We start from the raw sequence: 57,259 nt of genomic DNA, 5'->3' as shown, positions 1-57,259 counted from the left end.
CACGCGGCCATCGCGCACGTCCAGGCAGGGAATGATGCGGCGGCTCAACATGCCAGTGCCTCGCCCAGATCCATGCGCTGTTCCAGCAGGGCCTTGCCCAGGATTGCGCCACCACAGCCGGCCGCGCGCGCCTCGGCCACGTCGGCCACGCTGCGGATGCCACCGGACGCCTGCACGGCCACGCCCGGCAACAGCGCGGCAAGGTGCGCGTACAGGCTGATGTTCGGGCCGGCCAGCATGCCATCGCGGGCAATGTCGGTGCACAGCAGGTGGGCCATGCCCGCCTGCGCGTAGCGCTGCGCCAACGCATCCAGGGTGACCCCGGCGTTTTCGGTCCAGCCATGCACCGGCAGCTGCCACTGGCCCTGCGCGTCCTGGCGCGCGTCCAGGGCGATGGTCAGGCGCGGCGGACCGAACTCGGCCAGCCAGCCGATCACCGTCTCCGGCTCGCGCACGGCCAGCGAACCGACCACCACGCGGCCGGCACCGGCATCGAGGATGCGCGCCACGTCGTCGCGGCCGCGCACGCCGCCACCGGTCTGCACCTGCAGCGACGTCTGCGCGCGGATCGCCGCCAGCAGGGGTGCCAGGGTGTAACCGCCCGCTCGCGCCGCATCCAGATCGACCAGGTGCATCCACTGCGCACCCTGCGCGGCAAAGGCCTGCGCGCGCGGCAGCGGATCGTCGCCGTAATGGGTTTCCTGCGCATAGTCGCCCTGGCGCAGCCGCACCACGCGGCCATCACGGATATCCAGCGCGGGGTAGACGGTGAAGCTCATGCAGCGGTGCCCTCAAGGAAATTGCGCAACATCTGCGATCCGGTCTCGCCGGAACGCTCGGGGTGGAACTGGGCGCCGAAGTAGCGGCCCTGCTCCACCACGGCGGTGAACAGGCCGCCGTGATCGCAGGCGGCCACGGTGTGGCTGTTCAGCGGTGCCGCATAGCTGTGCACGAAGTACGCGCTGGCACGCTCTGGCACGCCCTGCAGCAGGGTCGATTCGCGCAGCGGCAGCAGCCGGTTCCAGCCCATGTGCGGCACGCGGATGCCGCACGCCGGCACCAGCTTGCGCACCACGCCGGGAATCAGCCCCAGGGTGTCCACGCCCGCTTCTTCGGAACGATCAAACAGCAGCTGCATGCCCAGGCAGATGCCCATCAACGGCACCTCCAGGCGTCGCAGCGGTTCCACCAGCCCCTGCGCGTGCAGGCGCTGCATGCCCGGTGCGGCCGCGCCCACGCCGGGCAGGATCACCCGCTGCGCACCGGCCAGGCCTTCGGCATCCCGCACCAGCCGCACCCGCGCGCCCAGGCGTTCCAGTGCGTAGCGCACCGAGCCCAGGTTGGCACCGCCGGCATCGATCAGCGCGACCTCGCTCACAGCGCCCCCTTGGTGCTGGGCAACGCCGTGCCCTGGCGGGCCAGCGCCGGGCGCAGCGCGCGGGCCAGCGCCTTGAAGCACGCCTCGACCTTGTGGTGGTCGTTGTCACCGTGCACCTGCAGGTTCAGGTTCAACCCACTGGCATCGCACAGCGAACGGAAGAAATGTGGCACCAGCTCGGTCGGCATGTCGCCCACGCGCTCGCGCTTGAACTCGCCTTCGAACACGAAGTACGGCCGGCCGCTGAAGTCCAGCGCGGCGCTGGCCAGGGTCTCGTCCATCGGCAGGGTGAAGCCATAGCGGCCGATGCCGCGCTTGTCGCCCAGCGCTTCGCGCAGCGCTTGGCCCAGCGCCAGGCCGGTGTCCTCGATGGTGTGGTGCTCGTCGATGTGCAGGTCACCTTCGGCCCGGATGTCCAAAGCGAAGCCGCCGTGCTTGCCGATCTGTTCCAGCATGTGGTCGAAGAACGGCAGGCCGGTGGCGATGTGCGCATCTCCAGCCCGGTCCAGGTCCAGTTCAACGCGGATCTTCGTTTCCTTGGTGTTGCGCTGGACCACGGCGGTACGCGGCGCATCGGCCAGTGCGTGGGCGATGCCGGGCCAGTCCCACTCGCCGCCGAACTGCTCGGTGCGCAACTGGAACGCACGGATGTTGAGGTTCCCGGCGAACTGCACGTCGGTGATGCGATCACCGACCATGGCCGAACGCGCCCAGTCGATGCTGCGGTCCTGCAGGTAGGCGGTCATCAGGCCGATGGCCGGCTTGCGCGTGGGTGCATTGTCCTGCGGCCAGCTGCAGTCGATCAGCACGTCACGGAACTCGATGCCCTGGCTTGCGAAGATCTGCAGCATCAGGTCGTTGGGGCCATCGAAGCTGGCGCGCGGGTACGCCTCGCTGCCCAGGCCATCCTGGTTGGTGACGATGACGAACTGGTAGCCAGCATCGCGCAGCTTCAGCAGCGCCGGGATGACCTGCGGCACGAAGCGCAGCTTCTCGTAGGCGTCGATCTGGAAGTCGGCCGGCTCCTCGATGAGGGTGCCGTCGCGGTCGATGAACAGAATGGGGGTCATGCAGCGGCCCTCCGAGCCGACAGGGCCGCGAGCACGCGGTCGTTCTCTTCGCGCGTGCCGATGCTGATGCGCAGTGCATCGCCCAGCTGCGGCGCGGCGCGCTGGTCACGCACCACCACGCCGGCCGCCAGCAGGGCATCGAATGCGGCCTGCGCATCGCCAAAGCGCACCAGCAGGTAATTGCCCGACGAGGGGTACACGCGGCGCACGCCGGGCAGGCCCGGCAATGCCGCAAACAGGCGTTCGCGTTCGGCGATGACGGTGGCCACGCGCTCGGCGGTGCGGTCCAGTGCGGCCGGCTGCAGCGCCTGCACGGCCAGTTCCGCGCACGGCGTCGGCACCGGGTACGGGGCCTGGCAACGGCGCAGCACGGCAATCAATTCCGGCGCGGCAATCAAAGTGCCGATGCGGGCCGCGGCCAGTGCATGCGCCTTGGACAGCGTGCGCAGCACCGCCACGTTGGCGTGCGCGGCCAGCAGCGTGGTGGCTGACGGGCGCTGTGCGAATTCCACGTAGGCCTCGTCCACCACCACCAGGGCCTGCCCACGCAACGCCGTGGCCACACGTTCGATCCCGGCCAGGCTGATATCGCTGCCGGCCGGGTTGGACGGTGCGCACAGGAACACCAGCTTGGCGCCCTGCTGCTGCGCGGCGCTGATGACAGCATCCAGATCGGCGTGCAGACCCTCGGCCGAATCCACCAGCGGTACATCGATCAGCGCGGCGCCCTGCAGGCGCGCGCACACCGCGTACATGCCAAATACCGGCGAGGTAACCAGTACGCCGTCGCGGCCGGGCACGCACAGCGCACGCACCAGCAGATCGATGGCCTCGTCGCTGCCACGGCCGATCAGCAGCTGCTGCGGCTGCACGCCGTACAGCGCGGCCAGACCCTCGCGCAATGCCAGCGGTTGCGGTTCGGGATAGCGGCGGCTGCTGCCGGCGGTATCAGCAGGATTGGTCCAGGCCGACTCGTTGGCGTTCAGCCAGACATCGCCCTGCACGGCCGCGCTGCGCGCCGAACTGTAGCCCGCGAACGCTTGCAGGTCCGGGCGCACCAGCGCCAGTACGTCGTTCACCGTGCTCATGCGGCGGCCTCCATGCGCACGGCCACGGCGCGTTCGTGCGCGTCCAGGCCTTCGGCACTGGCGATGATGCGCGCGCAGCCACCAATCGCCGCCAGGCCGGCCGCGCTGGCACTCTGCACGCTGATCAGGTTCTGGAAGCTGGCCACGCTCACGCCGCTGTAGGCACGCGCGGCGCCGGCGGTGGGCAGCACGTGGTTGGTGCCACTGCAGTAATCGCCCAGCGCTTCGGGTGTATAGTCGCCCAGGAATACCGAACCGGCGGCCTGCACCTGCGGCAGCCAGTCACGCGGTTCACGCAGCGCCAGGATCAGGTGCTCGGGTGCGTAACGGTTGCTGATGGCAAACGCCTCGGCCAGCGCCTCGACCTGGATCAGGCGCGACGCCGACAGCGCCTGCCGCGCGATCTGCTGCCTCGGCAGCAATGCGACCTGGCGTTCCACTTCGGCTTCAACGGCCGCCAGCATCGCCGCATCGTCGGTCAGCAGCAGCACCTGCGAATCGGGGCCGTGCTCGGCCTGCGACAGCAGGTCCGCCGCCACGAACGCCGGATTGGCACCGGCATCGGCGATCACCAGCACTTCCGACGGGCCGGCCGGCATGTCGATGGCGGCCGCACCGTCCTGCGCCACCTGCTGCTTGGCCTCGGTGACGAAACTGTTGCCCGGCCCGAACAGCTTGTCGCAGGCCGGAATGCTGGCCGTGCCATAGGCCATCGCGGCGATGGCCTGGGCCCCGCCCAGCTTGAACACACGCTGCACGCCGGTCAGCCGCGCGGCCACCAGCACGGCCGGATCGGCACTGCCGTCAGGGCGCGGCGGCGTGCACAGCACCACCTGCGGGCAGCCGGCCAGTTGCGCCGGCACGCCCAGCATCAGCGCGGTGGACGGCAGCGGCGCACTGCCGGCCGGCACGTACAGCCCTACCCGGCCGATCGGCCGCAGCATGCGTTCGCAGACCACGCCCGGCGCGGTTTCCACCGCATAGCCCTGGCCCATGCCGGCCTGGTGGAAGCGGCCGATGCGCTCGGCGGCCTCGACCATGGCCTGGCGCAGCGCCGCCGGCACGGCCGCTTCGGCGGCGGCGAATTCGTCCTCGGATACTTCAAATGACGGCAGTTCCACGCCGTCGAAACGGGCGGTGATGGCGCGCAGGCCGGCATCGCCGTCGGTGCGCACCTGCGCGATCAACGCAGCCACCGCATCGCGGGTCTGCTGGGCCACGGTCTGCACCGGGCGGGTCAGCGCCTCGCTGCGTGCGGCTTCATCAAGTTGCGACCAGATCAGACGATTCATGCCAGCGACCGCTCCACGCTCAACACCATCAGGCCCTGGGCGCCAGCGCGCTCCAGTTCTTCCATGCGCTGCCAGGTCAGCGGACCCGGGCACATGGTCTGCAGGCGCAACGCGCCCCCATCGGCAGGCAAACGCACCAGCGGCTCGGCATCGGCCAGCAGCTGGGCCAGCGCGTCCACCCGGTCTTCGCTGGCGCGGAACATCAGCAGCTTGCGGTCCTGCTTCTGCACCACGCCATCCAGGCGGCGCAGCAGCATGCTGCGCAGGCCGGCGCGGGCATCGTCGGGAACGCGCACGGCACCGGCCAGCACGGCCTCGCTGTCCAGCAGGTTATGCACGGGCGTTAGCTGGTTGGCGCGCAGGGTGGCGCCGCTGGAGACCAGGTCGCAGATCAGGTCGGCGGTGCCCAGGCGCGGGGCGATTTCCACCGACCCGGACAGTTCCACCACCTGCGCATCCACGCCCTGCTCGCCCAGCCACTGCTTGAGGATGGCCGGGTAGCTGGTGGCGATGCGGGTGCCGGCCAGCTGCGCCGGACCGCTCCACTGCCACTCTTCGGGCACGGCCAGCATCAGCCGGCACTGGCCGAAGCCCAGCCCGCGCAGGGCCTGGTAGGCGTCCGGCAGGCCGATCTGGCGGCGCGCGGCAGCCTGTTCGTCCAGCTCGTTGCGGCCGACGATGCCCAGGTCGCACACGCCGTCGGCGATCAGCCCGGGAATATCGTCGTCGCGCACCAGCAGCAGGTCCACCGGCAGCGATTCGCCGTAGCAGAACAGCTTGTCGCGGCTCTCGCGCCAGCTCAGGCCGCAGGCGCTTAGCAGGTTGCGGGCGGGTTCGGCCAGACGGCCGCTTTTCTGGATGGCGATGCGCAGCCGGTCACGTGCCGGCGCTGCCTGGGTTGCACTCATGGGGGAGGTCTCGAAGTTCGGAACGGGGCGCGGATCAGCGCGAAGCAAGGCGGTCGATGGCGGCGGCATAGCCTCGATGGCCATGCTCGAGCGTGCGCGCGACGCGTCCGGTGGTGGTCACGCTGACCCCGGTGCGTTCGTGGATCTCGCGGTAGGGCACGCCCTGCTGCAGCAGCGGCACCACCTTCCAGCGGTCGGCCATGGCTTCCAGTTCGGCGGGGGTGCACAGGTCACGCAGGAAGGCTGCCACCTCTTCGGGGGCGCGCAGGGCGGCAAAGGCCTGGGCCAGGGCGTCCAGGTCGGCCTGCGGGTCTTTGGCGGCAATGTCGGGGCGGGCTTTCACGGGGTGGATTTCGTGCATCAATGTAATAGCGCGTTAGTACATTAACGCATTCTTCCGCAGTGCGTCAAATCTGGGGGGGGGTTGTGGGCAGGGCTGCGCCCTGCACCCGCAGAGGCTGGAGCAACGGCAGAAGCTGGGGTACTGGGGGGTGGCGGGGTGGGCCGGTGGCAGGGGACGCCGTAAACCCCCAGTCCGGCCCAGCCGCTGGCGGCTGTGCGTTCGGGCGCTTGCGAAGCAGTGCTTCGCAAGCAAAGCGCCCTCACCCATGGGGGCTTGGCCGCGGCATCCATGCCGCGGACACCCCTGCCACCGGACCCACCCCGCCTTCGACAGTTTCCTGCGAGCTGTTGGGACGGCGAGGGGTCGGATCCGTTTTCTGAAGGAAAACGGCTCTGACCCCGGAACGCGGCCCGGAAACAAAAACGCCCACCGGGTGGTGGGCGTTTGCTGGCGTGTCGGCGTGCGGCCAACCGGCCGTTACATCACCTTCGACTGCTCCAGCTCAACCTGCAGGGTGCTGGCCAGTTCGTCGCGGGAGACTTCGAACTGCTGCTCGCGCACCAGGTCCTTCACCGCCACCACGCCGCGCGCCAGTTCGTCCTCGCCCGCCAGCACCACGAAGCGGATGCCGGCCTTGGCCGCGTACTGGAACTGCTTGCCGATCTTCTTCGGCTCCATCTGCACTTCGGTGTTGATGCCACCGCTGCGCAGGCGGCGGGCGATGTCCAGCGACTGCGCCATGCCCTGCTCGTCCATCAGCGCCACCAGCGCCTGCACGCTGCTGGCTTCGATGCCGTCGATCAGGCCGGCTTCGCGCAGCTGCCAGAACAGGCGCGACAGGCCGATGGAAATGCCCACGCCCGGCAGCTTGGACTTGCTGTAGTGGCTGGCCAGGTCTTCGTAGCGGCCGCCCGAGCAGATCGAGCCGATCTGCGGGTGGTCGGTCAGCGTGGTTTCGTACACGGTGCCGGTGTAGTAATCCAGGCCGCGGGCGATGGAGAAGTTCAGGCAGTACGCGCTTTCCGGCACGCCCAGCGCCTGCACCAGCTGCAGCACTTCGCGCAGTTCGGCCACGCCGGCGCGCAGGGTGTCCGACGATGCGGCATTGGCTTCCAGCACCGCCAGCTGGGCCAGCGCATCGGCATGGCCCTGCGAACGCACGGCCACGAACGCCAGGATCTTCTCGACCTGTTCGGCCGGAATCCCGAAGCCCTCGCCCACCAGCGTCTCGCGCACGTAGTCGGGGCCACGTTTGTCCAGCTTGTCCACTTCGCGCAGCACCGCCAGCTGGCGCTCGCCCTCGGCCACGCCCAGGCTTTCGAAGAAGCCGCGCATCAGCTTGCGGTTGTTCAACTGGATGCTGAAATCGCCGATGCGCAGTTCCGAGAACACCGCATGGATGACCGCCAGCACTTCGGCGTCGTAGCGCACGCTCAGGCTGTCCTTGCCGATCACATCGATGTCGCACTGGTAGAACTCGCGGAAACGGCCACGCTGGGCACGTTCACCGCGGTACACGCGCTGCATCTGGTAGCGGCGGAACGGGAAGGTCAGTTCGTGTTCGTGCTCGGCCACGTAGCGGGCCAGCGGCACGGTCAGGTCGAAGCGCAGCGCCATTTCCGGCAGCGAACGGTCGCCCGATTCGGCCGCATTGGCCAGCGCACCGGTGGACTGCACGAAGTACACCTGGCGCTCGGTTTCGCCGCCGGACTTGGTCAGCAGCACATCGGACAGCTCGAACACCGGGGTTTCCACCGGCAGGAACCCGAAGCGCTCGTAGTTGCGGCGGATGACGTCCAGCATGCGCTGGAACGCAATCTGCTCGCGCGGCAGCAGTTCAAGGGTGCCGGGCGGGGTACGGGGCTTGATCACGGGGCGGAACTCCTGCAGGAACGGGAACGTGGGAGGGGGCGACATTCTAGCGCCCCGCATCGCTCAGGCGCCGATCAGGGGCCGTCTGGCCGCATGAAGTATCATAAGGCCCTCCCCCGCCCGCGATCTGCCCCTGCACCATGTCCCGGCCCGACGGCGCCCTGCCCGCTGATCCCTCCTCCGCTGCACCATCCTGCACCACGCTGGACTGCCTGCACTGCTCGGTGCGGCATCTGGCGGTGTGTTCGGCGCTGTCGCCCGACGAGGTGCAGGCGCTGGAACAGGTCACGGTGTCGCAGCAGGTGGCCGTGGGCAGCACGCTGGCCCGCAGCGGTGAAGAACGCCTGCATGTCTATACATTGACCGCCGGTGCGCTGCGCCTGGTGCGCACCCTGGCCGATGGCCGCCGCCAGATCAGTGGCTTCGTGCTGCCCGGCGATTACCTGGGCCTGAGTGGCAGCGACCACCACCGCTACGATATCGAAGCCATTGCCGACAGTCGCGTGTGCCGGGTGGCGATGCCGCAGATGCGCGCCCTGCGCGGGCGCTACCCGCATCTGGAACGCAAGCTGCTGCAGCGCGCCTGCCAGGAACTGGACGCCGCGCAGGACGCGGCGCTGGCCCTGGCCCGCCTGCAACCGGCAGAGAAGCTGGCCGATTTCCTGCTGCGCCTGGCCGCGCGCGAGGCCCGCCTGGGCGGCGACGGCCTGCGCGTGCAGCTGCCGATGGGCCGCGGCGATATTGCCGACCACCTGGGCCTGACCATGGAAACGGTCAGCCGCACCTTCACCAAGCTGCGCCAGCAGGGCCTGATCGCCCTGCCCCATCTGAACGTGGTGGAGATCCAGGACGAAGACGGCCTGCGTGCGCTGGCCGGTGACGGTCTGCTGTGACCGCGGCCGCCGGGCATGGCCCGGCGCTACCCCCTTCGCCGACCTTCGGTAGCGCCGGGCCATGCCCGGCGGCGCTTGATCAACGCAACAACACCTCGCGCAACGCGTTGTAATCGGCTGGCAACGGCTCGGCATGCGCCGGGCGCTGCAGCAGCTCACCCAGCGCCGGCGGCACCGGCACGGCTTCGCCAATCAACGGTTCCACCACCGCCTCGAACTTGGCCGGGTGCGCCGTGGCCACCACCGCCCAGTCACCCTTGGCACCACGCACGCGCAGATCGCGCAGCACTTTCACTGCCGTGGCCGTATGCGGGCAGAACAGTTCGCCATGGCTGGCGTGTTCACTGGCGATGGTCGCGCGGATCGTCACATCGTCCACGCTGAACGCACGGAACGCCGCACGCAGTTCGGCGTCATCGTCGTTGTACAACCAACGCAGGCGCTCGAAATTGCTGGGGGCGCCGACGTCCATGGCGTTGGCCACGGTGGCCACGCTGGACTGCGGCTGGTAATCGCCGCCGTTGAAGTAAGCCGGCAACACTGCATTGGCGTTGGTGGCCAGCACGATCTGCCCGATCGGCACACCCAACGCGCGCGCCAGCACCGCCGCCATCGCATTGCCCAGGTTGCCGGTCGGCACCACCAGGTTCAGACGGCGCCCGCTCTGCGCGTGGTGCACCAGCGCGGCATGCGCGTAGTAGCTCATCTGCGGCAGCAGACGGCCCAGACTGATGCTGTTGGCCGAACTGAGCGGCACCTGCGCCTGCAGCGCGGTGTCGGCCAGCGCCTGCTTGGCCATGGCCTGGCAGTCATCGAACGAGCCGGCCACGCGCAGCGCCTGGATGTTGTCACCGAAGCAGCCCAGCTGATGCGCCTGGCGCGGCGATACGCGGCCGTCGGGATACAGCACCACCACCCGCACGCCCGGCTGCTGGTGGAAGGCCGCGGCCACGGCCGCACCGGTGTCGCCGGACGTTGCCACCACGATGGTCAGATCGCGGTCCTTGCCGGCCTGCAGGCGCGACAACGCACCGGCCAGGAAGCGTGCACCGATGTCCTTGAACGCAGCCGTGGGCCCATGGAACAGTTCCAGCACATGGTCGCCGTTGCCCAGCGCACGCAGCGGCACGGGGAAATCGAAGGCCTGCCGGCAGATCGCAGGCAGCGCGTCGGCCAGTGCATCGCCGGCGAAGAACGGCGCCAGCAGATCCGCTGCGGTGTCGGCCAGGGTTGCGCCGGCCTGCAGCACACGGGGTGACGGCAGGCGCTCGGGCACGTACAGGCCGCCATCGGGGGCCAGCCCAGCGGCGATGGCCGCACTCAGGCCAACGGCCGGTGATCGGCCGCGGGTCGATACGAAATGCATCACGTCGGTTTCCAGAAGGGGGGAAGGATTCAGCACAGGTGGGCTCCCGGGGCATCCAGCGGCGAGACCCAGGCCTCGCTGTCCAGGCCGGCAGCCGCGAACGCGGCACGCACCGGCGCCGCCGCGGCCCGCGCGCGGTCGGCATCGTCGAACCAGGCGAACACGCTGGGGCCGGCACCGGAAATGCCGGCGCCCATCGCCCCCGCCGCCAGTGCCGCCTCCTTGGCGGCATCGAAACCGGCGATCAGGCCGGCGCGCCGCGGTTCCACCAGCACATCGCGCAGGCCGGCCCGTACCAGCTCCGGATCACTGCGATGGCAGCCGCTCAGTACCAGGGCCAGGTTGGCACTCTGCGCAACGAACTCGCCCAGGGCATAGCTGCCCTGCAGCGCCTGCCGCGCACGCCGCGTTTCCAGCACGGCCTGCGGGTGCACCAGCAGGCTGTGCCAACTGGCCGGCACCGGCACCGGCACCAAGCGGTCGGCGGTGCACAGCGCCAGCCCGCCCAGCAGCAGCGGGCCGACGTTGTCGCCGTGGCGGCCGCCACTGGCCACCGCTTCGCCATCCAGCGCATGCGGGTACAGCGCTGCGCGTGGCAGCGGCGAATCCAGCAACGCGTTGGCCGCCACCAGAGCGGCCACGCACGAGGCCGCCGAACCGCCCATGCCCGAGCCGAACGGAATGCCCTTGTCGATTTCGATGGCGAAGCCGAACTCCAGGCCCAACCCTTCACGCAGCGACATCAGCGCCGCGCCGGCAGTGTTGCCGGCTGCGTCCAACGGCAATGCAACTTCGCTGCCGCGGACCGCATCGATGCGCACCAACGGATCGGCGATGCGGCGCACGGTTACCGTATCGCCCACGCCGGCGATGGCGTGGCCGAGGATATCGAAGCCCACGGCCACGTTGGCCACCGAGCCCGGCGCGAATGCACGTGCGATCACAGCCGCGCTCCTTCACCGGCAGCCACGCGCAGCAGGTCGGCGAAGACACCTGCGGCGGTCACTTCCGGGCCAGCGCCCGGGCCCTGCACCACCAGCGGGTTGTCGCAGTAACGGCGGGTACGGAACTGCACCACGTTGTCGGTCAGCCGCAGGTTGGCAAAGGCGTGCTCGGCCGGCAGCTCCTGCAGGCCCACCGATGCACCATCGGCGCCCAGCCGCGCGACATAGCGCAGCACGGCGCCACGCTCGCGCGCGGCCTGCAGGCGGGCCAGCAGTTCTGCATCCGAGTCGCCCAGCCGCGCCATGAATTCGTCCACGCTGCCCGCGCGCAGGGCCGCCGGCACCAGGCTTTCCACCTGCACCTGTTCCAGGCTGAGTGCGTGCCCGGCCTCGCGGGCCAGGATCACCAGCTTGCGCGCCACGTCCACGCCGGACAGGTCATCGCGCGGGTCCGGCTCGGTGTAGCCCATCGCGCGCGCCTGCGCCACCAGTTCCGAGAACGGCTGGCTGCCGTCGAAACGGTTGAACAGCCAGGCCAGCGTGCCGGAGAAGATGCCTTCGATGGCCAGCACTTCATCGCCGGTGTCCACCAGGTCGCGCAGCGTGGTGATGACCGGAAGACCCGCGCCCACCGTGGCTTCATAACGGAAGCGCGCGCCGCTGGCCGCGGCCGCCGCACGGATGCGCTGGTAGCGTGCCAACGGTCCGGCCCCGGCCTGTTTGTTCGGGGTCACCACGTGGATGCCAGCGGCCAGCCAGTCGGCATAGCGCTCGGCCACCTCGGCACTGCCGCTGCAGTCGATCACCACCGCATGCGGCAGGTGCGCGGCCAGCAGGTGTTCGGTGAAGGCATCCAGATCACTGGCCTGGCCGTTTTCCTGCAGCGCGGCGCGCCAGTCAGCATGCAGCACCTCCGCTTCCAGGCGCATGCGCGACCGCGAAGCCAGCGCACGCACCCGCAGATCGACATTGGCCTTGGCCAGCAGCTGCGGGCGCGCGGCCAACAGCTGGTCCAGCAAGGCTGCACCCACGTTGCCCGGACCGATCACGCCCACCGCGAAGGTCTGCGGCGACAGCCAGAACCCGGCATGCGCGGCACGCAACGCACGCGGCGCATCGGCGCTGGACACGGCCACCGAGATATTGCGCTCGGACGAGCCCTGGGCGATGGCCAGGATGTTCACCTGCGCGCGACCCAGCGCCTCGAACAGGCGCGCGGCCACGCCCGGCTGGCCGGCCATGCCGTCACCCACCGCAGCCAGCACGCTCACCTCGTCGCTCACCTGCACCCGCTGCACCTGGCCCACCGACAGTTCATGGGCAAACGCCTGCAGCAGCGCCTCGCGGCCACGCGCGGCCTCGGCGCCGCGCACCACGCAGCAGATCGAATGTTCCGAAGACCCCTGCGAGATCATCACCACCGATACATGGGCCTGGCGCAGCGCGGAGAACACGCGCTCGGCGGTACCCGGCACGCCCATCAGACCGGTGCCTTCCAGGTTCAGCAGGGCCAGGCCGGGGCTGAGCGTCAGCCCCTTCACCGGCCCACGCGGCGAACGCTCGGCACTGATGCGCGTGCCCGGATGCAGCGGCTGGAAGGTGTTGCGGATGATGATCGGCATGCCCAGGCGGATCGCCGGCGACATCGTCTGCGGGTGCACCACCTTGGCGCCGAAGTAAGCCAGTTCGCAGGCTTCGTCGTAGCTCAGCGCTTCCAGCTGCACCGCCTCGGGCACCAGCCGTGGGTCGGCCGACAGTACGCCGTCCACATCCGTCCAGATATGCAGCTCATCGGCGTTGAACAAGGCGGCGAAGATCGCGCCGGAATAGTCGCTGCCGTTGCGGCCCAGCGTGGTGATGCGATCCTGGCGGTCACGTGCCACGAAACCGGTGGCCACCACCCGCGCCTGCGGGTGCTGCAGCCGCCAGTTGGCCAGCCGGTCGGCGCTGGCTTCCCAGTCCACGTCCACGCCCAGTTCGCCGTGACCGACCACCAGCACGTCGCGCGCATCCAGCACCGCGCAGTCCTCGCCCAGCGCCCGCAGGTGGCTGCCCAGCAACTGCGCGGAAAACACTTCGCCCAGGCCCTGCACGCGGTCCAGCACCTCGCGCGGCAGTTCGCCGATCACCGCCAGCGCGGCCAGCACGTCGGCCAACTGGTCAAAGCGCGCGTCGATCCACTCCACCGTCTCGCCCACCTGCTCGCCCAGCAGCGCCACGGCCGCGCCGCGGTGCCGCGCACGCACCGCATGCCAGGCATCGCGCCAGCCCGCGTCGCCGCGCGCGGCCAACTGGGCCAGTTCGATCAGCGCATCGGTCACGCCCTTCATGGCCGACACCACGGTGACCTGCAGTGCTTCGGGGCGGGCCAGCAGCAGACCCGCTACGTGGCGATAGCGCTCGGCATCGGCCACCGACGTGCCGCCGAACTTGTGCACGACAGTGGAAGGCGCGGCCAGATCGAGATGGGCAGCGGAATGGGCGGGGGCGTTGGCGGACATGCAGACCTCATTGGGAGGCCCCGTCGCATGCAGGTGTCGAGTTTCCCCGCCACCTGGATGGTGCGGGGCCGTGGTTTTCGGGAGTTACACGAAGACGACGGGCCGCACCAGGGCAGTGGTGACGGTGGTGGTGGTAATGGTGGTAATGGCGACCGGCGCAGTCGAGCGGCCCGCAGTAGCGGGGGCGATCAGGCTGGCAAGGGCGGCATCGAGGACCATGGCGCACAGAAAACACCGTGCGCTGGGGCGCTGTCAAGTGTTGCAGCGCAAAATATTCCTGCGGCGATCATCTGCCAACGTGCCGTCATTTGGTTGCATCTGTGACGAAGCGGCGATCAGGGCGCGCACGGCGCGCAATCACCCGGCATGTTCGGCGATCGCGCGCGGCGCACGGTGTGCGTGCGCGCACAGCAGCACCCCGGCCACCAGGCACACGATGGCCAGCGCCTCCAGCAGGCTCGGCCAGCGCCATTGCCAGGCGAACGCATACAGCAGCGCGAACAGCGTTTCGAACACGATCATCTGCCCGGTCAGGGTGAGCGGCAGCAGACGGCTGGCGCGGTTCCAGAAGGCATTGCCGATCAGCGAGGCAAACACCGCCACGCCGGCACTGATGCTCCAGAACAGCGTCCACTGTGCCGGGCTGTGCGCCGCGCTCTGGCCGGTGAACGCCATCGGCACCAGCAGCAGGGCCAGGCCGCCGGTGGTCACGCCGGTCAGCATGGACCAGTCATGACTGGAAAGATCGGGCCGCCGCGCCAGCCAGCGGCTGTTGCCCACCGAATACACCGCCCACGAGAACAGCGCACCGAACGCACACACCAGGCCCAGCACGCGCTGCCGCCACGGCGTGGCTAGGTGTTCGGACATCAGCGCCTCCCAGCCCACCAGGGTAACCCCGAGCACGCACAGCCCCAGCGCTGGCAACAACTGTTTCAACGGCACCGCACCCTGCTCACGCACACCCACCAGGGTCACCACCACCGGGATCAGCCCGACGATGAGCGAGGCCGCCGCACCACCGGCCCACTGCACGGCGGTAGCCAGCAGCAGGAAGTACACCAGGTTGCCGGCCAGGCTGAGCCAGAGCAGGCCCCGCCATTCGGCGCGGCCCAGTTTCGGTGCCAGCCGCTTCCAGCGCGGCAGCAGCAGCACCAGGGCAATCAGGCCGTAGACCAGATAGCGCCCGGCCGACAGCTGCAGCGCGTTGAACGTACCCAGCACGGCGGGGGCGAGGAAGACCACGCCCCACAGCGCGCCGGCGGCAACGCCATTGGCGATGCCCAGGGCCATCGGGTTGTTGCGCATGAACACATCGTCGGGGGAAGGACAGGCCGCGCAGTGTAGGCGCCGCCGCCGCGCGCGTCTTGACCGAGGCTACTGCCCCAGCCCGTCGCGGCGGCGCTGGCCCCGCCCAACGGCTGTTGCCCCCGCTTCTCGTAGCGTCGAGCTTGCTCGACGGCTGTTGCCCCCGCCTCTCGTAGCGTCGAGCTTGCTCGACGGCGTTCCAGCAAGAGCCGTCGAGCAAGCTCGACGCTACCAAAGCCCTTCGCCGCCCGTGTCCGGTCGTTCCGCCACAAGGCCATTCGCCGCCCGGGTCCGGTCGTTCCGCAACAAGGCAACGCCGTCCGAATCAGGGCACCTCACCGCGCCGCCACGCGGCCGGGGTCATCCCGGTTTCCCGGCGCAGCGCACGGGTCAGCGCGCTCTGCTCCGAATAACCGGCGGCCAGCGCGATCTGGCTGATCGGCGCGGTACTGGTCAACAGCTGGTGCTTTGCCCAGCGCAACCGGTTGGCACTCAACCAGGCCTGCGGGCTGACCCCGAATTCCCCCAGGAACAGCGCATGCAGGCGGCTTTCACTCACCCCGACAAACCCCGCCATGCGCGCCACCGGCCAGTGCTGGCCCGGTTCGCGCTGCACCGCCGCGCACAGGCCCTGCAACCGAGCACCACTGCCGGCCGGGGCGAAGGCATGCAACAGGTCCGGCAGCAGTTCCGGCACCGTCTGCCCCGCCTGCACATGGGCCAGCCGCTGGCGCAGGCGCTGCGGCAGGTGCAGCCAGCGTTGCCGGCACAGGTGCTCCTGGGTGGCATCGTCCAGTACACCCGGGCCGCAATCGACGATCACGAAACCGTTCGGGCCCTGCGCCATCTGGTCATGCGCCTCGCCAGCGGCCACGAAGGCACCCTGCAGCAGGTCCAGCCGGCCGCCGTGACCTTCCATCTCGAACTGCAGTTCGCCCTGCAGCGGCAGCACCCACTGCGCGTAGTCATGCCGGTCCAGGCCGGTGGCCTGGCCGTAGTGCCGCAGGTGGAAGATCGCGCCCATCGGCGCAGTGTGCGCGTGCCGCCGGGCGGCTGCAATGCTGTCATCGGCCCGTGCTAAGGTCGGCGCCATCCACACCCACCGGGATCGCACGATGAAGGAACGTCTGCTGCCGATCGCCCTGGCGCTGCTTCTGGCCAGCCAGCCGCTGTCTTCCCTGCGCGCACAGGACGCGCGTACGCCGCCCGCGCCGCACTGCGTGGATGCACGCAGCGTGCAGCAGGTCGAACAGGATGCCGCCGGGTCCATCGCCGTGCGCGATGGCCGCGACCGCGCCTTCCGCATCGACTTCAGCACTGCCTGCCCCGGCGTGAACCAGGCCGAAGCCCTGCGCCTGGAAGCGCCACAGGGCTGGGCCTGCGGCACACCCGGCGAACAGGTGGTAGTCGATGGCCGCCGTTGCGCAGTAAGCGCAGTCACGCCCATCGACAACCGTACCTTCGCCCTCACCGCGCGCGAAAGCAGCCGCCAGTTCGCCGATACCCTGCCTACGGTCACGGTGGAAGCCAAAGGCACGGCGCGCCGCACCGACGATCGCGGCCGACACACCTTCCAGACCTCATCGGCCGTCTGCTTTGCCACCCGCCACGTACGTGGCTGGAGCGAAACTCCCGAAGGCGTGGTGGTGGAAACCAACCCGCGCCGCAACGGTGGCCACCGCTATTACACGGTTGAACTGGCCAGCAGCTGCTCGATCCTGGCCGGCGCCACCGAGGTCGATTTCCAGTCCGGGTTCCAGAACGGGCTGATCTGCGGCAACCCGCGCGATCGCATCGTGCTGCAGCCGTCGGGCATCGAGAACGATGCCCGCTCCTATGGCCCGCGCTTTGCGCGCCCGGGCTGCGACATCCTGGCCGTCTACCCCAGCGACAGCAAAGGCCCCGCCGCGCCCTAGCCGTCGGTACCCAGGAACGCGAACGGCTTGCTGGGCTGGAAATGGGACAGCGCATCACCGGCGAAGGTGTTGCGCTGGTCCGGGCCCAGGTCCAGCTTCAGCACTGGCCCGGCGAAGTCGATCTTGTTCAGGTCCACCCAGAACGTATTGGGCGTGAGCGCCGACTCGAAGAAATACAGGCGCCGCTTGTGGTCGGCCACCGTGCGCCAGCGGGTGGACGAAATGTTGGGCTCGCCCGGCGTGGTGATGCCGTAGGGCACCGATGCATTGCGGATCACGCTGAACACACTGGCCAGCGCCACCACCGGGTCTTCTGCCTTGGGAATGGCATTGATGTAGAACGAGGCACGCGCGAAGCGGTCGGCCGAACGATTGGTTCCGGGCAGCATCACGGTGCCGCCGATCTGCTTCCAGTAGGCGTTCAGAGCCAGCTGCTCATCGAAGATGGGTGAGTTGGTCATCACCTGGTAGCGGCGGTCGTGGTGGATCACCTGGCGTCCGCCGATGTACTCGACGATGGCGCTGTCACCGCTGGCATCGGACAGTGACAGGTGCAGCGTGGCCTGGCGATCTTCGCCGGGCACCTTGTCGGTCACGATGGAATACGGCTCGCGCTCCAGCGCGGCCACTGCTTCCTGCACGGTCGCAAAGTTGTCCAGCACGTACTGTGCCCACAGCGAAATGGCCAGGCCCGGCTTGTTGCTGCGGCTCTTGGGGTATTCCGATTCCACCAGCCACAGCAGGTTGGCCACCAGGCCCTTTTCGTTCATGCCGTCGGTGGTGGACACGTCGTAGCCGGTCGCCACCACGCTGCCGTAGCGCGCCTTCCAGGCAATCGACTTCGGCCCGGCCTGGCCATTGCGTTCAATGCCCCGTGGCAGCACGTACAGGTTGGTGGCCACATCCACCTTCCAGTCCATGGAGCGCGCGGTGATCACATCACCGTTGTCGCCCAGGTACACCGCGCGCGTACACGCCAGTGCCGGTGAAACCGCCGCTGCCAGCGCCATTGCCAGCATCGCCCTGCCCTGCCACTTCATGCGCGCCATGTCGTGCTCCATTCCCCGGGGATCAGCCGATGAAAGCGCGGCGCTTGTGACCTGCGGGTGAAGTGGTGCGCCCGGGACCGGTGTTACAGCGACGGCTGCACAATCTGCGCCAGCAGATCGATGGCGGTCGGGCCGCCGGCATCCCCTGCCAGCGTGCGCGCGAAACCGGACCAGTCACCGGCGGCCAACTGCCGCAGCAGCGAAGCCTCGACCGGCAGCACGCGCATCGACCAATAGGGAAACTGCCGCTGGCCCAGATGCCCGCGCGCCAGCTCCATCAGATCGTGGTGACTGCCCGCGCGCAGGATGCGTTCGTACACCGAATCGATGCCATCGGGCGGACCTTCGATGTACTGCAGGAAGCGTTGGCCATCGTTGAGCAGCACGCCGGTGACGCCCGCCATCTTGTTGAAGCGTGCCGCGTCGTCCACCAGCGCGTGCATGCGTTCAACCGGAAGATCTGCCTTTGCCTGGCTGACATAGGCGATGGCGCACAGTGGCATGGGGCGTCCTTGACCAGAGAGACACCCACCGTAGCAGTTGCGGACGGATGCGTCTCAATCGCCGCCGGAACTTGCTGAAGAATTCAGGAAGCGGCGATGGCGCGTCCATCCACGCGACGCGGCAGAATCGCTTCGAACACCACCTGCCCCGCCTCGTTGCGTGCGGTCAATCGCCCGTGATGCGCGCGCACGAACTGGTCGGCGATGTACAAGCCCAGCCCCAGGCCCTTGCTGGGGTGGAAGCTGGCCTTGAACGGTTCGAACAGTCGCGGCAGCAGCGCCGCATCGATCTGGCCGGCATTGCGCACACGCAGGGTGACCGTATGTGCATCGCGGCCATCGACCTGCACCTGCACCGCCGAATCACCGCCATGGGTCAACGCATTGCCGACCAGGTTCGCGGCGATCTGGCCCAGCCGATCCAGGTCGCCCTGCAGGCCGCTGTCGCCATCCTGTTCGAACTGCAGCCGGGCGCTGCCATGCGCGCTGCCGGCCTCGGCCAGCACGGCACGGGTCACCTCGGCCAGGTCACACGCCGCCGCATCCATGCGCAGGCCACCGGTGCGGATGCGCGAGAAGTCCAGCAGCTGTTCCACCATGCGCGCCATGCGCACCGTACTGGCCTCCAGGTGCTTGAGCGTCTGCTGCGCCGACGCGTTGTCGGCCGGCAGCTCCAGGCTCAGCTTGTCGGCGCACAGCAGGATGGCCGACAACGGCGTGCGCAGGTCGTGGGTCAACACCGCGGCCATGGTCTCGTTGAGCTTCAGCGCCCGCTCCAGCGCCTCGTTGCGGGCCTTCAGCAACTGGCGTTGCTGGTAGAGCTCGATGAACACGCTCACCTTGCTCAGGATCACCTGCGGCGCCACAGGCTTGTGCAGGAAATCCACCGCGCCGCTTTCATAGCCCTTGAACGCGCGCACCGGGTCGTCGGGCGAGGCGGTCAGGAAGATGATCGGCACATCGCGGCTGCGCTGCGAACCGCGCATCAGCTCGGCCAGGGTGAAGCCGTCGATCTCGGGCATGTGCACATCCAGCAGCGCCAGCGCCACTTCATGCTCCAGCAGCAGCTCCAGCGCCTGGGCGCCGGAACCGGCCAGCAGCAGGTTCACCCCGTCGCGGCGCAGCAGCGCCTGCATGGCCACCAGGTTCTGCGGCACGTCATCGACGATCAGCAGGTTGACCGGGGACTGCGTCGGGGCAGGCTCAGGCGGCAGCAGGTTCATGCGAAAACTTCCTTCAGGCGACAGCACAATGTTTCAAGGGACAGCACGGCGTCAGCGCCGGCGTGCTGCAGGGCGGAGGCCGGCATCATCGATGCTTCGGCCTCCTCGGGGCATTGCAGCCAGGCGCGGCCACCGGCACTGCGCACTGCGGCCACGCCTTCGCTGCCATCACTGCTGGCCCCGGTCAGCAGTACCGCCAGCACACCCGCACCGAACACCGCCGCGGCGGATTCGAACAGCGGATCGATGGCCGGCCGCGAAAACAGCACCGGCTCATCCATCGACAGCGCCACCGCCTGGGTGTCTTCCACCAGCAGGTGGTAGTCCGGCGGCGCGAAGGTCACCGTACCCGGCTGCAGCGGCTGCTTGTCCTCGGCCTCGCGCAGGGCCACCACGCAGTACGGCGCCAGCACTTCGGCAATGCGGCTGCTGCGGTCACGCGGCAGATGCAGCACCACCAGCACCGGCACCGGCAGGCTGGCCGGCAGCGCGCCCAGCAGCTGCTGCAACGCTGCCACGCCACCCGCCGAAGCGCCCACCACCACCAGCGCCGGACGCGGCTCGGCCATCAGGCCACCTTCCGGTACAGGCGGTGCTCGCGCGAGCAGACTTCGAACGCGCCATGGTGGATGCCAAACTGCAGTGATTCCTTGCTGCCCAGGCCCAGGAAGCCCCGGTGCACCAGCGCTTCGCGGAACAGCCCGACCGCACGGTCCTGCAGATCGCGGTTGAAATAGATCAGCACGTTGCGGCAGGACACCAGATGCACTTCGGAAAACACCGTGTCGGTGGCCAGACTGTGGTCGGCAAACACCACGTTGCGGCGCAGCTGGCGATCAAACACCGCGCCATCGTAGGCGGTGGCGTAGTAATCAGACAGTGAACCGGTGCCACCGGCGGCCAGGTAATTGCGACTGAACTGCGCCAGGCGGTCGATGCCATAGGCACCGGCCTCGGCGGTGGCCAGTGCCTCCGGGTTGATATCGGTGGCGTAGACGATGCTGCGATCGAGCAGGCCTTCCTCGTGCAGCAGGATCGCCAGCGACCACACTTCCTCGCCCGTGCTGCAGCCGGCCACCCACAGCTTCACCGACGGCCAGGTGCGCAGCACCGGCACCACCTGCTCGCGCAGTTCGCGGAAATAGGCCGGGTCACGGAACATTTCCGAGACCTGCACGGTGAAGAACTGCATGGCCTGGGCGAACAGCTCCGGCTCGTGCAGCAGGCGGTGCTGCAGGTCCACCAGGCGCTCGCACTCATAGCGCTGCATGGCCTGGCGCACCCGCCGCCGCAGCGACGAGATGGCGTAGCTGCGGAAGTCGTAGTGGTAGCGCTGGTACAACGCTTCCAGCAGCACCTTCAGTTCCAGGTCGAACAGCGCCTGTTCGTTCATTGCCGCGAGCACCACACACGGCACAGCGACACCAGCTTGTCCACGTCGATGGGCTTGGCGATGTAATCATTCGCACCGGCCTGCAGGCAGCGCTCGCGGTCATCGGGCATGGCCTTGGCGGTCAGCGCAATGATCGGCAGGTCCTGCAGATGCCGCTGCGCGCGGATCTCGCGCATGGCGGTCAGCCCATCCTTCTCCGGCATCATGATGTCCATCAGCACCAGATCGACCTCGCGCTGGGCCAGGCGGTCCACCGCTTCCTGGCCGTTGCGCGCGATTTCCAGGCTCACGCCCAGCGGTTCCAGCACGCTGGACAGGGCGAAGATGTTGCGCACATCGTCTTCGGCCAGCAGCACGGTGCGCCCGTCCAGCACGGTGTCGCGGCGGCGTGCCTCGCGCAGCAGGCGCTGCTGGTCGCTGGGCAGGCTGGCTTCCACGCTGTGCAGGAACAGGGTCACTTCATCCAGCAGGCGCTCGGGCGAACGCGCGCCCTTGATGATGATGCTCTTGGAATAGCGGCGCAGGCGCTGCTCGTCTTCGCGGCTGAGCGCGCGGCCGGTGTAGACGATCACCGGCGGGAAGCCGACGTCATCGTTGCCGGCCATGTGTTCCAGCAGGTCGTAGCCGCTGCCGTCGGGCAGGGCCAGGTCCATCACCATGCAATCGAAGGTGACCGTGCTCAGCTGCTGCAGCGCCTCGGCCTGGGTGCCCACGGCCACAATCTGCAGCTGGTCCCGGCCCAGCAGCAGTTCCAGGTTGTGGCGCAGGTCGCTGTCGTCTTCCACGATCAGCAGGCGGCGCACATCGCGCTGGCTGGTCTGTTCCAGCTGCTCGATGGCGGCCACCAGGCGTTCGCGGGTGGTCGGCTTGATCGCAAACCCGATCGCGCCCAGCTCGCGCGCTACCTGGCTGCGATCCATCGCCGACACGACGTGCACCGGAATATGGCGGGTATCGGGGTTGCGCTTCAGTCGTTCCAGCACGCTCAGCCCGGATACATCGGGCAGGCCGATGTCCAGCAGGATGCCATTGGGGCGCAGCTCGACGGCCAGTGCCAGCGCTTCTTCGGCCGTGGTGGCCACCACGCAGTCGAAGTCCAGTTCGTGGGCCAGCACCACCAGCGCTTCGGCGAAGGTGGCATCGTCTTCCACGGCCAGGATCAGGCGGCCGCCATGGCGGCGGTGGCCACGATCATCGGCCACGGTGCGCACCGGCGCGGCAGCGCCATGGGCAACCCCCAGCTGCGGCGCGGGCGCCTGCACCGCGGCCGGCGCTGCAGCAATGGGGGCAACTTCAGCCGGCGCGTGCGGTACCGATTCGGCCACGGCCGGGGCGCCCTGCAGCGGCAGCTCCAGGATGAAGCAGCTGCCGCGCCCGGGTTCGCTGTCCACCTGGATATCGCCGCCCATGCGTTCGGCCAGGTCTCGCGAGATCGACAGGCCCAGGCCGGTGCCACCGTAGCGGCGGCGGGTGCTGCCATCGGCCTGGCGGAAGGCCTCGAAGATGGCCTGCAGCTGGTCGCGGGCAATGCCGATGCCACTGTCGGCCACTTCGAAACGCACCCGGCCATTGCCGCCGGCGCGCACATGCAGGCTGACCTTGCCGTGCTCGGTGAACTTCAGCGCATTGGCCAGCAGATTCTTCAGGATCTGCTGCAGGCGCTGGCTGTCGGCCACCAGCTGGGTCGGTGCCAGCGCATCGGCTTCGATCTGCAGGGCCAGGCCCTTCTGCCGCGCCATCGGTTCGAAGGTTTCGCGCAGGCGCTGCAGCACGCTGTCCACCACCACCACTTCGTCGGCCAGTTCGACATGGCCGGCTTCGATGCGCGACAGATCCAGGATGTCGTTGATCAGCGCCAGCAGATCGTTGTTGGACGACAGGATGGCGCGCGCGTACTTCACCTGCTCCTCGGTCAGCGTGCCGTCCTTGTTGTCGGCCAGCAGCTTGGCCAGGATCAGCGAGCTGTTCAGCGGCGTGCGCAGCTCGTGCGACATGTTGGCCAGGAATTCGGACTTGTAGCGCGAAGTGGCGGCCAGCTCGTTGCTGTTGCGCACCAGCTGCCCCTGCGCGACCAGCAGCGCCTGCTTCTGCGCTTCCAGTTCGTGGGTGCGCTCTTCCAGCTGCACGTTGCTCTGTTCCAGCTCGGCCTGCTGCTGCTCCAGGTGGCCCTGCGACTGCATCAGGCTGCGGCTCTGCTCTTCCAGCTCTTCGTTGGCCACGCGCAGTTCTTCCTGCTGCGCCTGCAGTTCCTCGCCCTGGCGCTGCGATTCCTCCAGCAGCACCACCAGCTGTGCACGCAGCAGCGAGGCGCGCAGTGCCATGCCGATGGTTTCGCCACAGCGCTGCAGCAGCTCGGTATCCAGCGCGGCCTGCTGGCCCGGGCTGGCGCGGCCCAGTTCGATCACGCCCACCAGGCTGCCATCGCTGCTGATCGGCGCCAGGATGCGCTCGCGCACGGCAATGCGGCCCAGGCTGGACTGCAGCTCCAGCGCCTGCGCATCGCCACCACTGAGGTGCAGCACCCGGCCATCGCGGGCCACCTGGCCGAGCAGGCCTTCCTGCAGCCCCACGGCGCTGGCAATGCCGGTGGGCAGTGCAACCCCGCCGGTCAACTGCAGGCGGCCGCCTTCAAGGCGGTACAGCGCGCCCACCTGGGCCTGCAGCTGCACGGCCAGGCTGGACATGGCGGCCTCGGCAATCTGTTCCGGGCCCAGGTCCCCGCGCAGGCTCAGGGCCACTGCATTCTCGGCTTCCTGCAGCCACAGCGCGCGCATGGCCTGGCGCCGGGCCTCGATGGCGCGCGACACGATCAGCGCGATCATCAGGAAGGCCACACCGCCAATACTGCGGTTCACGAACGAGAATGCCGAGTTGCTGCTGGCCGGCGCCACGTTGTAGCCGATGGCCAGCAGCCCGCAGGCGATCACCGCCACCATGAACGGCACCCGCGCACTGCGCTGGAACACGGTCACGCCCACGGCCATGAAGTAGGCCAGCCAGACCGCGTAGCCCAGCGGCACCACCAGTTCCAGGGCGGCAGTTGCCGCAAGCAGCACGGCGGAAGCCGTCCAGACCCAGCGGTCACGCGTGGTTGCACCAGGACGCATGCAGGTGGTTTCCAGTCGGCAAAAGGGGGATGAGGATACCCCGTGTCGCATTCAGCCGCATACGACGAATGGCACACGCCGCGCCTGCACATATCCTTCACGCTGCGCTGCCTAGGGTCTGCGCCCTTACAGGGGCTTTTTCTATTGACGTGGTCGCTGCCGCATTCACGGATTCCGCACTGACGGATCCCTCACGACAATTGCGATTGCTGATTGACAGCGTGCATGACCATGCGCTGTACCTGCTCGATCCCGATGGCATCATCTGCAGCTGGAACCCGGGCGCGCAGCGCATCAAGGGGTTCCTGGCCGAGGAAGTGGTGGGCACCCATTTCGGGCGCTTCTACCTGGCCAAGGACCGCGACGCCGGTGAACCGCAGCGCCTGCTGCAGCTCGCTGCGCGCGATGGGCACCATGCCAGCGAAGGCTGGCGGCTGCGCAAGGACGGTTCTTCGTTCCGCGCCAGCATCGTGATCGAGCCGGTGGTCGAACAGGGCCAGCTGCTGGGCTTCGTCAAGATCACCCGCGACATCACCGAAAGCTGGCAGGCGCAGCGCCTGCTGCGCGATGCCCAGCGCGCGCTGCGCCAGACCCAGCAGTTCGAGACCGTGGGCCGGCTCAGCCGCGGTTTGTCGCATGAATTCAACAACCTGCTGACCACCATCGGCAACGCCATCGATCTGGTCTCGCTGCGCGTCGGCCAGGACCCACGCGCGCAGGAGCTGCTGGCCAGCGCCCAGGCGGCCACCGACCGTGGTGCCCGGCTGACCCGCCAGCTGCTGGCGTTCAGTTCCGGGCAGACGCTGGTGCGCGACCGGGTGGACATCAATGCCTTGATCGGCGGTCAATTGGACGCCCTGCAGCGCAGCTGCCCGCCCGGCATCGGCCTGGACACCTCGATGACCCTGGACCTGCCGCCGGTGTGCCTGGACCGGGCGCAGCTGGAAACCGCGCTGGCCAACCTGGTGGCCAACGCCGCCGAAGCCACCCCGCCCGGGGGCCGGGTGCGGGTGGCCACCGCGCTGGAACGGCGCCTGGACCCCGATGCGGACGGGCACGTGGAGCGCGCATACGTTACCCTGCGTGTCCACGACGAGGGCCATGGCATGGCGCCGGAGATCGCCGAGCGCGCCAGCGAGCCCTTCTTCACCACCAAGGACATTGGCAAAGGCAGCGGCCTGGGCCTGAGCCAGGTGTTCGGTTTCACCACCCAGAGCGGCGGTTTCGTCGACGTGGCCACCACCCCCGGTGTTGGCACGACGGTCAGCCTGCTGCTTCCTGCAATAGAGGACTCCACCCATGACCGATGACCCGATCCGCGTATTGATGGTGGAGGACCAGACCGATCTGCGCGAGATGATCGGTCTGGCCCTGCGCGATTTCGGCATCGACGTGGAAACCACCGCCGACGGTCACGAAGCGGTGGCGCTGCTGCAGAGCGGCACCCGCTTCGACGTGGTGTTCAGCGATATCAGCATGCCCAACGGCATGTCGGGCATTGAACTGAGCGAGCACGTGGCCCGCGACCAGCCGCACGCGCGCATGATCCTGTCCTCCGGCTACGCGCGCTCGCAGCTGCCGCCGCTGCCCGACCAGGTCGAATTCCTGCCCAAGCCCTACCGCCTGCGCCAGCTGGTGGAACTGCTGCAGCAGCACTGATCCCGCACCGCCCCGGTAGAGTCGAGCTCGCTCGACTGCTCCTGCCCTTGCCTTTCGTAGAGTCGAGCTTGCTCGACTGCTCCTGCCCCTTGCCTTTCGTAGAGTCGAGCTTGCTCGACTGCTCCTGCCCCATCCGTCGAGCAAGCTCGACGCTACAAAAGCGCCTCGCGTGGCTCCGGGGTGCGGCCGACAATCCGGGCAACCTCCGTCGAGCAAGCTCGACGCTACGCCGCGCCGGCAAACGTCTCGTGATTGAGGTCCACCCACCCCGTCCACATCAGCTGTATGCCAATGCACAGCAGCACGAACGCCACCAGCTGCTGCATCACCACCGCACCAGTCGGGCCCAGCCGCGTAACCAGAAAAATGGAATTGCGCAGGATCAGATAGATCACGCCCACCACAAGCAGCGCCCCACCCACCGCCACGATCACACCCGACAGCAGGTGCAGCGGCGTCACCGATTCCACGTGCGTGCCCAGGGTGATGCACGCGGCAATGGTTCCCGGCCCGGTGGTCAACGGGAACGTCAGCGGAAAGAAACTCTTGCCTTCCAGTTGCGCATCGGCAATCGCCTCGGCCTGCTCCTGCGCCGGGCTGGGCGGGTCGTCAGTGCGCGCGCCCAGCATGCGCCAACCGGCGGCAGCCACCAGCAAGCCGCCACCGATACGCACCACCGGCAGGGAAATGCCGAACAACGACAGCACATAGGTGCCGACCAGCATCGCCAGCACGATCACCACGAAACTGTTCACCGCAATCTGCCGCGCCAGCTTCTTGGCCATGGCGCGGCGGTTGCCCACCGTGGAAACGAAGATCGACGCCGTGCTGAGCGGATTGATGATCGGCAGCAGGGTGACCGGCACCAGGATCAGTTCACCGGCCAGGGTCACAAGCAGGGTGGGCAACTGCACGGGCGCCTCCGTGGGGCTGGGCGGTTACCAGCGCAGGAACAGCGTGACGCCGAAGATGATCAGCACCACGACCAGCACCAGCCACAGGCCGTGGCGCTGTCTCCAGGTGGGCTTGGGCGTACCGGGGGTATTCATGGCGGAAATCCTTGCGTGGAAGGGATGACCGCAGCGTGCTGGACGCCGTGTGCAGTGGGCGTGGAGACGGGTCAGGCGCTTCAGGTTCGGGCGCAGCGGCCGCTAACCGGGTGAGTACGGACAGGCGACGCGACACCAAGGAGTTGAGATGACGTTGAGCAGAAGGGACGTCGGCGTTGCCCGGCCCAACGCAAGCCCCAGTCGGCAGGCTACACCACAACCATTCGCACGGGCATGGCGCAATTCCTTGGCAGTGCTGGCGTTGGCAGTGGCGCTAATGTGCTGCGTCGCCGCTCTTGTTGAAGTGTTCTTCCCGTTCAACAGCGCCCTCACCTATTGGGTCGCCGGCTACATCATAGGCTTTGTTTTCTGCTTGGGGGCCCACGAAATCATTGCCTGGGTAACTGGCCAGACGTCAGAGACCTGCCGCTATCTGCAGGCCATCGATCTGACGCATCGCATCCAGATCACACAGCCCCCATCGAAGTCAGGCCTGCTGGCAAACAAGCCAATGGTGGTGGTCGCCAAAGCAATGGTCTGGATGATGTTCATCGCCATAGTGGGTGCCACATCGGCGGGATTGATGTTCCAGCTCAACATTACCGCCACGCCCGAACTGACCCTCGCAATGATTATTGGAGCAGCGGTGGCCGGCGAGATCGTCCTGCCCAGTCTGGCCGGTACTCAAGCGGAACGGATCATACGGCTCACACGGCAATCCGCACGCTGCCAGAGACAGCGCGCATTCGCTCCCGAATCCGGGCCAGCTGCGTCGCCACGACCGAGAGCAGCGCAAGGGGTTGTCTGCGATCACACCTTCCCGTTCACCTTGCCGCCACAAGGTAAGTGACGCAGCCGCCCCCTCGCTGGAATGCTGAAAGCACGCTGGCTCCCCCTGTTCCACGCCTTCATTCGCCCCATCCCCCTGGCATGGTCACCGTCAGCGCCGACCACGGTGCCAGCATCGCATTGGCCCGGATGGCGGCTAGCCTCCCACTGGATGTCGGCCCGCTATCGCCCCCATCGTGAAGGCGTACCCCGCATTCTCCAACATCCCCCGAAGCCGTATCTCTGCACGCCGTGGCATTTGAAGACCGCGCGACGCGTACAGCGCGTAGACGACGTGACCGTCCGGACCCTGCTCCCTGCGCACGCTGCAATTATTGGTCTCAGAAGCATCAGACCAGATAGCCTTCAGCTTCCCTGGACCTATTGACTGACCGTTCTTCAAACGGAAGCTGAGCCAACGCACGTTCACAGGGTCGTACTTCTCTAGGTCAGCCATTGCGCACCTTCAATGCGGCGACAGAGATCCTGCAGGACGCCCGGATCCAGCCGTGGGTGCTCATCGGCACAGGACATCGGCAAGTCGATGCGGGTTGATCGCCGCACCAACGCCGGAGGCTTGCTGGACAAGTCGATCCACCAACCCTCGGGAAGCCGAAGGCCCAGTCCATTTCTGTCATAGATGTTGATGAAGAGCGGCATACCCGTATCTGAACCCCGTCGACTGCTCAGCCAGGGCGGCCACGAATGACACGGGAGGCGCATAGAAGCACTTGCGCCTCGTCCTGCTGCACTTTCAGGAAAGAATCAAGCCAACGAATTGCGGCCCCATGATTCTCAATTACTCTTCCCAGCTCATCGGTGAGGCAGCGCGCACACTCCATTCCGCCTGGACTGGGGCAACGACAGGTGCTACACGAACCCATTGTGGTCGTACTGGATGGCCTGGACTGATACATGATCTTGGCCATAAGGCTCACCGTCTGCTCGTGAAGGGCCATGTTTCCTGCTTCCGGCTGATGAGCAGAAAGCCGCGTGGTGTACGGCTTCTTGCCGCGTTTCAATGGCGAGCGTTCTGCTGCCCGCCCTGTTTATCTTTGACGTCTCCCTGTTGCCCACCTTCCTGGCTGCTTTGCTGCTGCTTCTGGGGATCCTTCCCTTCCTTTCCATCGGAACCGCCGCCGAGTCCTTCACCATCTGCTTGGCCCTGCCCCTGCTGGGCAGCGCGCTCCACCTCGCCACCTTCAGCGGGGCGACTGCCTTGACTTTGCTTGACGTTGGTCATTATTTACTCCAGCACGGCCCAATGCCGCCCATCTACAGTCCTCCTTGGCGTGTTGGGCCAGCGTGTAGCGGCAGCCCCTTTATGAACAAGGGCGCAAACAGCACAACAACCGAGCGAGTAGAGTCCAAGCTCCTGAAGGAGAGCTGCCATGGAAAGCCGTAGAGACAAAGACTATGTCGACATCAGCCGAGAACTAAGCCACTGGGAACTCGCCTTCAATGCCGGCGCGCTCCCTGCGCTCAATTTTCGCCACGAAGTCGCGCCGATTGTTCGGTTGGCCTGCGACATCTACATCAGGAACCCGCACGGCTCCAGACCCGCGTGGCTGCTCGACCTCAGGGAGCGCCTGCAACACCGGCCCAGCCTTCGAGGAGATCCTGGTGCGGAAGAGATTGCCGAAGGCTGCTGGAAACTGATCTCGGTGTCACCGCTGTAGGTACGGAAGGCTACAGCCGGCGGGCTGTTCGCCCTCCAAGACATTCACCCAGGTCCGCACTCTGGCCAACGTTCGGCCTCGTTGGTATCCGGCGCGGCGTGCTTGCCTCGATAACATGGATTCGCAGCCTGCCAGCGCGGTCTTTATGATGCGTTCACGCCTACGTGAGACACTGCGGACTCTTGGCTCTTCTCCGGTACGACGACCTTCGTGCCCGTGTCCAGCCCCATACCGGCTAGACACATGCCCGCCTTCGGCTCTTTCCGTATCATCCGGATCCGCTCAACATTGCGGAACAATCCAAACTTGGATGGTATTGAAGCCATCTTCTGCAAATGCTCGGCCTGCGATCACGTGGATCGCCTGTCGGAAGGCCACGGCTTCGCTCGGGGCGCCACCGGCATAGATCTGATCTGCCCCGCCTGCGGCGCTATGGGTGTTGTTCCCATGGATGTACTTCGGGAAAAATGGGCTGAGCAGGTCCGACGCGACCGCCTTCTTTGGATGACCGGCATCGACCCGGACGACCCGTACAGGCCGTAGATCGGAGATCAGCGCCGCCGAGGGCTTCACAGGCTTGGTGCCAAAAAGCCCCCCCTTGCGACCGGGCAGCAGCCTTCCAAGGTGCTTGCCGACGCGTCTGCATTCAACCAGTCATCCGATCCCAGGCACGATGCCGGATGGCCCCGACGACTCCTTCTTCCCCGTCAACGGGGATGAGCAGGGCCGTAACGGCCGCGTAACAAGGCTTACACTCGCCGACCCAACTCCTCGATATGTCGCTCGATAGCGGCAAGCGCAAGCTGCATGGCGTCACCTTTGCTGCGAATAGCGCCCTGCTGCGGCACGTTCACCCCTGCACCATCAACAGTGGCCAGGAAATTGAACAGGTCAGCCATTTCGCTGGTCACCGTTATCTGGAAGTGATGGCCATCTATCACGCCATGCAGCGTTCGACGGTAGCCCTCCGTCCTCATGCCCCTTCCCCTGACTTGGACGATGATCGGCCATGAACGTACGTCGTTGATCCGTGGTGACCCCGGCCCGATTCGAACGGGCGACCTTCCCCTTAGGAGGGGGACGCTCTATCCAGCTGAGCTACGGGGCCATGCAGCCGTCAAGTTTACAGGCAAGCCCCCTGCCCTCCAAGCATTCATGTTTCCCCTGCCCGGCCCCCAGCCCACTGGCGCGCCGCACCATGGGCATCCGGGCGGCTCTGCTACCATCGGCGGTTCAGTCCGCTGCATCCCCCATCTGCCCGCGGCGGCGCCTACAACGTAACGAAATACAGGAGTCTGCATGTCTTCCGAGCTGCTCAAATCCCTTGGCCTGGACGCGATCAACGCCGGCACCTACCTGGGCAACGGGGAATGGTCCAACGCCAATGGCGGTGAGCTGATCACCCCGGTGAACCCGACCACCGGCGAGGCCATCGCGCAGGTGCGCGCCACCACCGAATCCGAATACGAAATCGTCATCGCCCGTGCGCAGGAAGCCTTCAAGGTCTGGCGCACCACCCCGGCCCCGCGCCGTGGCGAGGCCGTGCGCCTGTGCGGCGAAGCGCTGCGCAAGCACAAGGACGCGCTGGGTTCGCTGGTCGCGCTGGAAATGGGCAAGAGCAAGCCCGAAGGCGACGGCGAAGTGCAGGAGATGATCGACATCGCCGATTTCGCCGTGGGCCAGAGCCGCATGCTGTACGGCTACACCATGCATTCCGAGCGCCCCGGCCACCGCATGTACGAGCAGTACCACCCGCTGGGCCTGGTCGGCATCATCTCGGCCTTCAACTTCCCGGTGGCGGTGTGGAGCTGGAACGCCTTCCTGGCCGCCATCTGCGGTGATATCTGCATCTGGAAGCCGTCCAACAAGACCCCGCTGACCGCCATCGCCTCCATGCGCATCTGTAACGAAGCGCTGCGCGAAGCCGGTTTCCCGGACATCTTCTTCCTGGTCAACGACGCCGGCACCGCCCTGTCCGAAACCCTGGTGGACGACCGCCGCGTGCCGCTGATCAGCTTCACCGGCTCCACCCAGGTCGGCCGCACCGTGAATGAAAAGGTGGCCCGCCGCCTCGGCCGCTGCCTGCTGGAACTGGGCGGCAACAACGCCATCATCCTGGACGAAACCGCCGATCTGAAGCTGGCCGTGCCGGGCATCGTGTTCGGTGCGGTCGGTACCGCCGGCCAGCGCTGCACCACCACCCGCCGCCTGATCGTGCACCGCTCGATCTACGCCGATGTGCTGGCCACGCTGGTGAAGGCCTACAAGCAGGTGGAAGGCAAGATCGGCGACCCGACCGATGCCGCCAACCTGATGGGCCCGCTGAACAGCGAAGGCGCCGTGCAGCAGTTCCTGGATGCCATCGCCCAGGCCAAGGCCGCCGGCGGCACCATCGAAACCGGTGGCACCCGCATCGACCGCGCTGGCAACTTCGTGCTGCCGGCCATCGTGTCGGGCCTGAAGAACAGCGACGCGGTGGTGCAGCACGAAACCTTCGCGCCCATCCTGTATGTCATGCCGTACGACAACATCGATGAAGCCATCGACATGCAGAACGGCGTGCCGCAGGGCCTGTCCTCGTCCATCTTCACCGCCAATCTGAAGACTGCCGAGAAGTTCCTGTCGGCCGCCGGCAGCGACTGCGGCATCGCCAACATCAACATCGGCACGTCCGGTGCGGAAATCGGCGGCGCTTTCGGTGGCGAGAAGGACACCGGCGGTGGTCGCGAATCCGGTTCGGATGCGTGGAAGGTCTACATGCGCCGCCAGACCAACACCATCAACTACTCCGATTCGCTGCCGCTGGCCCAGGGCATCAAGTTCGATCTGTGATGGCCAACGCGTTGGCGATGCCTGCGGGTCAGAGCCCCTCCGGGGATCTGACCCCTGCCCAGGGTCGGATCCCCGCAGGGGCTCCGACCCTCGACTTCAGTGGCCGCCGGGTGCTGATCGCCGGCGGCAGCAAGGGCATTGGCCGTGAACTGGCGCTGGCCTTTGCCGGCGCCGGTGCCCAGGTATCGGTCTGCGCGCGTGGCCAGGCCGGCCTGGACGCCCTGCAGGCCGACGCCCAGGCCCAGCGCACGCCGCTTCACACCACCTCCGTCGATCTGGCCGATCTCGACCAGATCGACGCCTGGCTGCACGCCGCCGCCGAGGCACTGGGCGGCATCGACGTGCTGGTGAACAACGCCACCGGCTACGGCATGGCCGACGATGAAGACGGCTGGGCAGCCAGCCTGCAGATCGACCTGATGGCCGCGGTGCGTGCCTCGCGACTGGCCCAACCGTGGCTGCGCGCCTCGACAGATGCGTGCATCCTGAACCTGTCGTCCATTGCCGCGCAGCAACCGCGCCCGGGTGGCCCGCCGTATGCCGCGGCCAAGGCCGCGCTTTCGCACTACACCACCTCGCAGGCCCTTGCGCTGGCCCCGCACCGCATTCGCGTAAATGCCATCGCCCCCGGCTCGATCGAATTCGCCGACGGCCTGTGGGATCGCCGCCGCGTGGAAGACCCCGCGCTGTACCACGGCACCCTGGCGAAGATCCCGTTCGGCCGCTTCGGCCACCCGCAGGAAATCGCCAACGCCGCCCTGTTCCTGTGCTCGCCGCTGGCACGCTGGATCACCGGCCACGTGCTCAACGTCGATGGCGGCCAGGTGTTGATGGGCTGATCTAGGCCCCGGTAGCTGCCAACTTGGTTGGCAGTCCCGCCCCGGGTTGGCGATCCGCGTCGACCAAGGTCGACGCCTACCAGAGCGTTCCCTGCCGCCCTTGGGCTTGGCCACCCGCAGGCACTATCATGTGCACACTGCCAAGGAGGACCCCGATGAGCGTGGCACCCCGACAGACCAGCACCGTGGCCGTGCTCAGCCTGGTGCTGGGCATTGCAGGCTGGACCGTACTGCCGTTCGTGGCCAGCATCGTGGCCATCATCACCGGGCACATGGCCCGCGCCGAAATCCGCCGCCGCCCCACCGATCTGGAAGGCGATGGCCTGGCCCTGACCGGGCTGATCCTGGGCTGGTTGAACGTGGGCATGGTGCTGCTGGGCATCCTGGCCTTCATCGCTTTCTTCGGCGGCCTGGCCTGGCTGGCCGCCATGTCGAACTGACCGCCATGACCGCTTCTGACAGCACCGAACGCTTCAGCAGCCGGGTGGCCGACTACGTGCGCTACCGGCCCGACTACCCCGCCGCCCTGATCGACTGGCTGCATGGCCCGATGGGCGTGCCCACCGCGGCCCTGGTGGCCGACATCGGCGCCGGCACCGGCATTTCCAGCCGCCAGTTCCTGGCCGCCGGCCATCCTCTGGTGGCGGTGGAACCCAATGCCGCCATGCGCGCCGCCGCCGAACAATGGCTGGCGCCGCAGTACCCGCTGTTCCGCGCCGTCGATGGCCGTGCCGAAGCCACCGGCCTGGCTGATGCCAGCGTGGATCTGGTGTCTGCCGCCCAGGCATTCCACTGGTTCGACACCGTGGCCGTGCGCGCCGAGTGGCAGCGCATCCTGCGCCCCGGCGGCCTGGCCCTGGTGTACTGGAACTCGCGCCTGCTCGACGCCAGCCCGTTCCTGGTCGGCTACGAGCAACTGCTGCTGGACTTCGGCACCGACTACACCGCTGTGGCCGAGCGCTACCAGGACGATGCCACCATGCAGGCCTGGTTCGGCCCCGGCCTGCGTGGCTGGGTGCAGTTGCCCAACGTGCAGCACCTGGATCTGGACGCCCTGCGCGGCCGCCTGCTGTCGTCCTCGTATGCGCCGCAGGCCGGGCACCCGCGCCACGATGCCATGCTGGCCGCACTGCAGGACCTGTTCGCCGCCCACGCCGTGGACGGCCAGGTCGCCTTTGAATATCAAACCCGAGCCTTCCTCGGCACGCTGGACTGAAACCACCGCATGTATTCGCTTGCCCGCCCCTTCCTGTTCTCGCTCGACGCCGAGCGCGCCCACGGCCTCGGCCTGTCCGCCCTGGACCTGGCCTACCGCACCGGCACCACGCCGCTGCTGGCCGCACGCATCGCGCCGATGCCCAGCACGGTGTTCGGGCTGACCTTCCCCAATCCGGTCGGCCTGGCCGCCGGCCTGGACAAGAACGGCGAGCACATCGATGCGCTGTTCGCGCTCGGTTTTGGCTTCGTGGAAATCGGCACCATCACCCCGCGCCCGCAGGAAGGCAATCCGAAGCCGCGCCTGTTCCGCCTGCCCGCCCACAGCGCCATCATCAACCGCATGGGCTTCAACAATGCCGGCGTGGACGCGCTTGTGCGCAACGTGGAACGCGCGCGTGACCGCCGCGGCCTGCTCGGCATCAACATCGGCAAGAACAAGGACACCCCCAACGAACAGGCCGTGGACGATTACATCGCCTGCCTGGACAAGGTGTATCCGCTGGCCGACTACATCACGGTGAACATCTCTTCGCCCAACACCGCCGGGCTGCGCGAGCTGCAGGAAGAAACCGCGCTGCGCCAGCTGGTGGCACAGCTGCGCGACCGCCAGGAAGCGCTGGCCGCGCAGCATGGCCGCCGCGTGCCGATGCTGGTGAAGGTGGCACCGGACCTGAGCGAGCGCGACATCGATGCCGCCGCACGCGTGCTGGGCGAGCTGCAGGTGGACGGGGTGATCGCCACCAACACCACCATCGACCGCAGCCGCGTGGCCGGCGATCCGCTGGCCAACGAGGCTGGCGGCCTGTCCGGTGCGCCGGTGCTGGACCAGTCCACCCTGGTGCTGCGCCGCCTGCGCGCGCGCCTGCCCGAATCCATTCCGCTGGTCGGCGTGGGCGGCATCCTGTCCGGGGCCGATGCGGTGGCCAAGATGGCCGCCGGTGCGTCGCTGGTGCAGTGCTACAGCGGCCTGATCTACAAGGGCCCTGCGCTGGTGGTCGACTGCGTGGAAGCGATCCGTCGCCGCCGCGAGGCGCCCAGCCGTGGCGCGGTGGCACCGCTGTGAGCACCGCCCCCTTGCGCTGGACCCTGACCGAAAACGCGCCGCTGCAGGCGCTGAATACCTTCCATGTGCAGGCCACGGCAGCACAGCTGCTGGAACTGCACGACCCGGCCCTGCTGCCCGACGTGCTGGCCCTGCCCAGCGTTGCCGGCGGCCCGCTGCTGGTGCTGGGCAGCGGCAGCAACGTGCTGATCGCCGACGACCTGCCCGGCACCGTGCTGGTGTTCGGCAACCGCGATATCAGCTTCCTGGAACACCGCGCCGACCACGCGGTCATCCGCGCCGGTGCCGGTGTGCCTTGGCACGGCCTGGTGATGTGGTCGCTGCAGAATGGCTTGTCCGGGCTGGAAAACCTGGCACTGATTCCCGGCACCGCCGGTGCCGCGCCGATCCAGAACATCGGTGCCTACGGCGCGCAGGTGGGCGAATTCATCCAGGCCGTTGAAGCCTGGGATTGCCAGGACCAGGCCTGGGTGCGGCTGGACAACGAACAGTGCGGCTTCGGCTACCGCGACAGCGTATTCAAGCAGCAGGCCGATCGCTACCTGATCACCGCCATCGAACTGAAGCTGCCGCTGCTGCACGATCTGCGCATGGATTACGCCGGCATCCGCGAGGAACTGCAGGCACAGGGCGTGGAACTGCCCAGCGCGGTGGACGTGGCCAACGCGGTCATCGCCATCCGCCGCCGCAAGCTGCCCGACCCCGATGTGCTGGGCAATGCCGGCAGTTTCTTCAAGAACCCGGTGCTGCCGCTGGAACAGACCGAGGTGCTGCTGCAGCACTTCCCCGAGCTTCCGGTGTTCCCGGCCGAGCGCGAGGACCAGCGCAAGGTGTCGGCGGCATGGATGATCGACGCCTGCGGCTGGAAGGGCTTCCGCGAAGGCGATGCCGGCGTGGCCGCCAGCCACGCACTGGTGCTGGTGAACCACGGCAATGCCAGCGGCGCCGAACTGCTGGCGCTGGCCCGGCGCATTTCCGCCTCGGTGCTGGAAAAATTCGGCGTGCCCATTGAACCGGAACCGCGCCTGCTCGGCGCCCAGTGGTGAACACCGCCGTGCAGGGCCCGGCCGCCGCCCCATTGCGGGCGGCACTGCTGATGCTGGGCAGCACCCTGGCGTTCGGGCTGATGGCGGTGGCGATCCGCTACGCCACCCGCTACGTGCCCACCCAGGAAGTCGCCTTCTTCCGTAATGCCTTCGGCCTGCTGGCGCTGATACCCATGCTGCTGCGCCCGGGCCGTGCGCCGTTGAAGACCCAGCAGCTGCCGCGCTACTTCGTGCGCAGTGCCATCGGCCTGGCCTCGATGCTGTGCGCGTTCTGGGCGCTGGGCCACCTGCCGCTGGCGCAGGCGGTATCGCTGTCCTATTCCACGCCGCTGTTCGTCACCATTGCCGCCGTGCTGTGGCTGGGCGAGATCGTGCGCGTGCGCCGCTGGGCGGCGGTGGTGATCGGCTTCATCGGCGTGCTGGTGATCGTGCGGCCCGGCACCACCGGCTTTTCCGCAGGCAGCCTGGTGGCCGTGGCCGCCGCCCTGCTCAGCTCGCTGGTGGCGATCCAGATCAAGCAGCTCACCCGCGTGGACAGCGCCGATACGGTGGTGCTCTACACCTACGTGTTCTGGGTGCCGCTGTCGCTGGTACCGGCGCTGTTCGTGTGGGTATGGCCCACCGACATGGCCTGGGTGTGGCTGGTGGCCACCGGCGTGATGGGCACCGTGGGCCAGCTGCTGTGGACCCGCGCGCTACGCTTGGGCGAAGTGTCTGCACTGACCCCGATCAGCTTCCTGCAGCTGCCCTTGGTGACCCTGTGTGGCTGGCTGCTGTTTGGCGAAACCATCGACCGCTGGACCCTGATCGGCGCCGGCATCATCCTGGCCGCCAACGCCTACATCGCCCACCGCGAAGCCGTACTGGCCCGCCGCGCCCGCGCGCCTGCCCCGTAGAGTCGAGCTTGCTCGACTGCTCTTGCTCCTGCCTTTCGTAGAGTCGAGCTTGCTCGACTGCTCTTTGTAGAGTCGAGCCACGCTCGACTGAATCGCTGAAAGCAGTCGAGCAAGCTCGACTCTACAAACACCGGCAGTCGAGCAAGCTCGACTCTACGCCGCCGTGCACGCCACCCGGTACGCGCGCTCGGCCGCATCCACCACATTCCCCGGCGCAAACTGCTCGCCCAGGAAATGCAGCGCCTGCCGCCGCTGCTGCACCGCACGTCCCTGCGCCTGCGCCCCCAACAACATCTGCTGGAACTCGATCAGATCCTGCAGCACGCGCACATGCCGGTACCAGGCAATCCATCGCGCATCGCCCAGGTCTTCGCCATAGCCTTCCACGAATCCCTGCGGGCGCTCGCGCCCCCAGCGACCGCCCACCGCGCCGCCCACGAACATCAGGTCGCGTTCGCGCGGGGCCAGCGCCAGGCCATCCCAGTCGATCAGATGCAGCCGGCCACCCGTATCCATCAACAGATTGCCGGCATGCAGATCGGTATGGCACACCCGCAGTTCTGCACGCTGGTGTTGCAGGCCATGCTGAAGTTCCTCTGCGCGTGCATGCAGCTGCGCAATGCGCGCACGCTGTTGCTGCCACAGCGCCAGGAACGCCTCGCCCCAACGGTCCGTGGCCGTCGGCAGCGCACCGGGCTGCTGCAGCCACTGCCCCACCGTCAGCAGCGCGTCGGTATCCAGCGCAACCTGCGGCAGCGCGCTCGCCATCGCTTCCGGCAGGCGCGCCTGGTGCAGGCAACGCAGCACGCGGCCCAACTGCTGCCACTGCGCCGAACTCAGCGGCGCCTCGAAGCCGGATTGCCCTTCAATATAGGGAAACAGCGTGAACTGCAGGCCCCAGCGCTGTGCCGACGCGGCACCGGCCAGCGTGGGCCACGGCGCCACGATCTCCTTGATGCCCAGCGTGCCGCGCAACCAGTGCAGGTTGTCCCACACTGCCGGGTTCACCTGGTAACGGCGGCACTTCAGCCACCACTGCGCATTGCGCGCATCAATGCGGTACACCGCCGCATGGGCATCGGCGCCTACCGCGCGCGACACCACCGCCGTGGGCGTGATGCCATAGGACTGCTGCAGGACTTCCCCGATCTGCGGCACCGTTGCAAGTGACATGAACACCCGACTGCGTGGAGGGCACGCCCACTATCGCAGACACGCTTTACAGCGCGCAGGCAAACCGGTCACATCTTTGGCCAGCTGCGACAAAACAGCGCAGCGTCACGTCACTTCGCGTAGTGCCCCAGGAACATCGCCACGGCCGATTCGGCCACCCGCGCACGCTCGGCGGCGGCCAGCGGCGGCTGCCCCAGCGTTACCTGCGGCCAGAACGCAAAGCCCTTCACCAGGCCCTGCAACTGCTGGTCCGCGAATTCCGGATCGACCTCGCGCAAGCGACCGTCGGCCACCGCAGCGCGCACCCACGCGCTCACCCCGCCCTCTTTTTCGCCCATGCGGCAGACGATGGCCTGCGCGCGTTCGGGCGAATGGATGATCTCGGCCATCGCCACCCGTGCCAGGTCGATGAAGTTGGGGTCGCCCAGCAGCTCCAGTTTCTTCGCCAGCAACTGCAGCAACTGCGCCTGCAGCGGCTGGTCGGCGCGATAGGGAACGTCCACGCTGGCCACGCTGCTTTCCCACAGCTCTTCCAGGATCAGCGCGAACAACTCTTCCTTGCTGGGGAAATGGTTGTAGACCGTGCGCTTGGAAACGCCGGCCGCCGCCGCGATGCGGTCCATGCTGGTCGCCTCGTAGCCCGCCGCGCGGAACTCTTCCACCGCCGCGCGCACGATGGCTTCGCGTTTGCGATCGGTCAGGCGTTGCGGGGCACGGGACATGGGATTACCGAGATTCTGAACGGACGCCGACATTTTACACCGGCCAGTGTACTTTCCTGAAATCGGAAACTACACTGTGCAGTGTACCCAGCGGACGTCCCCGATGAAGCGCCTGCTCCTTGTCCTCCTGCTTGGAACCCTTGCCGTGACCGCTTATACGTTCTGCAAATCCTGGTCCCTGCCCGACTTCCCCGACTCGCCGCAGTACCGCGACGGCAAGTTCCGCAACGTCGTGCCCAAGCCGGCCATGGGCCTGCGCGACGGCCTGGAAATCTGGTGGACCTTCCTGTTCAACAAGCCCAAGGGCACCGTGCCCACGCAGCCCATTCCGGTGCAGCCGCTGGACCGCGCCACGCTGGACGCCGCGCCCGATCGCAGCCTGTTCCGCCTGGGCCATTCCACCCTGCTGCTGAAGCTGCGCGGCCAGTACTGGCTGACCGACCCGGTGTTCTCCGAACGCGCCTCGCCGGTGCAATGGATGGGTCCGGCACGCTTCCACGCACCGCCCATCAGCATCGACGAACTGCCGCCCATCGCCGGCGTCATCCTGTCGCACAACCACTACGACCACCTCGACCATGCCGCCGTGCTGGCGCTGGCTGGCAAGACCACGCGCTTCATCGCGCCGCTGGGCGTGGGCGACCAGTTGATCGCCTGGGGCATCGATGCAGCCAAGGTGGAACAGCTGGACTGGTGGCAGAGCACCACCGCTGGCGGCCTGCGCCTGACCGCCACCCCGGGCCAGCATTTTTCCGGTCGTGGCCTGGGCGACAGCGACCGCAGCCTGTGGGCGTCGTGGGTCATCCAGGATGACGACTTCCGCATTTTCTTCAGCGGCGATACCGGCTACTTCGATGGCTTCAAGGCCATTGGTGAAAAGTACGGCCCGTTCGATCTGACCATGATCGAAACCGGCGCCTACGACGAACGCTGGGCCTTCGTACACATGCAGCCCGAACAGACCCTGCAGGCGCACCTGGATCTGCGCGGCAAGTGGCTGCTGCCGATCCACAACGGCACCTTCGACCTGGCCCTGCACGACTGGCAGCAACCGTTCGAACGCATCACCGCCCTGGCCGCTGCCCACAACGTCCCGGTCGCCACCCCGATCATGGGCGAAGCCCTGGACATGCAGGCCCCCACGCCCGGCACCCGCTGGTGGGAATCCCCCCGATAACCCCAGCCGGTAGGTGCCAACCTTGGTTGGCACGCCTTCTACCGCCGCCGCCCCACCCCGGTAGGTGCCAACCTTGGTTGGCACGCCTCCTCGAGCAAGCTCGCCGCTACCGCAGGCGTTGCGACTCCATGCCCACGTTCACCTGCGCCGCCGCGGCAACAACGCAGCAACGTCGCTCAGCCCCGCCAGTTCAGGGCTGACATCGATCAACTGGGCCACAGGCACGGCTCGGCGTACATCGGCAAGCGCCGATGAAACAGCGTCCTGAACGTTGGCGGCCTGTCTGCAGAACTCAAGCGCAAACCGGCCTGGCCGCCCAATCCCCAACAGCGCATCGTCGCAACCCGCTTCCGCAAAGCGCAGTTCCAGAGCGCCTGCGCATAAGCGGGCACCGGGCAATCGGTAGGTCAGCGTGAACGTGAATCCGGTCATGGGCGCAGCTCTTGCCACAGGTATCCGTCATTACACATGCATTCCTTGGCAGCGCTCCAGAGGCACACGCGTCACTCGGATAAACGCCAACCCGGGTTGGCACGCCGTCCCTACCCTGACCCGCCCACATACTGCGATGCGTCATGTAACCGCTTACATCCCTTGCTAGCGTAGCCCTGCCCGTTCCCGGGCCGTGCTCATGTGAGGCCTTCGCAATGACGCTCTGCGCCGACCGCTGCACAACTCCCCCGCCGCACCGGCGCCTCGCCCAGGCACTGCTGCTGCCCACCCTCGCACTGGCGGCAGCGGTCAGCGCACAGAACCTGCCACCGCGCGCGCAATGGCAGGCCAGCGCCTCATCGCAGCAGGTGCCAGCGATGGCCATCAGCCACCTGATCGACAACGATCCGAAGACGGTGACCGGTGGCGCGTTCAGCCCCGGCCATTGGTTCCAGATCGATCTGGGTAAACCGGCAATGCTGGCAGGCGCGCGCCTCACCTGGGATGTCTCCAACCCCGAAGCCTATTCGCTGCAGACCTCGCTCGATGGCACGCAGTGGCAGACGGCCTACGTCATGGCCGATTCGCTGGGCGGCATCGAAACCCTGTACTTCGCGCCCCGCCAGGCCCGCTACCTGCGCCTGGCCAGCCCACAGCGCACGTCCGACTGGGGTGTGTCCATCTTCGAAATGGAACCGCTCGACACCACGCTCAGCGCACGGGTGGCCGGTCTGGATGCCACCCAGACCGCTGCGCTATGGCAGGGCGGCGGCACGGTTGCCCTACCCGCCGGCAAGGGCGGCGGCCACACGCTCGACATCATCCTGCCCCGCGCGCAGCCCAGCACCGGGCTGGCGGTGGACTGGGCCAGCGTGCACGGCGCCGCACGCCTGCAGGCACAGGACGCGCAAGGTCGCTGGCACGAGCTGGCGCGCGATGCGCAGGCTGCCACGCGGCAGCAGAGTTGGCTGGCAGCCGATGCACCGCTCGACCTGCAGGCACTGCGGCTGACCGTGCAAGGCGACGCACCGCAGGTCAAACGCATCCGCCTGCTCGGCCCGAAGGCCGTGATGACACCGATGAAGCGCTACCAGATCGCTGCCAGCGGCGCGCAGCGCGCGTTGTTCCCTGCCTCACTGCACATGCAGCAGACGTACTGGACGGCAGTGGGCGTGCACGCGGGCCGGCAGAAATCGATCTTCGACGAATACGGCAACATCGAGGCCTTCAAGGGTGCGCCGCTGGTTCAACCGATCTGGCGCAGCGCCGATGGCCGCACCGCCGGCGCCGCCGGACACCCCGTGCAGCACGCCCTTCGCGATGGCTGGAAGCCAATGCCATCGGCCATCTGGTCGCCGCAGCCGGGGCTGGAACTGCGCAGCGAGGCCTTCGCCATCGAGCGCGACGGTCAGCCGGTCACCTTCGTGCGCCATCGTCTGCACAACACCGGCACTACAGCGATCGAAGGCACGCTGAACTTGGCCGTGCGACCGATGCAGATGAACCCGCCTTGGCAGAACGGCGGGCTGTCGCCGATCCGCGAGGTGGCCGTTGCAGACAACGCCGTGCGCGTGAATGGCCGCATCCTGCTGCAGTCACTCACCAGCGTGGATGCCGCAGGCAGCGCACCGTTCGGCAACGAAGGCGACACCGAAATCACCGCGGCCATCGCCAGCGGACAGCTGCCTGCAGCGAAACAGGCCAGCGATGCCACCGGCCTGGCAGCGGCGGCGTTGAGCTATCGCATCCGCCTGGCCCCCGGTGCCAGCGATGCGGTGGTGGTGGCCTTCCCGCTGGGCACCGCCAACGCTGATGCCAATGGCGTGCTGCCGCAGGCACCGGCCCTCGACCTCGCGTCGCTGCCGCGCGACGGCGACACGGCCTTCGACACGCTGGCCAGCCGCGCCTCCAACGATTGGCAGGCACGGCTGGGCCAGGTGGGCCTGCGCCTGCCCGATCCTTCGCTGGTGGACATGCTGCGCGCGCAGGCCGCCTACATGCTGATCAACCAGACCGGTCCGGCCATGCAGCCCGGCCCCCGCAACTACAACCGTTCCTTCATCCGCGATGGCATGGCGACCTCGGCCGTGCTGCTGCGCATGGGCGAAGCCAAGGTCGCGCGCGACTACCTGGCCTGGTACAGCGAACACGGCGTGCATGACAACGGCCTGGTGTCACCCATCCTCAACGACGATGGCAGCGTGAATACCGGCTTCGGCTCGGACATCGAGTACGACAGCCAGGGCCAGTACATCACCTTGGTGGCCGATGTCGCACGGCTGGATGGCGGGCCGGAAAGCGTGCGTGCCTATCTGCCCAAGGTGAAGGCCGCGCTGCGCTTCCTGCAGGAACTACGCGAACGCACCCTGGTGCCGGGTTACATGGCCGACCAACCGTCGCCGGAGCGCTTCGCCGGCATTCTGGCGCCGTCGATCAGCCACGAGGGCTACCCCTCACCGACCCACAGCTACTGGGACGACTACTGGGGTCTGAAGGGCTGGCATGATGGCGCGTGGTTGGCCGAATCGCTGGGCGACCACGAAACCGCAAGGTGGGCGCACGAACAGTACAAGGCGCTGTACGACGCACTGCATGCCTCGATCCGCGCGACCATGGCATGGAAGGGCATCGACTTCATTCCGTCCTCGGCAGACCTCGGCGACGGCGACCCGACCGGTGTTTTGATCGCACTGGACCCCACCGGCGCGCAGAGCGTGCTGCCCGCCGAGGCCCTGCGCACCACCTTCGCCCGCTATCTGGACGATGTGCGCAAGCGCAACCAGCCCGGCGCGCTATATGCCTATACACCGTACGAAATCCGCAACGTGCTGAGCTACGTACACCTGGGCCAACCCGAAGCAGCCGACGAACTGCTGCAGGGCCTGCTGCACGATCGCCGGCCGCTGCAGTGGCAGGTGCTGGCGGAAGTAGTGCATTCACGTCTGCGCTTCCCGCGCTACCTGGGCGACATGCCGCACACCTGGATCGGCGCCGAGTACGGCCGCACCCTGTTCGGCATGCTGATGCGCGAAGACGACGACGCGCTGTCGCTGTTGCCGGGGGCGCCCCCGTCCTGGGTAGCGGGTGAAGGCCTGGCCGTGGACCGCCTGCCCACCGCCTACGGCACGCTGCAGATGCAGGCACGGCAGCACGACGGCAGCTTGACCGTGTCGCTCGGCAAAGGACTGCGCAAGGGCACGCCTGTGCGCGTGTGGTGGCCCAGCCGCACCTTGCCGAAGGACGTCCGCGTGGATGGGCGAGCGGTATCGAACTTCGACAAAGATGGCGTGCTGCTGGCGAAATCCTTCAAGACGCTTGAGGCGCGTTGGCCGTGACCCGAGTGGGTGCCAACCTTGGTTGGCACGCACCGCCTTGGTAGGTGCCAACCTTGGTTGGCACGCTTTGCCTTGGTAGGTGCCAACCTTGGTTGGCACGTCCTGCGTCGACCAAGGTCGACGCCTACCAGAGCACAGCCCCTCGCTTTCACGCACTGCGTCGACCAAGGTCGACGCCTACCAGAGCACAGCCCCTCGCTTTCACGCACTGCGTCGACCAAGGTCGACGCCTACCAGAGCACAGCCCCTCGCATTCCGGTAGGTGCCAACCTTGGTTGGCACGTCCTGCGCCGACCAAAGTCGACGCCTACCAGAGCACAGCCCCCTCGCTTTCACGCACTGCGTCGACCAAGGTCGACGCCTACCAAAGCACAGTCCCCTCGCATTCCGGTGGGTGCCAACCGTGGTTGGCACGCCTGCATCAGAACCCCGGCAACCCCGGCGGGTTGGTCTGCGACTGCGGCACCGCTTCTTCAGCGAGGTTCCAGCGCTGCAGCGCCTGCGCATACGTGCCGCTTTCTATCTGCGTGTTCAACGCCTGGGTGATTGCATCGGCCAGCCCGCTGCCCTTGCGCGTAGTTGCTGAAATCGCCGCCGAATCCGGCCAGCCGCCGGGGAACAGCCCCACCCGCCGTACCTTGCCATCGCGCGCCGAATAGGCACCGGTCGCGTTCGGTTCAAACGACACATCGGCGCGCCCGGTAATCACCGCCAACCGCCCCACCACCGCATCGTCGAAGTACTGGTACTCCACCGGCTTCAAGCCCGCCGCAATATTCTGCTGGTCCCAGTGCCGCAGAATCTGGTCCTGGTTGGTGCTGGCCCCCACCACCACTTTCAGCCCTGCCACATCGGCAGGCTTCTCGATCTTCTGGATCGGGCCGTCGGTGCGTGTGTAGATGCCCAGCAGGTCAAACCGATAGCTGGAAAAGTCGAACTTCTTTTTGCGCTCTTCGGTCACGGTCACGTTCGACAGCACCGCATCGTACTTGCCCGACTCCAGCCCCAGCGGCCAGTCGGCCCATGCAACCGGCACCAGCACCAGCTTCAGGCCCAGGCCATCGGCAATCAGCTGCGCGATGTCCGGCTCCACGCCAATCACCCGCTTGCTGTCAGATCCGTAGTCGGCCAACGGCAGCTGCGCCGGGTGGGTGGCCACGGTCAGCACGCCCGGGGTCACGAAACGGTAGCCGGGCGGCAGCAGTGCCTGCGCCTTGGGGTCCGGCGTGCCGCGCAGCACTGGTGCGTCGGCGCCGGCCAAGGTAACGCTGGCAGCCGGCACCGGCGCCGGTGCCTGGCGCACGCGCGAATAGACGATGCCGGCAATGCCGATCACCAGCACACCCACAACCAGCAGCGTGCTGCGCGAAGGACGACGGTGTGATGCAGGGCTCATGGGTTCACTCGAAAGGGTTACAGGGTCTTGGCCAGGAAATCGGCGGTGCGCTGCTGGCGCGGGCGCTCGAACAGTGCCTCGGGCGTGCCCTGCTCGATCACCCGGCCCTGGTCCATCATCACCACGTGGTCGGCCACGCGGCGGGCGAAGGCCAGTTCATGGGTCACGATCACCAGGGTGGTGCCCGACCGCGCCAGTTCTTCGATCACGCTCAGCACTTCGGCCACCAGCTCCGGGTCCAGCGCCGAAGTCGGTTCGTCGAACAGCAGCACCTTCGGCTGCAGCGCCAGCGCGCGCGCAATCGCAATGCGCTGCTGCTGGCCGCCGGACAACTGCCGCGGGAACGCATCGGCCTTGTCGGCCAGGCCCACCCGCTGCAGCAACGTACGCGCCTGCTGCTCGGCCTGCACGCGCGACACCCCGCGTACCGCAATCGGCGCTTCGATGATGTTTTCCAGCGCGGTCAGGTGCGGGAACAGGTTGAACCCCTGGAACACCATGCCGACCTCGGCGCGGCGGCGACGGATCTCACGCTCGGGCAGTTCGTACAGGGTGTCACCCTCGCGGCGGTAGCCGATCAGCTGCCCGGCCACGCTCACATAGCCGCTGTCGGCGCGCTCCAGATGGTTGATCAGCCGCAGCAGCGTGGATTTGCCGGCGCCCGAAGGACCAATCAGCACCGTCACGCTGCCCGCGCGCAGGTCCAGGCTCACATCGTCCAGCACCACCTGCTCGTCGAATACCTTGCCTACGCCGTGCAGCGTCACCGCCGCGCCCTGCCCGGCTTCCACCGGCACCGCCACGCGTGGGCGATCACTATCCCCGGGCACGGCAGCGCGCGCACGCGGCACCGAAGACACCCGCGATATGCTGCGCTCGCGCTGCAGCTGGCCACGCGCAAAGCGCTGCTCCACCCGCCGCTGCAGCAGCGACAACACGGTCAGGATCACCAGGTACCAGACCGTGGCCACCATCAGCAGCGGCACCACTTCCAGGTTGCGGCGGTAGATCACCTGCACGGTGTAGAACAGCTCGGGCAGTGCCAGCACATAAACCACCGAGGTGCTCTTGGCCAGCCCGATCACATCGTTGAAGGCGGCCGGCAGGATCGAGCGCATCGCCTGCGGCAGGATGATGCGGCGCACCTGGCGCCCGCGTGGCAGGCCCAGTGCGGCCGCCGCTTCATACTGACCATGGTCCACCGACAGAATGCCACCCCGGATCACCTCGGCCGAAAACGCTGCCTGGTTCAAGGTCAGGCCCAGCACCGCCGCGGTGAACACGCCGATCAGCTGCGTGGTCGGGTACGAGAACAGGCTGATGCCGGTGAACGGCACGCCCAGTTCAATGGTGCTGTACAGGTAGCCCAGGTTGTTCAGCAGCAGCAACAGCACCAGCAGCGGGATCGAACGGAACAGCCACACATAGCCCCACGACACCGCCGCCAGCAGCGGCGAGCCGGATACCCGCGCCAGCGCCAGCAGCGTGCCCAGCGCAAAGCCCAGCCCGGTGCCCAGTGCGGTCAGCAGCAGCGTGCGCCCCAGTCCTTCCAGCACGGGTTTGGCGAAGAACCATTCGGCGAACGTGCCCCAGCCCCAGCGCGGGTTGCCCAGCACCGACTGCAGGCCGATCAGGATCAGCGCCAACGCCAGCAGCGTGCCCACCACCTGCAGCGGGTGCCGCGCCGGCACGATCTTCAATGCGGGTGCAGCGGCCGGGCGCGTGGCCAGCCCTTCCAGCGCGGTCGAAGGCGTGCTCATGCATGCACCGCCTGGCGTGCGACCACCGCCGCGTCTGCCCCCGGCTGCGGCGCGCGCAACCTCTTTTCGAACGGCAGATGCGCGATGGTTTCCGGGTCGGCGTGCAGGTCGAACAGCGCCGTGTAGCCGTGGCTCAGGTACAGGCCCACGGCCTCGGGCTGGCGGAAGCCGGTGGTCAGGAACACACGCCGGTAGCCCTGGCGTGCGGCCTGCTCTTCCAGTTCCTGCAGCACCCGCCGCGCGATGCCCTGGCGGCGCAGGCCCGGCAGCGTCCAGATACGTTTGAACTCGGCGGTGTCGGCATCGCGGTGCGGCATGAAGGCGCCGCCAGAAATGGCCACGCCATCGCGCAACAGCAGCACGAAGGCGCCCACCGGCGCGGCAAACGCCTGCGCGGGGTAGCGCTGCAGTTCCTCGCGGGCACTGCCGCCAATGCGCCGCCGCACATCGGCGTAGCGGCTGTCGTATTCCTGTTCCAGCCCATCGAACAGCGGCCGTGCCAGCGGATCGTCCACGCTGGTATACAGAAAGCGCTCGTTCTCAAACACCGTACTCATGCCGCCTCCTCCACCAGATAGTGCTCGGCCAGCCGCGCCCACAGGCTGGCGGCCGGCGCGATGGCTGCATCGTTGAAGACGTAGCGCGGGCTGTGCAGCGAGGCGCTGTCGCCGTTGCCGACAAAGACGAAGCTGCCCGGGCGCGCCTGCAGCAGGAAGGCAAAATCCTCGCTGGCCGTGCGCGGCGCGAAGTCGGCCACCACCTGCTCGCGGCCAAACGCCTGCAGCGCAAGATCACGCACCAGCGCGGTCTGCTCGGTGTGGTTGATCACGCTGGGGAAACCACGCGGGAAGGAAATCTCCGCGCGCGCGCCGAATGCCGAAGCGGTCTGCTCGGCAATCTCGATCACCCGCCGCCGCAGCGTGTCACGCACCTGCGGCAGGTAGGCGCGCACGGTCAGGGTCAGTTCCACCGCATCGGGAATCACGTTGGCCGCCTGGCCACCGTGGATCGAGCCCACCGTCACCACGCCCATCTGCCGCGGATCGACATTGCGCGAAACGACGCTTTGCAGCGCGGTCACGATATGCGCTGCGGCCAGGATCGGGTCCACGCTGCCCTGCGGCTCGGCGCCATGGCCGCCCTTGCCGATCACCTTCAGCCGCGCCCAATCCACCGACGCCATCGCCGGGCCATCCACGAAGCCGAAATGCCCCACCTGCACGCCCGGCCAGTTGTGCAGCCCGTAGATCGCATCCACCGGGAAGCGCTCGAACAGGCCGTCGTCGATCATCTTCGAGGCCCCCGAACCTGTTTCTTCGGCCGGCTGGAACACCAGTTGCAGGGTGCCGCTGAAGCGCCCATGGTGGGCCAGGTAATGCGCCGCCGACAGCAGGATGGCGGTGTGGCCATCGTGGCCGCAGGCATGCATCAGGCCTTCGTTCTGGCTGGCATAGGCCAGCCCGGATTCCTCGGCGATCGGCAAGGCATCCATGTCCGCGCGCAGGCCCAGCCGGCGCGTGCCGTTGCCACGCTGCAGCGTACCGACCACGCCGGTGCCGCCCACGCCAGTGGTCACCGCATAGCCCCAGTGCTGCAGCAGCTCGGCTACGCGGGCGCTGGTGCGGTGTTCCTCGAACGCCAGTTCCGGGTGGCGGTGCAGGTCATGACGAATGGCGATGGCCTCGGCAGCGCGTGCCGCGATCTCCGGCAGCACGCCGGTCGCTGCGGAAAGGCGCTGAGGGTGGCCCGGCGCCACCGAAATGTCTCCGCTCATCGCCCTACCCCACCTTCCGCGCTGGCGCGGCATCGACCGCATGGCGGCTGGCCTTGTACGGCAACCCCAGGTTGTCGCGCAGGGTCTGCCCCTGCAGTTCCCGCTGGTGGTAACCCCGCGCCTGCAGGATCGGCAGCACCAGGTTCACGAAGTCATCCAGCCCCTCGCGCTGCGCGGCAAAGCCCAGGATGAAGCCATCACTGGCACCGGCATCGAACCAGCGGATCAATTCGTCGGCCACCTGTTCGGGCGTACCGATGAAATTCGGCCGCGGGCTTACCGCCTGCAGCGCCACCTGGCGCAGGGTCAGGCCCTGGGTGCGCGCATCCTGTTTGATGCGGTCGGTGGTGGAGCGGAATGAATTGCTGCCCACCTCACCCAGCTCCGGAAACGGTGCATCCGGGTCGTACTGTCTGAAATCGTGGTGGTCGAAGAAGCGCCCCAGGTAGGCCAGCGCATCGTCCAGGCCCGCCAATGCGGCAATGGCCTGGTACTTGGCCTCGGCCTCTTCGGCGGTGCGGCCCACGATCGGACCGATGCCGGGGAAGATCTTCACGTCCGCCGCGCTGCGGCCGTGGGCAATCGCCGAGTTCTGCACCTTCTGGGTGAAGGCGCGGGTTTCTTCCAGCGACGGCGAATGGGTAAACACCGCATCGGCATACTTGCCCGCCAGTGCAATGCCATCGTCGGAAGAGCCGGCCTGGAAGATCACCGGCTGGCCCTGCGGCGAACGCTGTATGTTCAGCGGCCCTTCCACCTGGAAGAAGCGCCCCTTGTGGTCGAGGCGGCGGAATTTCTCCGGTGCAAAGAACACACCACTGTCGCGCTCGCGCACGAACGCATCGTCATCCCACGAATCCCACAGCCCCTGCACCACGTCCAGGTACTCATCGGCAATCTGGTAGCGCAGCGCATGTTCCGGGTGCGGGCGGCCGTAGTTGCGGCCCGACCCCTCCAGCGGCGAGGTCACCACGTTCCAGCCCGCGCGGCCACCACTGAGCAGATCCAGCGAGGCAAACTGGCGCGCCACCGTAAACGGATCGCTGTACGACGTGGACAACGTCCCGGCCAGACCGATCTTCTTCGTCGCCGTCGCCAGCGCAGACAGCAGCGAGATCGGCTCGAAGCGGTTGAGGAAGTGCGGAATGGATTTTTCGTTGATGTACAGGCCATCGGCCACGAAGCCGAAGGCGATGCCGTTGTCCTCGGCGGTACGCGCAATGTCGATGTAGAACTGCAGGTTCACGCTGGCATCAGCCGGATTCGATGCGTGCTTCCACGCATGCATGTGGCTGCCAGGGCCCTGCAGCATGATGCCGAACGGAATGGGTCGCGGGGTCGTGCTCATGGGGAATCTCCTGCAGGTCAGGCCACTGCCGCGCGCGGTGCGGGCGACAGCAGTTCAAGGGAGGTCAGGCGTGCATCCAGGTCGGCCACCGGTGCGTCCAGGATGAATTCGCCCACGCCGAAGCGGCGGTGCAGTGCGTCCAGTTCTGCGCGCACGTGTGCGGCATCGCCGGACAGCACGCTGGGCTGGGTTTCCTCGATACGGAACTCGGCCACGCCCACCTGGCGGGCGTACTCGGCTGCCGCTTCCGGGCTCGGCAGGTTCACTGTCTGCCCCGGCGCCAGGTGCAGCTTGTACACGCGCAGCGCACCGATATGCCGCGCCGCCGCTTCAGCGGTGGGCGCAGCGAAGGCCACCGTGGCCAGCAACGGCGGCTGCGAGGACAGCGCGCGGTAGGCCTCGAACGCCGCTTCAATGTGCCGCGGGTCGCCGTCGAAGTGCGCCGCGTACACGAAGCGCCAACCCAGTTCGGCGGCCTGGCGCGCACTTTGCGGGCTCGCGCCCAGCAGGAAACGTTCGGGCGCAGTCTGCGGTACCGGCCGTGCCTGCGCATCCTCGCGGGTGCCGGCCAGATAGCCCTCCAGATCACGCAGCTGCTGGTCGAAATCGGCAAACGGCGGTCGCCCCGCCGCCAGCGCCGCGGTCGAGGCCGGCAGGCCACCGGGGGCCTTGCCCACGCCCAGATCCACCCGGCCCGGAGCCAGCGCCGCCAGCAGGTTGAAGTTCTCGGCGACCTTGTACGGCGCGTAGTGGCGCAGCATCACTCCACCACTGCCAATGCGGATACGCCGGGTCTGCGCCAGCACCCAGGCCGCCAGCACTTCCGGCGCCGGGCTGGCCAGGGTGGGTGCGGCGTGGTGTTCGGCAAACCAATAGCGGTGGTAACCCAGCTGCTCGGCGCGCTGCGCCAACTGCAGGCTGTTGCGCAGCGCCTGCTCCGGCGTTGCGCCCTCGGCCACCGGGCTCTTGTCCAATACGCTTATCTGGTAGCTCATGCACGCGTCCTCGCTCAGGGGTGGGCCACGGGAATGCCCAGCAGGGCATTCAGCGCCGCCAGAATCGGCTCGGCCCCGGACACCACCTGGCGGTCCTGGTGCGCGCCACTGGCGTGTTCGCTGTGCACGCCCTGCGGCAGCACCAGCTTGGGCAGCGACTGGTCCTGCTCGCCAATCTCTGCAATCACCTCACGGCGCGGCCGGGCGAACCCGATCCGGCGCACGTCCAGCTGGTCGTCCAGACCGTCAATGCTGGACAGCGCGCCTTCCAGCAGCAGGCTGTGCCGGCAGAAGAAGCGCTGGCCGGGCAACTGCCCATCCTCGAACTGTCGATCCAGCAGGAACAGGATGGGCTTGGGGGATGCGTCTACCGCCACAGTGAAGTCCTCATCAGGTGCGGCGTGATCCTGCCGCGTCACCTTCGATGCTAGAGAGACCGAGCGCCGCCACTGCGCCAGTGCGCGACAATCGGCGGTCAGATCCGGCCATGCAGATGCGTGTTGGCCATAACGTCATGGCCATCACAGGCAATGTCAGGCAATGCGGCGCAACGCCACCGGCAGCGCAACGCCCTGCGCCGCCACGTGCCCGCCCGCCCGTTCGGCAGCCAAGACGATGCGCGCCTGCAGTGCCGCGCTGTTGATCACTTCGCCATCGAAATCGGCCGGCGTGGCATACACCCCGATCGGCAGCGTGTGCGCCTGCAGGAAACTGAACAACGGCCGCAGCTGGTGATCGATCACCAATGCGTGGCGCTCGCTTCCGCCGGTGGCGGCCAGCAGCACCGGCGTATCCACCAGCGCTTCCAGCCCGATGAAATCCACCAGGTGCTTGAACAACCCCGGGTACGAGCCGCGATAGACCGGCGCGGCCACCACCAGCAGATCGGCCGACTCGATTCTCTGCAGCGCCTGCTCCACCGCAGGCTCGGCCTCATCGCGCGACAGCGCCTGGCCCAGCGAGCGCGCGATCGGCGCCAGCTCCACCCACTCCACCCGCGCCTGCACCCGCTGCTGCAGCGCATCCAGCAGATGCCGCACCAGCAACGACGTGCGCGATGTCGCCGACCCTGTCGGCGATCCCACCAATGCCACCACGTTCACTACAGAAGACATCACGACTCTCCTCGATTGCCTTGCACCTCAAAACCGATAACCCACCCGCGCATACCACACCGCCCCCACCGTGCTCAGCACATCACCGGTATCCCAGGTGGTTTCAATGCTGGCCACGTCGGTGGCGCTGCGCGCGTACTCGGGCACCTTGCGGGTGCGCTTGTCGAACACGTTGTTCACCCCCAGCGCGGCACTCCAGCCCGCGCCCAGTTCCACCGCACCGGAAATGTTGGTCACCAGCACCGGCGGCTGCGTGTAGGCCACGCCGTTGTTCAGGCGCTTGATCGGCCCGTAGTAGGTGAAGTCCAGGTTCGAGCGCCAGCGCCCGTTCTGCCAGCCCAGCCCCGCCACCTGCGTGTACTGCGGGGTGCGGTAGCGCAGCGCGTATTCGCTGGAACGGGTGAGCAGGTTGATGTTGGGCAGGCCCTGCAGCGCCGCCGGAATCGCACTCACCTTCTGGATGGTGGTGCGGCCCACGTTGGCTGCGTACGTCCAGCGCAGCTTGCCCCACGCCGTGTCCTGGTTTGCTTCCAGGGTCAGCTCCACGCCACGCGTGCGGGTGTCGCCCACGTTGGTGAAGTAGCTGGCGTAGAACGCATCGCCGGGCAGAATGCTGATACCGGCCGTGCCCAGCAGCGCGTCGATGGTGTTCTTCTGCGCGGCGGTCAGCACGGTGCCACTGTTGTCGGTGATGCGCGCCGGGTCCTGCGCGTTGTAGCCAATCTGGCTGGACTGCCCCAGCTGTCCGCGGATATCGATCTGGTACGCATCCACCGCCAGATGGAAGCCCGGGCTCGGGTCCCAGGTCACGCCCAGGCTGTAGTTGGTGGCCTTTTCCGGCTTCAGCGGGGTCGCACCGAGCGCAACGGCAGCCGGCGAACCGACCTGCGCCACCAGCGTGGTGCCGCACGGGCAGCTGCCGGTGGCTTGGTAGAACTGCGCGCCCAGGCTGGGCGCATGGAAGCCATTGCTGACCGTGGCGCGCACGCCCAGCGCATCGGTGAAATCGAAGCGCGTGGTCAGCCGCCCGGTGGACACCGTGCCGAAATCAGAGTGGTCTTCCCAACGCGCCGCCGCATCCAGGTACCAGCGCGAAGTGATGTTGGTGGCCGCACCGGCGTACACCGCCTTGCTGTTGCGCGTGGTCTTCACCGCATCGGCGGTGGAATAGCCCACGAACGCCGCCGCACCGAAGCCGGTGTACGACTCCCACTGGCCGGCGCCGCGCTCGTACTGTTCGTGCTGGTACTCGGCGCCTGCACTCACCTCCAGCGGCGACGCAAAGGCCGCCACCTCGAAGCCACGGCGCAGGTCCAGGTTGGCGATGCCCTGCTGGTAATCCAGCTTGCCGTCGTAGAAATCGGTGGGCGAGCCGGGGTATGGCAGCGAATAGTTCACCGAATTGCGCGTGTAAGTGCGCACCGTGTTGCGGTTGCCGGTCAGGCTGGCGTCGTAGTCCCAGCCCGCCAGCTGGCCCTTCACCCCCGCCGTGCCGGTGTACTGCTTCTCCTTGGTTTCCAGCACCGGCAGGAAGCCATCGGGAAACACACTCAACACGCCCGGCGCTTTGTAGGTGGTGAAAATGGTGGCCGGCAGACGGAAGTTCTGGATCGCCTGCGCAGTGCGGTCGCTGGCCGTGGCATTGGCATAGAACTGCGCGCTCTCGCCCAGGCCGTGCCCCACGTTCACCGCGAACGCCTTCAACGCGTAGGACGGCGAACTGAGGATGGTGTTGGCTTCGGCATCGCGCGTGGCCTCGGCCGGGTTCGGCGATGCACCGGCCGGCAGACGATTGTTCGGGCGCAACGCCACTAGGTTGCCGTTGGCATCCACTGCCGGGTAGCTCAGGTAGCCATCGATATAGCGACGGGTGCGAATCGCATGGTGCTGGCGCGTGGTTTCACCTGACAGATTGATGAAGCCATCCTCGCCCCAAGGCAGGCCCACATTGGCGCGCACGCTGGTGCGGGTGCCATCGCCATCGAAGCTCTGTCCGCTTTCCACTGAAACATCGCCGCCGTGCGCCTGCGATTTCAGGATCACATTGATCACACCGGTAATGGCGTCCGAACCGTAGATCGCCGACGCGCCATCGCGCAGCACCTCCACATGGTCGATGGCCGACACCGGAATGAGCGCCAGATCGGCCCAGGCATGGCCGGGGTAGCCGCCGCCGTTGGCACCACTCACATAGGCGCTGGCATTGCGGCGTTTGCCGTTCACCAGTACCAGCGTGTAGCCCGGCGACAGATTGCGCAGCTGGTAGCCGCGAATCAGGCTTTCCTGGTCGCTCTGGTAGCCACCAATCTGGCTGAGCGACGGCAGGCTGCGCTGCAGCGCTTCCAGCAGATTGGCCTGGCCGGTGGAGGCCAGGTCCTCGGCCGAGATCACATCGATGGGGGTGGAACTGTTCTTCACCGTGCGCGTGCTGGTGCGCGAACCGGTCACCACCACCGCATCCAGCGTGGACGCAGCCAGATTGGCCGAGGTGGCGCTGGCCGTGCTGGCCGGTGCATCAGCATCAGCATCAGCATCGGCGGCGTGGGCAGGTGCAGCGGCCAGCGTGGCCGCGATCAGAACCGCAAGGGTATTCAGGACAGGTGTGTGGGCGGCAGGCATGGGGGCTCTTGGGGGTGGGCCGGAGACACACCTCCATTCAAGAGCCCCCGCCCCCCACGCAACAGGCGAAATCGCGTCACCCAACCGTCATATCGCGCCAGCCACATGACCGCTGGTAATGACCTTACGCAGCCGGGGTCGGATCCCTTTCCGCAGGAAAGGGATCCGACCCCGCACGCAATCCCACCCCCCCCACCGGGGTCAGAGCCCTTCCTGCGGAAGGGATCTGACCCCAACTCACTGCACCCGTCCGGGGTCGGATCCCTTTCCGCAGGAAAGGGCTCTGACCCCATACGCCATCCCACACACCCCACCGGGATCAGAGCCATTCCTCCGGAAGGGATCTGACCCCAACTCACTGCACCCGTCCGGGGTCGGATCCCTTTCCGCAGGAAAGGGCTCTGACCCCACACGCCATCCCACACACCCCACCGGGGTCAGAGCCCTTCCTGCGGAAGGGATCTGACCCCAACTCACTGCACCCGTCCGGGGTCGGATCCCTTTCCGCAGGAAAGGGCTCTGACCCCATACGCCATCCCACACACCCCACCGGGGTCAGAGCCCTTCCTGCGGAAGGGATCTGACCCCAACTCACTGCACCCGTCCGGGGTCGGATCCCTTTCCGCAGGAAAGGGCTCTGACCCCATACGCCATCCCACACACCCCACCGGGATCAGAGCCATTCCTCCGGAAGGGATCTGACCCCAACTCACTGCACCCGTCCGGGGTCGGATCCCTTTCCGCAGGAGAGGGCTCTGACCCCACACGCCATCCCACACACCCCACCGGGGTCAGAGCCCTTCCTGCGGAAGGGATCTGACCCCAACTCACTGCACCCGTCCGGGGTCGGATCCCTTTCCGCAGAAAAGGGCTCTGACCCCATACGCCATCCCACACACCCCACCGGGGTCAGAGCCCTTCCTGCGGAAGGGATCTGACCCCAACTCACTGCACCCGTCCGGGGTCGGATCCCTTTCCGCAGGAAAGGGCTCTGACCCCACGTGCCATCCCCCACACCCCACCGGGGTCAGAGCCCTTCCTGCGGAAGGGATCTGACCCCTGGCCCATATGCCAGCGCGGCATCACCACATGCCCGCACACCCCTGCGCGCACCGCCGCGCCTCGCTAGCATCACCCCATGCACAGCGAACCCGCCGCCCCCACTGTTGCCATCGTGGCCTGCCACGGCCAGGGGCTGTTCGAGTTTGGTTGCGCCGTCGGTCTGTTCGCGCCCATCCGCCCGGAACTGGGCGTGGCCTGGTACCGCACCCAGGTCTGCGCCGGCGAACCCGGTGCGCTGCGCATGCTCGGCAACGCGCAGGTGCAGCTGCCCTACGCGCTCGATGCAGTGGAAGACGCGGACATCATCGTCATTCCGGGTTGGCGCGAACCCAGCGAGCGCCCACCCCAGGCGCTGCTCGATGCGCTTATCCGCGCCCATGCGCGCGGCGCACGCATCACCAGCATCTGCTCCGGCGCGTTCGTGCTGGCTTGGGCCGGCCTGCTCGATGGCCGCCAGGCCACCACGCACTGGCGGCTGACCGACACCCTCGCCCGCGAGTTCCCGCGCGTGCACGTGCGTGACGACGTGCTCTATGTCGATACCGGCGACATCATCACCTCGGCCGGTTCGGCCACCGGCATGGACATGATGCTGCACATGGTGCGCAAGGATTACGGCGCGCGCGTGGCCAACCTGGTGGCCGAACGCCTGGTGCTGGCACCGTGGCGCGATGCCGAACGCAGCCAGCGGGTCAGCCGGGCCATTCCCAATGGCGAACCCACGCGGCTGGCCAAACTGATGGAATGGATGCGCCGCAATATCCGCGATGCGCACTCGCTTGCCAGCTTGGCCGAACAGGCCGCACTGAGCCAGCGCACCCTGCAGCGGCAGTTCCTGGAAGCCACCGGCCTGTCGCCCATCGATTGGCTCATCCGCGAGCGCGTGGCGTTCGCCCGCGAGCTTCTGGAAACCACCGACCGGCCGTTGCAATGGGTGGCCGAACAGGCCGGGTTCGGTTCGCAGGAATCGTTCCGCCGGCACTTCCGCGGGCTGGTGGATGCCAGCCCGACCGAGTACCGCAGCCAGCATCGTGGGGCGGTCAGTGCGGATCGGCTGGTGGGGTGCTGATCGGGGTGGAAGCCAGTGA

Annotated in this window: 52 protein-coding genes, 1 tRNA gene and 1 pseudogene (1 of these 54 only partly in view); 17 read left to right on the top strand and 37 right to left on the bottom strand. The window is 67.6% G+C overall.

Annotated features, from left to right (window positions below; translation table 11 throughout):
* The 9 genes from hisF to hisS form a co-directional block, all read right to left on the bottom strand.
* On the bottom strand, positions 1-51 hold the 5' portion of the coding sequence (hisF, locus tag C1931_RS08950) for an imidazole glycerol phosphate synthase subunit HisF (RefSeq protein ID WP_108752948.1). 726 nt of this gene lie to the left of the window's left edge; only the first 51 of its 777 coding nucleotides appear in the window; the start codon lies at positions 49-51; the stop codon falls past the left edge of the window.
* Positions 45-779, bottom strand: coding sequence for a 1-(5-phosphoribosyl)-5-[(5-phosphoribosylamino)methylideneamino]imidazole-4-carboxamide isomerase (hisA, locus tag C1931_RS08945; protein WP_108756057.1), 735 nt, complete (start codon positions 777-779; stop codon positions 45-47). Before hisA ends, hisF begins: the two co-directional genes overlap by 7 nt.
* Positions 776-1,378 (bottom strand): imidazole glycerol phosphate synthase subunit HisH, encoded by a 603-nt coding sequence (hisH, locus tag C1931_RS08940; protein ID WP_108756056.1) that lies wholly within the window; start codon positions 1,376-1,378, stop codon positions 776-778. The genes hisA and hisH overlap by 4 nt, the downstream gene beginning before the upstream one ends.
* Positions 1,375-2,448 carry a bifunctional histidinol-phosphatase/imidazoleglycerol-phosphate dehydratase HisB gene (hisB, locus tag C1931_RS08935; RefSeq protein WP_108756055.1) on the bottom strand — a complete coding sequence of 358 codons (1,074 nt, stop codon included), beginning with the start codon at positions 2,446-2,448 and terminating at the stop codon, positions 1,375-1,377. The genes hisH and hisB overlap by 4 nt, the downstream gene beginning before the upstream one ends.
* Positions 2,445-3,536: a histidinol-phosphate transaminase gene (hisC, locus tag C1931_RS08930; protein WP_108756054.1), complete on the bottom strand. Its 1,092-nt coding sequence runs from the start codon at positions 3,534-3,536 to the stop codon at positions 2,445-2,447. The genes hisB and hisC overlap by 4 nt, the downstream gene beginning before the upstream one ends.
* Positions 3,533-4,828: a histidinol dehydrogenase gene (hisD, locus tag C1931_RS08925; protein ID WP_108756053.1), complete on the bottom strand. Its 1,296-nt coding sequence runs from the start codon at positions 4,826-4,828 to the stop codon at positions 3,533-3,535. The genes hisC and hisD overlap by 4 nt, the downstream gene beginning before the upstream one ends.
* Positions 4,825-5,736, bottom strand: coding sequence for an ATP phosphoribosyltransferase (gene hisG / locus C1931_RS08920; RefSeq protein ID WP_108752942.1), 912 nt, complete (start codon positions 5,734-5,736; stop codon positions 4,825-4,827). The genes hisD and hisG overlap by 4 nt, the downstream gene beginning before the upstream one ends.
* Before the next feature lie 34 nt (positions 5,737-5,770).
* Positions 5,771-6,079, bottom strand: coding sequence for a YerC/YecD family TrpR-related protein (locus tag C1931_RS08915; protein WP_108757710.1), 309 nt, complete (start codon positions 6,077-6,079; stop codon positions 5,771-5,773).
* Positions 6,080-6,556: 477 nt separating this feature from the next.
* Positions 6,557-7,951, bottom strand: a complete 1,395-nt coding sequence (hisS, locus tag C1931_RS08910) for a histidine--tRNA ligase (RefSeq protein WP_108756052.1) — start codon at positions 7,949-7,951, stop codon at positions 6,557-6,559.
* 140 nt (positions 7,952-8,091) lie between these two features.
* Between hisS and C1931_RS08905 the strand changes: the two genes are divergently transcribed.
* Complete coding sequence (locus tag C1931_RS08905) at positions 8,092-8,844, top strand: helix-turn-helix domain-containing protein (protein ID WP_108756051.1); 753 nt, start codon at positions 8,092-8,094, stop codon at positions 8,842-8,844.
* Between the two features lie 79 nt (positions 8,845-8,923).
* Here C1931_RS08905 and thrC read toward each other — a convergent pair whose 3' ends face one another.
* The 6 genes from thrC to C1931_RS08880 form a co-directional block, all read right to left on the bottom strand.
* Positions 8,924-10,210, bottom strand: a complete 1,287-nt coding sequence (gene thrC, locus C1931_RS08900; RefSeq protein WP_108756050.1) for a threonine synthase — start codon at positions 10,208-10,210, stop codon at positions 8,924-8,926.
* Between the two features lie 29 nt (positions 10,211-10,239).
* The gene (locus C1931_RS08895) at positions 10,240-11,154 is read right to left on the bottom strand and encodes a homoserine kinase (RefSeq protein WP_108756049.1); all 915 of its coding nucleotides are present in this window, start codon (positions 11,152-11,154) and stop codon (positions 10,240-10,242) included.
* Positions 11,151-13,655: a bifunctional aspartate kinase/homoserine dehydrogenase I gene (thrA, locus tag C1931_RS08890; RefSeq protein ID WP_108756048.1), complete on the bottom strand. Its 2,505-nt coding sequence runs from the start codon at positions 13,653-13,655 to the stop codon at positions 11,151-11,153. Before thrA ends, C1931_RS08895 begins: the two co-directional genes overlap by 4 nt.
* Before the next feature lie 84 nt (positions 13,656-13,739).
* Positions 13,740-13,874 carry a hypothetical protein gene (locus C1931_RS20585; RefSeq protein ID WP_267895964.1) on the bottom strand — a complete coding sequence of 45 codons (135 nt, stop codon included), beginning with the start codon at positions 13,872-13,874 and terminating at the stop codon, positions 13,740-13,742.
* Between the two features lie 138 nt (positions 13,875-14,012).
* Positions 14,013-14,963 carry a DMT family transporter gene (locus C1931_RS08885; protein WP_108757709.1) on the bottom strand — a complete coding sequence of 317 codons (951 nt, stop codon included), beginning with the start codon at positions 14,961-14,963 and terminating at the stop codon, positions 14,013-14,015.
* Between the two features lie 325 nt (positions 14,964-15,288).
* Positions 15,289-15,987, bottom strand: coding sequence for an AraC family transcriptional regulator (locus C1931_RS08880; protein WP_108756047.1), 699 nt, complete (start codon positions 15,985-15,987; stop codon positions 15,289-15,291).
* Positions 15,988-16,078: 91 nt separating this feature from the next.
* Between C1931_RS08880 and C1931_RS08875 the strand changes: the two genes are divergently transcribed.
* Complete coding sequence (locus C1931_RS08875) at positions 16,079-16,879, top strand: DUF6491 family protein (RefSeq protein WP_108756046.1); 801 nt, start codon at positions 16,079-16,081, stop codon at positions 16,877-16,879.
* On the opposite strand, the gene C1931_RS08870 is transcribed toward C1931_RS08875, so the two are convergent.
* The 6 genes from C1931_RS08870 to C1931_RS08845 form a co-directional block, all read right to left on the bottom strand.
* Entirely contained in the window at positions 16,876-17,928 is a 1,053-nt protein-coding gene (locus C1931_RS08870; RefSeq protein ID WP_108757708.1) for a linear amide C-N hydrolase, read from the bottom strand. The two genes, C1931_RS08875 and C1931_RS08870, sit on opposite strands and share 4 nt — an antisense overlap.
* A gap of 83 nt (positions 17,929-18,011) precedes the next feature.
* Positions 18,012-18,431 carry a BLUF domain-containing protein gene (locus C1931_RS08865; RefSeq protein WP_108752934.1) on the bottom strand — a complete coding sequence of 140 codons (420 nt, stop codon included), beginning with the start codon at positions 18,429-18,431 and terminating at the stop codon, positions 18,012-18,014.
* An 83-nt stretch (positions 18,432-18,514) separates the two neighbouring features.
* Entirely contained in the window at positions 18,515-19,654 is a 1,140-nt protein-coding gene (locus C1931_RS08860) for a hybrid sensor histidine kinase/response regulator (RefSeq protein WP_108756045.1), read from the bottom strand.
* Positions 19,651-20,223: a chemotaxis protein CheB gene (locus tag C1931_RS08855; RefSeq protein ID WP_108756044.1), complete on the bottom strand. Its 573-nt coding sequence runs from the start codon at positions 20,221-20,223 to the stop codon at positions 19,651-19,653. Before C1931_RS08855 ends, C1931_RS08860 begins: the two co-directional genes overlap by 4 nt.
* Positions 20,223-21,047 (bottom strand): CheR family methyltransferase, encoded by an 825-nt coding sequence (locus C1931_RS08850; RefSeq protein WP_108752931.1) that lies wholly within the window; start codon positions 21,045-21,047, stop codon positions 20,223-20,225. Before C1931_RS08850 ends, C1931_RS08855 begins: the two co-directional genes overlap by 1 nt.
* Positions 21,044-24,154 (bottom strand): response regulator, encoded by a 3,111-nt coding sequence (locus tag C1931_RS08845; RefSeq protein WP_108756043.1) that lies wholly within the window; start codon positions 24,152-24,154, stop codon positions 21,044-21,046. The genes C1931_RS08850 and C1931_RS08845 overlap by 4 nt, the downstream gene beginning before the upstream one ends.
* A gap of 149 nt (positions 24,155-24,303) precedes the next feature.
* Between C1931_RS08845 and C1931_RS08840 the strand changes: the two genes are divergently transcribed.
* On the top strand, positions 24,304-25,464 hold the full coding sequence (locus tag C1931_RS08840; protein WP_234412892.1) for an ATP-binding protein: 1,161 nt from the start codon (positions 24,304-24,306) through the stop codon (positions 25,462-25,464).
* Positions 25,454-25,813 (top strand): response regulator, encoded by a 360-nt coding sequence (locus C1931_RS08835; protein ID WP_108749445.1) that lies wholly within the window; start codon positions 25,454-25,456, stop codon positions 25,811-25,813. Before C1931_RS08840 ends, C1931_RS08835 begins: the two co-directional genes overlap by 11 nt.
* A 224-nt stretch (positions 25,814-26,037) precedes the next feature.
* Here C1931_RS08835 and C1931_RS08830 read toward each other — a convergent pair whose 3' ends face one another.
* Positions 26,038-26,727: a MarC family protein gene (locus tag C1931_RS08830; RefSeq protein WP_108752928.1), complete on the bottom strand. Its 690-nt coding sequence runs from the start codon at positions 26,725-26,727 to the stop codon at positions 26,038-26,040.
* 382 nt (positions 26,728-27,109) lie between these two features.
* On the opposite strand from C1931_RS08830, the gene C1931_RS08825 reads away from it, so the two are divergent.
* Positions 27,110-27,712: a hypothetical protein gene (locus C1931_RS08825; protein WP_159095458.1), complete on the top strand. Its 603-nt coding sequence runs from the start codon at positions 27,110-27,112 to the stop codon at positions 27,710-27,712.
* A 996-nt stretch (positions 27,713-28,708) separates the two neighbouring features.
* Here the strand turns inward: C1931_RS08825 and C1931_RS20265 are convergent.
* Positions 28,709-28,933: a hypothetical protein gene (locus C1931_RS20265; protein WP_159093578.1), complete on the bottom strand. Its 225-nt coding sequence runs from the start codon at positions 28,931-28,933 to the stop codon at positions 28,709-28,711.
* A gap of 148 nt (positions 28,934-29,081) precedes the next feature.
* On the opposite strand from C1931_RS20265, the gene C1931_RS08800 reads away from it, so the two are divergent.
* Together C1931_RS08800 and C1931_RS20260 are read left to right on the top strand one after the other, a co-directional pair.
* Positions 29,082-29,369, top strand: a complete 288-nt coding sequence (locus C1931_RS08800) for a hypothetical protein (RefSeq protein WP_108756037.1) — start codon at positions 29,082-29,084, stop codon at positions 29,367-29,369.
* Between the two features lie 243 nt (positions 29,370-29,612).
* On the top strand, positions 29,613-29,912 hold the full coding sequence (locus C1931_RS20260; protein ID WP_159093577.1) for a hypothetical protein: 300 nt from the start codon (positions 29,613-29,615) through the stop codon (positions 29,910-29,912).
* 206 nt (positions 29,913-30,118) lie between these two features.
* On the opposite strand, the gene C1931_RS08790 is transcribed toward C1931_RS20260, so the two are convergent.
* Together C1931_RS08790 and C1931_RS08785 are read right to left on the bottom strand one after the other, a co-directional pair.
* A complete protein-coding gene (locus C1931_RS08790; protein ID WP_234412756.1) occupies positions 30,119-30,268 on the bottom strand; it encodes a hypothetical protein in 150 nt (49 codons plus the stop codon).
* 132 nt (positions 30,269-30,400) lie between these two features.
* Positions 30,401-30,477, bottom strand: a tRNA-Arg gene (locus C1931_RS08785).
* A gap of 191 nt (positions 30,478-30,668) precedes the next feature.
* Between C1931_RS08785 and C1931_RS08780 the strand changes: the two genes are divergently transcribed.
* The 7 genes from C1931_RS08780 to C1931_RS08750 all read left to right on the top strand — a co-directional run bounded on the left by C1931_RS08780 (position 30,669) and on the right by C1931_RS08750 (position 37,263).
* Positions 30,669-32,201: an aldehyde dehydrogenase family protein gene (locus tag C1931_RS08780; protein WP_108752925.1), complete on the top strand. Its 1,533-nt coding sequence runs from the start codon at positions 30,669-30,671 to the stop codon at positions 32,199-32,201.
* The gene (locus C1931_RS08775; protein WP_108756034.1) at positions 32,201-33,040 is read left to right on the top strand and encodes an SDR family oxidoreductase; all 840 of its coding nucleotides are present in this window, start codon (positions 32,201-32,203) and stop codon (positions 33,038-33,040) included. Before C1931_RS08780 ends, C1931_RS08775 begins: the two co-directional genes overlap by 1 nt.
* A 155-nt stretch (positions 33,041-33,195) precedes the next feature.
* Positions 33,196-33,480 (top strand): DUF4190 domain-containing protein, encoded by a 285-nt coding sequence (locus C1931_RS08770; protein ID WP_108752923.1) that lies wholly within the window; start codon positions 33,196-33,198, stop codon positions 33,478-33,480.
* A gap of 5 nt (positions 33,481-33,485) precedes the next feature.
* A complete protein-coding gene (locus tag C1931_RS08765) occupies positions 33,486-34,256 on the top strand; it encodes a class I SAM-dependent methyltransferase (RefSeq protein ID WP_108756033.1) in 771 nt (256 codons plus the stop codon).
* A gap of 9 nt (positions 34,257-34,265) precedes the next feature.
* Positions 34,266-35,321, top strand: a complete 1,056-nt coding sequence (locus C1931_RS08760) for a quinone-dependent dihydroorotate dehydrogenase (protein WP_108756032.1) — start codon at positions 34,266-34,268, stop codon at positions 35,319-35,321.
* The gene (gene murB / locus C1931_RS08755; protein ID WP_108756031.1) at positions 35,318-36,367 is read left to right on the top strand and encodes a UDP-N-acetylmuramate dehydrogenase; all 1,050 of its coding nucleotides are present in this window, start codon (positions 35,318-35,320) and stop codon (positions 36,365-36,367) included. The genes C1931_RS08760 and murB overlap by 4 nt, the downstream gene beginning before the upstream one ends.
* Positions 36,368-36,399: 32 nt before the next feature.
* Complete coding sequence (locus C1931_RS08750) at positions 36,400-37,263, top strand: DMT family transporter (protein WP_108757706.1); 864 nt, start codon at positions 36,400-36,402, stop codon at positions 37,261-37,263.
* A 153-nt stretch (positions 37,264-37,416) separates the two neighbouring features.
* Here the strand turns inward: C1931_RS08750 and C1931_RS08745 are convergent, their stop codons facing one another.
* Positions 37,417-38,436, bottom strand: a complete 1,020-nt coding sequence (locus C1931_RS08745; protein WP_108757705.1) for an aminoglycoside phosphotransferase family protein — start codon at positions 38,434-38,436, stop codon at positions 37,417-37,419.
* Positions 38,437-38,546: 110 nt separating this feature from the next.
* Complete coding sequence (locus C1931_RS08740) at positions 38,547-39,158, bottom strand: TetR/AcrR family transcriptional regulator (RefSeq protein ID WP_108756030.1); 612 nt, start codon at positions 39,156-39,158, stop codon at positions 38,547-38,549.
* A 103-nt stretch (positions 39,159-39,261) separates the two neighbouring features.
* On the opposite strand from C1931_RS08740, the gene C1931_RS08735 reads away from it, so the two are divergent.
* Positions 39,262-40,335: an MBL fold metallo-hydrolase gene (locus C1931_RS08735; RefSeq protein WP_108756029.1), complete on the top strand. Its 1,074-nt coding sequence runs from the start codon at positions 39,262-39,264 to the stop codon at positions 40,333-40,335.
* Between the two features lie 156 nt (positions 40,336-40,491).
* On the opposite strand, the pseudogene C1931_RS08730 reads toward C1931_RS08735, so the two are convergent.
* Positions 40,492-40,767: pseudogene (locus C1931_RS08730) on the bottom strand (DNA-binding protein); the annotation flags it as partial.
* Between the two features lie 215 nt (positions 40,768-40,982).
* Between C1931_RS08730 and C1931_RS08725 the strand changes: the two are divergent.
* Positions 40,983-44,102 carry a discoidin domain-containing protein gene (locus tag C1931_RS08725; protein WP_108756027.1) on the top strand — a complete coding sequence of 1,040 codons (3,120 nt, stop codon included), beginning with the start codon at positions 40,983-40,985 and terminating at the stop codon, positions 44,100-44,102.
* A gap of 421 nt (positions 44,103-44,523) precedes the next feature.
* On the opposite strand, the gene C1931_RS08720 is transcribed toward C1931_RS08725, so the two are convergent.
* The 9 genes from C1931_RS08720 to C1931_RS08680 all read right to left on the bottom strand — a co-directional run bounded on the left by C1931_RS08720 (position 44,524) and on the right by C1931_RS08680 (position 55,109).
* Positions 44,524-45,498 carry an ABC transporter substrate-binding protein gene (locus tag C1931_RS08720; RefSeq protein ID WP_108756026.1) on the bottom strand — a complete coding sequence of 325 codons (975 nt, stop codon included), beginning with the start codon at positions 45,496-45,498 and terminating at the stop codon, positions 44,524-44,526.
* Positions 45,499-45,515: 17 nt separating this feature from the next.
* Entirely contained in the window at positions 45,516-47,258 is a 1,743-nt protein-coding gene (locus C1931_RS20620) for an amino acid ABC transporter permease/ATP-binding protein (RefSeq protein ID WP_108756025.1), read from the bottom strand.
* On the bottom strand, positions 47,255-47,806 hold the full coding sequence (locus C1931_RS08710) for a GNAT family N-acetyltransferase (RefSeq protein WP_108757704.1): 552 nt from the start codon (positions 47,804-47,806) through the stop codon (positions 47,255-47,257). The genes C1931_RS20620 and C1931_RS08710 overlap by 4 nt, the downstream gene beginning before the upstream one ends.
* Positions 47,807-47,811: 5 nt before the next feature.
* Positions 47,812-49,032: a M20 aminoacylase family protein gene (locus C1931_RS08705; protein ID WP_108756024.1), complete on the bottom strand. Its 1,221-nt coding sequence runs from the start codon at positions 49,030-49,032 to the stop codon at positions 47,812-47,814.
* A gap of 4 nt (positions 49,033-49,036) precedes the next feature.
* Entirely contained in the window at positions 49,037-50,380 is a 1,344-nt protein-coding gene (locus C1931_RS08700; RefSeq protein WP_108756023.1) for an LLM class flavin-dependent oxidoreductase, read from the bottom strand.
* A gap of 17 nt (positions 50,381-50,397) precedes the next feature.
* Entirely contained in the window at positions 50,398-51,375 is a 978-nt protein-coding gene (locus C1931_RS08695; RefSeq protein WP_108756022.1) for an MsnO8 family LLM class oxidoreductase, read from the bottom strand.
* Positions 51,376-51,389: 14 nt separating this feature from the next.
* A complete protein-coding gene (locus tag C1931_RS08690; RefSeq protein ID WP_108756021.1) occupies positions 51,390-51,752 on the bottom strand; it encodes a DUF3088 family protein in 363 nt (120 codons plus the stop codon).
* Positions 51,753-51,908: 156 nt separating this feature from the next.
* Entirely contained in the window at positions 51,909-52,490 is a 582-nt protein-coding gene (msuE, locus tag C1931_RS08685) for an FMN reductase (RefSeq protein ID WP_108756020.1), read from the bottom strand.
* A gap of 27 nt (positions 52,491-52,517) precedes the next feature.
* Positions 52,518-55,109, bottom strand: a complete 2,592-nt coding sequence (locus C1931_RS08680; RefSeq protein WP_108756019.1) for a TonB-dependent receptor — start codon at positions 55,107-55,109, stop codon at positions 52,518-52,520.
* Positions 55,110-56,247: 1,138 nt separating this feature from the next.
* Here C1931_RS08680 and C1931_RS08675 point away from each other — a divergent pair.
* Positions 56,248-57,240 carry a helix-turn-helix domain-containing protein gene (locus C1931_RS08675; protein ID WP_108756018.1) on the top strand — a complete coding sequence of 331 codons (993 nt, stop codon included), beginning with the start codon at positions 56,248-56,250 and terminating at the stop codon, positions 57,238-57,240.
* The last annotated feature ends 19 nt before the right edge of the window (positions 57,241-57,259 follow it).

The organism is Stenotrophomonas sp. YAU14A_MKIMI4_1 (assembly GCF_003086855.1).
GTDB lineage: Bacteria > Pseudomonadota > Gammaproteobacteria > Xanthomonadales > Xanthomonadaceae > Stenotrophomonas.
Note: the sequence above shows the minus strand (reverse complement) of the source record. Positions and strands in the feature narration are given on the sequence as shown.

Coding starts and splice junctions, on each gene's coding strand:
- C1931_RS08775 (WP_108756034.1), top strand. CDS start 32,201: ATGGCCAACGCGTTGGCGATGCCTGCGGGTCAGAGCCCCTCCGGGGAT.
- C1931_RS08855 (WP_108756044.1), bottom strand. CDS start 20,223: ATGGCCGAGCCGCGTCCGGCGCTGGTGGTGGTGGGCGCTTCGGCGGGT.
- C1931_RS08905 (WP_108756051.1), top strand. CDS start 8,092: ATGTCCCGGCCCGACGGCGCCCTGCCCGCTGATCCCTCCTCCGCTGCA.
- C1931_RS20620 (WP_108756025.1), bottom strand. CDS start 47,258: ATGAGCACGCCTTCGACCGCGCTGGAAGGGCTGGCCACGCGCCCGGCC.
- hisG (WP_108752942.1), bottom strand. CDS start 5,736: ATGAGTGCAACCCAGGCAGCGCCGGCACGTGACCGGCTGCGCATCGCC.
- C1931_RS08725 (WP_108756027.1), top strand. CDS start 40,983: ATGACGCTCTGCGCCGACCGCTGCACAACTCCCCCGCCGCACCGGCGC.
- C1931_RS08770 (WP_108752923.1), top strand. CDS start 33,196: ATGAGCGTGGCACCCCGACAGACCAGCACCGTGGCCGTGCTCAGCCTG.
- C1931_RS20265 (WP_159093578.1), bottom strand. CDS start 28,933: ATGACCAACGTCAAGCAAAGTCAAGGCAGTCGCCCCGCTGAAGGTGGC.
- C1931_RS08865 (WP_108752934.1), bottom strand. CDS start 18,431: ATGCCACTGTGCGCCATCGCCTATGTCAGCCAGGCAAAGGCAGATCTT.
- C1931_RS20260 (WP_159093577.1), top strand. CDS start 29,613: ATGCCCGCCTTCGGCTCTTTCCGTATCATCCGGATCCGCTCAACATTG.
- C1931_RS08800 (WP_108756037.1), top strand. CDS start 29,082: ATGGAAAGCCGTAGAGACAAAGACTATGTCGACATCAGCCGAGAACTA.
- C1931_RS08695 (WP_108756022.1), bottom strand. CDS start 51,375: ATGAGCTACCAGATAAGCGTATTGGACAAGAGCCCGGTGGCCGAGGGC.
- C1931_RS08885 (WP_108757709.1), bottom strand. CDS start 14,963: ATGCGCAACAACCCGATGGCCCTGGGCATCGCCAATGGCGTTGCCGCC.
- C1931_RS08745 (WP_108757705.1), bottom strand. CDS start 38,436: ATGTCACTTGCAACGGTGCCGCAGATCGGGGAAGTCCTGCAGCAGTCC.
- C1931_RS08875 (WP_108756046.1), top strand. CDS start 16,079: ATGAAGGAACGTCTGCTGCCGATCGCCCTGGCGCTGCTTCTGGCCAGC.
- C1931_RS08845 (WP_108756043.1), bottom strand. CDS start 24,154: ATGCGTCCTGGTGCAACCACGCGTGACCGCTGGGTCTGGACGGCTTCC.
- msuE (WP_108756020.1), bottom strand. CDS start 52,490: ATGTCTTCTGTAGTGAACGTGGTGGCATTGGTGGGATCGCCGACAGGG.
- C1931_RS08680 (WP_108756019.1), bottom strand. CDS start 55,109: ATGCCTGCCGCCCACACACCTGTCCTGAATACCCTTGCGGTTCTGATC.
- C1931_RS08735 (WP_108756029.1), top strand. CDS start 39,262: ATGAAGCGCCTGCTCCTTGTCCTCCTGCTTGGAACCCTTGCCGTGACC.
- C1931_RS08720 (WP_108756026.1), bottom strand. CDS start 45,498: ATGAGCCCTGCATCACACCGTCGTCCTTCGCGCAGCACGCTGCTGGTT.
- C1931_RS08870 (WP_108757708.1), bottom strand. CDS start 17,928: ATGGCGCGCATGAAGTGGCAGGGCAGGGCGATGCTGGCAATGGCGCTG.
- C1931_RS08740 (WP_108756030.1), bottom strand. CDS start 39,158: ATGTCCCGTGCCCCGCAACGCCTGACCGATCGCAAACGCGAAGCCATC.
- hisD (WP_108756053.1), bottom strand. CDS start 4,828: ATGAATCGTCTGATCTGGTCGCAACTTGATGAAGCCGCACGCAGCGAG.
- C1931_RS08760 (WP_108756032.1), top strand. CDS start 34,266: ATGTATTCGCTTGCCCGCCCCTTCCTGTTCTCGCTCGACGCCGAGCGC.
- C1931_RS08860 (WP_108756045.1), bottom strand. CDS start 19,654: ATGAACCTGCTGCCGCCTGAGCCTGCCCCGACGCAGTCCCCGGTCAAC.
- thrA (WP_108756048.1), bottom strand. CDS start 13,655: ATGTCCGCCAACGCCCCCGCCCATTCCGCTGCCCATCTCGATCTGGCC.
- C1931_RS08850 (WP_108752931.1), bottom strand. CDS start 21,047: ATGAACGAACAGGCGCTGTTCGACCTGGAACTGAAGGTGCTGCTGGAA.
- C1931_RS20585 (WP_267895964.1), bottom strand. CDS start 13,874: ATGGTCCTCGATGCCGCCCTTGCCAGCCTGATCGCCCCCGCTACTGCG.
- C1931_RS08790 (WP_234412756.1), bottom strand. CDS start 30,268: ATGGCTGACCTGTTCAATTTCCTGGCCACTGTTGATGGTGCAGGGGTG.
- C1931_RS08675 (WP_108756018.1), top strand. CDS start 56,248: ATGCACAGCGAACCCGCCGCCCCCACTGTTGCCATCGTGGCCTGCCAC.
- C1931_RS08835 (WP_108749445.1), top strand. CDS start 25,454: ATGACCGATGACCCGATCCGCGTATTGATGGTGGAGGACCAGACCGAT.
- hisA (WP_108756057.1), bottom strand. CDS start 779: ATGAGCTTCACCGTCTACCCCGCGCTGGATATCCGTGATGGCCGCGTG.
- C1931_RS08880 (WP_108756047.1), bottom strand. CDS start 15,987: ATGGGCGCGATCTTCCACCTGCGGCACTACGGCCAGGCCACCGGCCTG.
- thrC (WP_108756050.1), bottom strand. CDS start 10,210: ATGCATTTCGTATCGACCCGCGGCCGATCACCGGCCGTTGGCCTGAGT.
- C1931_RS08780 (WP_108752925.1), top strand. CDS start 30,669: ATGTCTTCCGAGCTGCTCAAATCCCTTGGCCTGGACGCGATCAACGCC.
- hisC (WP_108756054.1), bottom strand. CDS start 3,536: ATGAGCACGGTGAACGACGTACTGGCGCTGGTGCGCCCGGACCTGCAA.
- C1931_RS08705 (WP_108756024.1), bottom strand. CDS start 49,032: ATGAGCGGAGACATTTCGGTGGCGCCGGGCCACCCTCAGCGCCTTTCC.
- C1931_RS08765 (WP_108756033.1), top strand. CDS start 33,486: ATGACCGCTTCTGACAGCACCGAACGCTTCAGCAGCCGGGTGGCCGAC.
- hisB (WP_108756055.1), bottom strand. CDS start 2,448: ATGACCCCCATTCTGTTCATCGACCGCGACGGCACCCTCATCGAGGAG.
- C1931_RS08700 (WP_108756023.1), bottom strand. CDS start 50,380: ATGAGCACGACCCCGCGACCCATTCCGTTCGGCATCATGCTGCAGGGC.